46 protein-coding genes (2 of these 46 only partly in view) are annotated in these 57,671 nt (G+C 66.5%); 21 read left to right on the forward strand and 25 right to left on the reverse strand.

The window, feature by feature from the left end; all coding sequences use genetic code 11:
• From larA to EV649_RS06650, 5 genes are all read right to left on the reverse strand, one after another.
• Positions 1–641, reverse strand: the 5' portion of a protein-coding gene (gene larA / locus EV649_RS06630) for a nickel-dependent lactate racemase (protein ID WP_130381501.1). The gene continues 640 nt to the left of window position 1, outside the view; 641 of the gene's 1,281 nt are visible here — the first part of the coding sequence; its start codon is at positions 639–641; its stop codon lies off the left edge, out of view.
• Entirely contained in the window at positions 641–2,554 is a 1,914-nt protein-coding gene (locus tag EV649_RS06635) for a beta-L-arabinofuranosidase domain-containing protein (protein ID WP_198682335.1), read from the reverse strand. The genes larA and EV649_RS06635 overlap by 1 nt, the downstream gene beginning before the upstream one ends.
• Before the next feature lie 172 nt (positions 2,555–2,726).
• The gene (locus tag EV649_RS06640) at positions 2,727–3,785 is read right to left on the reverse strand and encodes an oligopeptide/dipeptide ABC transporter ATP-binding protein (RefSeq protein ID WP_198682336.1); all 1,059 of its coding nucleotides are present in this window, start codon (positions 3,783–3,785) and stop codon (positions 2,727–2,729) included.
• Positions 3,778–4,797 (reverse strand): ABC transporter ATP-binding protein, encoded by a 1,020-nt coding sequence (locus EV649_RS06645; protein WP_130381504.1) that lies wholly within the window; start codon positions 4,795–4,797, stop codon positions 3,778–3,780. Before EV649_RS06645 ends, EV649_RS06640 begins: the two co-directional genes overlap by 8 nt.
• A 10-nt stretch (positions 4,798–4,807) precedes the next feature.
• Positions 4,808–5,845, reverse strand: a complete 1,038-nt coding sequence (locus EV649_RS06650) for a LacI family DNA-binding transcriptional regulator (RefSeq protein WP_130381505.1) — start codon at positions 5,843–5,845, stop codon at positions 4,808–4,810.
• 322 nt (positions 5,846–6,167) lie between these two features.
• On the opposite strand from EV649_RS06650, the gene EV649_RS06655 reads away from it, so the two are divergent.
• The 7 genes from EV649_RS06655 to EV649_RS06685 are packed head-to-tail and all read left to right on the forward strand — an operon-like array spanning position 6,168 to position 15,991.
• Positions 6,168–8,141 (forward strand): ABC transporter substrate-binding protein, encoded by a 1,974-nt coding sequence (locus tag EV649_RS06655; RefSeq protein WP_130381506.1) that lies wholly within the window; start codon positions 6,168–6,170, stop codon positions 8,139–8,141.
• A gap of 30 nt (positions 8,142–8,171) precedes the next feature.
• The gene (locus EV649_RS06660) at positions 8,172–9,155 is read left to right on the forward strand and encodes an ABC transporter permease (RefSeq protein ID WP_130381507.1); all 984 of its coding nucleotides are present in this window, start codon (positions 8,172–8,174) and stop codon (positions 9,153–9,155) included.
• 10 nt (positions 9,156–9,165) lie between these two features.
• Positions 9,166–10,344: an ABC transporter permease gene (locus EV649_RS06665; RefSeq protein WP_130381508.1), complete on the forward strand. Its 1,179-nt coding sequence runs from the start codon at positions 9,166–9,168 to the stop codon at positions 10,342–10,344.
• A 24-nt stretch (positions 10,345–10,368) separates the two neighbouring features.
• Positions 10,369–11,802 carry a glycoside hydrolase family 32 protein gene (locus tag EV649_RS06670; protein ID WP_130381509.1) on the forward strand — a complete coding sequence of 478 codons (1,434 nt, stop codon included), beginning with the start codon at positions 10,369–10,371 and terminating at the stop codon, positions 11,800–11,802.
• On the forward strand, positions 11,799–13,280 hold the full coding sequence (locus EV649_RS06675; protein WP_130381510.1) for a glycoside hydrolase family 32 protein: 1,482 nt from the start codon (positions 11,799–11,801) through the stop codon (positions 13,278–13,280). The genes EV649_RS06670 and EV649_RS06675 overlap by 4 nt, the downstream gene beginning before the upstream one ends.
• Positions 13,281–13,295: 15 nt before the next feature.
• The gene (locus tag EV649_RS06680; RefSeq protein WP_130381511.1) at positions 13,296–14,384 is read left to right on the forward strand and encodes a glycoside hydrolase family 172 protein; all 1,089 of its coding nucleotides are present in this window, start codon (positions 13,296–13,298) and stop codon (positions 14,382–14,384) included.
• A gap of 41 nt (positions 14,385–14,425) precedes the next feature.
• The gene (locus EV649_RS06685) at positions 14,426–15,991 is read left to right on the forward strand and encodes a glycoside hydrolase family 32 protein (RefSeq protein WP_130381513.1); all 1,566 of its coding nucleotides are present in this window, start codon (positions 14,426–14,428) and stop codon (positions 15,989–15,991) included.
• A gap of 34 nt (positions 15,992–16,025) precedes the next feature.
• Here EV649_RS06685 and EV649_RS06690 read toward each other — a convergent pair whose 3' ends face one another.
• The 3 genes from EV649_RS06690 to EV649_RS06700 form a co-directional block, all read right to left on the reverse strand.
• Entirely contained in the window at positions 16,026–16,973 is a 948-nt protein-coding gene (locus EV649_RS06690) for an aldo/keto reductase (RefSeq protein ID WP_198682337.1), read from the reverse strand.
• Positions 16,974–17,038: 65 nt separating this feature from the next.
• Positions 17,039–17,740, reverse strand: coding sequence for an SDR family NAD(P)-dependent oxidoreductase (locus tag EV649_RS06695; protein ID WP_130381515.1), 702 nt, complete (start codon positions 17,738–17,740; stop codon positions 17,039–17,041).
• A gap of 1 nt (position 17,741) precedes the next feature.
• A complete protein-coding gene (locus EV649_RS06700; RefSeq protein WP_130381517.1) occupies positions 17,742–18,626 on the reverse strand; it encodes a helix-turn-helix transcriptional regulator in 885 nt (294 codons plus the stop codon).
• A 142-nt stretch (positions 18,627–18,768) separates the two neighbouring features.
• Here EV649_RS06700 and EV649_RS06705 point away from each other — a divergent pair, with 142 nt between their 5' ends.
• Positions 18,769–19,791 (forward strand): zinc-dependent alcohol dehydrogenase family protein, encoded by a 1,023-nt coding sequence (locus tag EV649_RS06705; RefSeq protein WP_130381519.1) that lies wholly within the window; start codon positions 18,769–18,771, stop codon positions 19,789–19,791.
• Here the strand turns inward: EV649_RS06705 and EV649_RS06710 are convergent.
• Genes EV649_RS06710 through EV649_RS06730 form a run of 5 tightly spaced genes read right to left on the reverse strand, consistent with a single transcriptional unit; the run spans position 19,777 to position 26,596 of the window.
• The gene (locus EV649_RS06710) at positions 19,777–22,434 is read right to left on the reverse strand and encodes a family 78 glycoside hydrolase catalytic domain (protein ID WP_130381521.1); all 2,658 of its coding nucleotides are present in this window, start codon (positions 22,432–22,434) and stop codon (positions 19,777–19,779) included. The genes EV649_RS06705 and EV649_RS06710 overlap by 15 nt on opposite strands.
• The gene (locus EV649_RS06715; protein WP_347233131.1) at positions 22,431–23,456 is read right to left on the reverse strand and encodes a substrate-binding domain-containing protein; all 1,026 of its coding nucleotides are present in this window, start codon (positions 23,454–23,456) and stop codon (positions 22,431–22,433) included. The genes EV649_RS06710 and EV649_RS06715 overlap by 4 nt, the downstream gene beginning before the upstream one ends.
• 46 nt (positions 23,457–23,502) lie before the next feature.
• The gene (locus EV649_RS06720; RefSeq protein WP_157996194.1) at positions 23,503–24,327 is read right to left on the reverse strand and encodes a carbohydrate ABC transporter permease; all 825 of its coding nucleotides are present in this window, start codon (positions 24,325–24,327) and stop codon (positions 23,503–23,505) included.
• 5 nt (positions 24,328–24,332) lie between these two features.
• The gene (locus EV649_RS06725) at positions 24,333–25,271 is read right to left on the reverse strand and encodes a sugar ABC transporter permease (RefSeq protein ID WP_130381527.1); all 939 of its coding nucleotides are present in this window, start codon (positions 25,269–25,271) and stop codon (positions 24,333–24,335) included.
• The gene (locus tag EV649_RS06730; protein ID WP_157996195.1) at positions 25,268–26,596 is read right to left on the reverse strand and encodes an extracellular solute-binding protein; all 1,329 of its coding nucleotides are present in this window, start codon (positions 26,594–26,596) and stop codon (positions 25,268–25,270) included. The genes EV649_RS06725 and EV649_RS06730 overlap by 4 nt, the downstream gene beginning before the upstream one ends.
• 137 nt (positions 26,597–26,733) lie before the next feature.
• Between EV649_RS06730 and EV649_RS06735 the strand changes: the two genes are divergently transcribed.
• A complete protein-coding gene (locus EV649_RS06735) occupies positions 26,734–27,489 on the forward strand; it encodes a phosphotransferase (protein ID WP_130381531.1) in 756 nt (251 codons plus the stop codon).
• Positions 27,490–27,491: 2 nt separating this feature from the next.
• On the opposite strand, the gene EV649_RS06740 is transcribed toward EV649_RS06735, so the two are convergent.
• Positions 27,492–30,092: a family 78 glycoside hydrolase catalytic domain gene (locus EV649_RS06740; RefSeq protein ID WP_130381533.1), complete on the reverse strand. Its 2,601-nt coding sequence runs from the start codon at positions 30,090–30,092 to the stop codon at positions 27,492–27,494.
• A gap of 165 nt (positions 30,093–30,257) precedes the next feature.
• Here EV649_RS06740 and EV649_RS06745 point away from each other — a divergent pair, with 165 nt between their 5' ends.
• Genes EV649_RS06745 through EV649_RS06755 form a run of 3 tightly spaced genes read left to right on the forward strand, consistent with a single transcriptional unit; the run spans position 30,258 to position 34,354 of the window.
• Positions 30,258–32,459: an MMPL family transporter gene (locus EV649_RS06745; RefSeq protein WP_130381535.1), complete on the forward strand. Its 2,202-nt coding sequence runs from the start codon at positions 30,258–30,260 to the stop codon at positions 32,457–32,459.
• A 51-nt stretch (positions 32,460–32,510) separates the two neighbouring features.
• Positions 32,511–33,695, forward strand: a complete 1,185-nt coding sequence (locus EV649_RS06750) for a sensor histidine kinase (RefSeq protein ID WP_130381537.1) — start codon at positions 32,511–32,513, stop codon at positions 33,693–33,695.
• Positions 33,692–34,354 carry a response regulator transcription factor gene (locus EV649_RS06755; RefSeq protein ID WP_130381539.1) on the forward strand — a complete coding sequence of 221 codons (663 nt, stop codon included), beginning with the start codon at positions 33,692–33,694 and terminating at the stop codon, positions 34,352–34,354. The genes EV649_RS06750 and EV649_RS06755 overlap by 4 nt, the downstream gene beginning before the upstream one ends.
• Here EV649_RS06755 and EV649_RS06760 read toward each other — a convergent pair.
• From EV649_RS06760 to EV649_RS06785, 6 genes are all read right to left on the reverse strand, one after another.
• Complete coding sequence (locus tag EV649_RS06760) at positions 34,344–35,294, reverse strand: glycoside hydrolase family 43 protein (RefSeq protein WP_130381541.1); 951 nt, start codon at positions 35,292–35,294, stop codon at positions 34,344–34,346. The genes EV649_RS06755 and EV649_RS06760 overlap by 11 nt on opposite strands.
• Positions 35,295–35,297: 3 nt before the next feature.
• Complete coding sequence (locus EV649_RS06765; protein WP_198682339.1) at positions 35,298–36,734, reverse strand: alpha-L-fucosidase; 1,437 nt, start codon at positions 36,732–36,734, stop codon at positions 35,298–35,300.
• 63 nt (positions 36,735–36,797) lie between these two features.
• Positions 36,798–38,492: an extracellular solute-binding protein gene (locus EV649_RS06770; protein WP_130381545.1), complete on the reverse strand. Its 1,695-nt coding sequence runs from the start codon at positions 38,490–38,492 to the stop codon at positions 36,798–36,800.
• 44 nt (positions 38,493–38,536) lie between these two features.
• The gene (locus EV649_RS06775) at positions 38,537–39,487 is read right to left on the reverse strand and encodes a carbohydrate ABC transporter permease (protein ID WP_198682340.1); all 951 of its coding nucleotides are present in this window, start codon (positions 39,485–39,487) and stop codon (positions 38,537–38,539) included.
• The gene (locus EV649_RS06780) at positions 39,484–40,473 is read right to left on the reverse strand and encodes an ABC transporter permease subunit (RefSeq protein ID WP_130381547.1); all 990 of its coding nucleotides are present in this window, start codon (positions 40,471–40,473) and stop codon (positions 39,484–39,486) included. Before EV649_RS06780 ends, EV649_RS06775 begins: the two co-directional genes overlap by 4 nt.
• A gap of 25 nt (positions 40,474–40,498) precedes the next feature.
• On the reverse strand, positions 40,499–42,868 hold the full coding sequence (locus EV649_RS06785) for a glycoside hydrolase family 95 protein (protein WP_198682341.1): 2,370 nt from the start codon (positions 42,866–42,868) through the stop codon (positions 40,499–40,501).
• A gap of 135 nt (positions 42,869–43,003) precedes the next feature.
• Here EV649_RS06785 and EV649_RS06790 point away from each other — a divergent pair, with 135 nt between their 5' ends.
• From EV649_RS06790 to EV649_RS06800, 3 genes are read left to right on the forward strand one after another with little or no spacing between them, the layout of a single operon-like run.
• Positions 43,004–44,323 (forward strand): L-fuconate dehydratase, encoded by a 1,320-nt coding sequence (locus EV649_RS06790; protein WP_130381551.1) that lies wholly within the window; start codon positions 43,004–43,006, stop codon positions 44,321–44,323.
• Positions 44,320–45,069, forward strand: a complete 750-nt coding sequence (locus EV649_RS06795) for a FadR/GntR family transcriptional regulator (RefSeq protein WP_130381553.1) — start codon at positions 44,320–44,322, stop codon at positions 45,067–45,069. Before EV649_RS06790 ends, EV649_RS06795 begins: the two co-directional genes overlap by 4 nt.
• A 6-nt stretch (positions 45,070–45,075) precedes the next feature.
• On the forward strand, positions 45,076–47,109 hold the full coding sequence (locus tag EV649_RS06800) for a glycoside hydrolase family 36 protein (RefSeq protein ID WP_130381555.1): 2,034 nt from the start codon (positions 45,076–45,078) through the stop codon (positions 47,107–47,109).
• Between the two features lie 43 nt (positions 47,110–47,152).
• Here EV649_RS06800 and EV649_RS06805 read toward each other — a convergent pair whose 3' ends face one another.
• Entirely contained in the window at positions 47,153–47,788 is a 636-nt protein-coding gene (locus EV649_RS06805; RefSeq protein ID WP_198682342.1) for a hypothetical protein, read from the reverse strand.
• A 128-nt stretch (positions 47,789–47,916) separates the two neighbouring features.
• On the opposite strand from EV649_RS06805, the gene EV649_RS06810 reads away from it, so the two are divergent.
• Complete coding sequence (locus tag EV649_RS06810; protein ID WP_130381557.1) at positions 47,917–48,360, forward strand: Hsp20/alpha crystallin family protein; 444 nt, start codon at positions 47,917–47,919, stop codon at positions 48,358–48,360.
• A 352-nt stretch (positions 48,361–48,712) separates the two neighbouring features.
• Here EV649_RS06810 and EV649_RS06815 read toward each other — a convergent pair whose 3' ends face one another.
• The 3 genes from EV649_RS06815 to EV649_RS06825 form a co-directional block, all read right to left on the reverse strand.
• Positions 48,713–49,360, reverse strand: coding sequence for an NAD(P)H-binding protein (locus EV649_RS06815; RefSeq protein WP_130381559.1), 648 nt, complete (start codon positions 49,358–49,360; stop codon positions 48,713–48,715).
• Positions 49,361–49,371: 11 nt separating this feature from the next.
• On the reverse strand, positions 49,372–49,965 hold the full coding sequence (locus EV649_RS06820; protein WP_130381561.1) for a CGNR zinc finger domain-containing protein: 594 nt from the start codon (positions 49,963–49,965) through the stop codon (positions 49,372–49,374).
• 73 nt (positions 49,966–50,038) lie between these two features.
• Complete coding sequence (locus EV649_RS06825) at positions 50,039–50,674, reverse strand: TetR/AcrR family transcriptional regulator (protein ID WP_130381563.1); 636 nt, start codon at positions 50,672–50,674, stop codon at positions 50,039–50,041.
• A gap of 145 nt (positions 50,675–50,819) precedes the next feature.
• Here EV649_RS06825 and EV649_RS06830 point away from each other — a divergent pair, with 145 nt between their 5' ends.
• From EV649_RS06830 to uidA, 4 genes are read left to right on the forward strand one after another with little or no spacing between them, the layout of a single operon-like run.
• Positions 50,820–52,106 carry a sugar ABC transporter substrate-binding protein gene (locus tag EV649_RS06830; RefSeq protein WP_157996196.1) on the forward strand — a complete coding sequence of 429 codons (1,287 nt, stop codon included), beginning with the start codon at positions 50,820–50,822 and terminating at the stop codon, positions 52,104–52,106.
• Positions 52,107–52,108: 2 nt separating this feature from the next.
• Complete coding sequence (locus EV649_RS06835) at positions 52,109–52,987, forward strand: sugar ABC transporter permease (protein WP_130381567.1); 879 nt, start codon at positions 52,109–52,111, stop codon at positions 52,985–52,987.
• Position 52,988: 1 nt separating this feature from the next.
• Positions 52,989–53,864: a carbohydrate ABC transporter permease gene (locus EV649_RS06840; protein ID WP_130381569.1), complete on the forward strand. Its 876-nt coding sequence runs from the start codon at positions 52,989–52,991 to the stop codon at positions 53,862–53,864.
• Between the two features lie 13 nt (positions 53,865–53,877).
• The gene (uidA, locus tag EV649_RS06845) at positions 53,878–55,662 is read left to right on the forward strand and encodes a beta-glucuronidase (RefSeq protein ID WP_130381571.1); all 1,785 of its coding nucleotides are present in this window, start codon (positions 53,878–53,880) and stop codon (positions 55,660–55,662) included.
• Between the two features lie 49 nt (positions 55,663–55,711).
• Here uidA and EV649_RS06850 read toward each other — a convergent pair whose 3' ends face one another.
• Positions 55,712–57,166 (reverse strand): amidase, encoded by a 1,455-nt coding sequence (locus EV649_RS06850; protein WP_241997797.1) that lies wholly within the window; start codon positions 57,164–57,166, stop codon positions 55,712–55,714.
• Between the two features lie 116 nt (positions 57,167–57,282).
• On the opposite strand from EV649_RS06850, the gene EV649_RS06855 reads away from it, so the two are divergent.
• Positions 57,283–57,671: the 5' portion of a hemerythrin domain-containing protein gene (locus EV649_RS06855; RefSeq protein WP_130381573.1), read on the forward strand. The gene runs 169 nt beyond the window's last position; only the first 389 of its 558 coding nucleotides appear in the window; it begins with the start codon at positions 57,283–57,285; its stop codon lies beyond the right edge, outside the window.

A 57,671-nucleotide genomic window follows, 5' to 3' on the forward strand; every position in this document is an offset into this window, starting at 1 on the left:
CCCTTCGTGACACCCCAGGTCGCCCTCGAGTCACCGATCCTCGACGCGTCGTGCAGGACGAGGACCGTCTCCAAGCCGGCGAGGCCGGGCGCCACCAGCTTCGGACCTCCGGAGAAGCCCGCGAAGAAGTGCGGCTCGACGAAACCGGTGGTGATCCTTACGTCCGCCTCGGTCCACTCCCGGTTCAGCCACACCGGTACGCCGTTGCCGTGCGTGCCGCGCCAGACCAGCTGTGACGAGTCCCGGCCGTCATGGTTCACGACCCGCACGGATTCGACGACATCGTCGCCGAACATGAGCCGGAGTTCGGCTTCCGTGTTTCCGCGATGGGTGCCGGTAGCAACCAGGACCACGATGTCACCTGGGGCCACGATTCCATCCAGCTCCTCGATGATGGCAGGGATCATCAACTGCCGCGGCTGTGGCCGGGTACCGTCGCAGGCGGAGATGGCGACCGATTGCCCTGGGCGAACCCGCTCACGCAGCGGCGGTCCTGCCACGGGCTCCCGCAGCGCCGCGCGAAGGGCCTTCATCTGGTCGGCAGCCGCGACACTGTGCACGGGTTCGACAATCGTCGTCGCTTCCGGGTCTACTGCCAGTCGCAACCCGCTGTCGCCGTACGCCAGTCGAACGTCGGTCATCAAGGCATCTCCCGATCAGTGGCTCTTTGGGCGTGCAGGGGGAAGTAGACGGTGTACGGTTCGTCGCGGATTTCGGCGAGGGGAACGAATCGGATGCCTGTGGGCTGACCGATGGTTCGGTAGGTTCCCGTCCGCCACCAACTGTGGTGTCGTTCCTGGTCGGGTGTGAGGAAACTCGCCGGCTCGTCCGGTTCGCCGTACAGGATGGACTCTTGGCTCGTCAGACCGGCAAGGACCACTGGGCCGTCGAGCACCGCGACCGTATCGGGTCGATCCGCCAGCGGCACTGTGCTCAACCCTGACGACACGGTCAGCCGAAGACGCTGGTTGCTCCAGACCTCTGAGGCGACAATCCAGCCGTCGTCCACAGCCACCGGCACCGACTTGCCCTCGATCTCGAGCATCGGTGCCCCGAGTACCCACGATGGAACCCGAAGCCTGATCTCGAACCTCGACGGCCGATCGCAGTCAACGTCGACAACGTAGACGCGGTGGTTCGGCCGCCGTGGCGGTAGCGGCCGTGACAGCAGTTCCTGGATTCCGGCGGCACCGTGGAGGGTCTGTCGTTGCCCGAGGACGACCCCTTCCTCGGGGTCGGCTGCGATGGTGAGCTGCACACTTCCGCCGAACAGATCGGGCCACGTCGTGACCGAGTTCAGGTACTGGCTGATCGAGATCCCGGTGCCGTCGACGTACAGCGCGGCCTCGTCGATCGAGGCGTGTGCCTGGAGCAACGTTCCGTGGCAGCACCAGAAGTCCTCGGCCGGCCGGCCCCACTGCTTGCGGCTTCCGGCTGCCAAGGGCAGGAAGTACGCCGGCATTCCGGTATCGGGGTGCTGCTGCGCCCAGATGCCGTTGAGCAGGTTGCGCTCCCAGTAGTCGGCGTACCGGTGATCGCCGGTCCAACGGAACAAGACGGCGGCGAGTCGCATCAGGTTGTAGACAAGGCAATGCTCCTGCACCGCATGGAGACGCGCGGACTGTTCACCGGGCGGCTGCCAGACCTCACCGCAGCTGCTGCCGCTCGTGCAGTAGGTTCCACGCGTCTCCACCGCGGCGTCCCAGAAGGCTTCGACGATGTCGCGCCAGCGCTGCACGCCAGTGACCTCCCACGCCCGCGCGGCGCCCAAGATCTCTGCGATCTGGGTGTTCGCATGCTTGTTGGTCAGCACATCGACGCCGGCGAGCAGCGGCTCGAAGAACCGCGGACGGTCGTACCGGTCGACGAGATCGGCGGCGCGCTGGTCGCCGGTGAACGCGAGGAGGTCCGCCCAGACCTCGAGCATCCCACCCGTCTCCTGGTCGAGTACGTCGTCCAGCTGCTCTCGCGACAGCTTCCCGCTCCAGTCGTGGAACCATCCGGCGAAGGCCGACACCACGCTGAGGGCCTCTTCGCTGCCGGCGATCCGGTACTGATCGAGCAATCCCATCAGCGTTTTGTGGACGACGTACTGCGGTGCCCACACCGGCTTGCCCGCGACCAGCCGTTCGAAGTACGCCGGTGGGATGGACGCAGCCCATCGGCCGCCGTTGGCGCGCTGGCACGCAGCGAGCTCGGCGACGATCGAGGATGCTCGCGCGGCCACCTCAGGGTCCTGGTGGCCGATCCGAGCCGCTGCCGACAGCCAATGTCCGAGGATGTGGCCACGCAGCTCGCAGGTGATCGACTCCCATCCCCAGTGCCAGTCCTCCGGCCCGTCGGTGGCTGCCGCGCCAATCGTCGTACCCCACGACCCGGAGTAGCTCCACATGCCGGCCTCCGCACGGTACGGCCGCAGCAGGTTGTCGGCGCTGAGACTCCGTAGGTAGCGCGTGTTCAGCAGCCATCGATCCTTGGCCGGTCCGTCCGTCAGCTTCGTCTGCCCGCCCGACCCAACGACCGTCCGCAGCCTGTCGGCAACAGGATCCGGCACTGTCTTGCTCCTCGTCAGTGATGGGATGTGGCCGTCCACCCACTCAGGGTGGTGGGCGCCGCGAGAATCGGCGATAGATGGGATCTTTCTCCCACTTCGATGCCTGTTTCAGTATGGACCATCCCCGCAATGAGCGCTACGACCCGAGCAATCATGGGATAAATACCCTCGGTCAGACTGGCACCTTCGTGGCGGTGGGGTCGGTGTCGATCCATCCGCTGGTCAGGGTCAGTTCGTCGGCGCGGTGGCATGCCACGTGGTGGGCCGGTGCTATCTCACGCCATACGGGTGCTTCGACTCGGCACCGGTCGATCGCGTAGGCGCAGCGGGGGTGGAAGTAGCAGCCGCTCGGTGGTGCGGACGGGCTGGCGACCTCTCCACGCAGCACGATCCGTTCGCGGTGCCGGCTCGGTTCGGGAATTGGCGCCGCGGACAGCAGTGCCTCTGTGTATGGGTGCCTTGGCCGGCTGAACAGCTCATCGGTCGGTGCTTGTTCGACGAGCTGGCCGACGTACATGACCGCCACCCGTTGAGCGATGTGTTCGACGACGGCCAAGTCGTGGGCGATGAACAGATAGGAGATACCCAGCCGGGACTGTAGGTCCTTCAGCAGGTTGAGGATCTGCGCCTGGATCGAGACGTCGAGCGCGGAGACGGCCTCGTCGCACACGATCAGCCGCGGATTGCAGACCAAGGAGCGGGCGATGCCGATCCGTTGCCGTTGGCCACCACTGAACGCGTGCGGGTAGCGGTGCAGGTGCCGAGCACTCAGTCCGACGAGCTCCAGAGTCTCCAGGACTCGACGGCGGGCCTCGGCGCCTCGTGCCAGATGGTTGTAGAGCAGTGGCTCGAGCACGATGTCCTGGACGGTCATCCGGGGATCGAGCGAGGAATAGGGGTCCTGGAAGATCATGTGGAACGTTCGTCTCGCCGCCCTGAGCTGTTCGCCGTGGGCCGCGGTCAAGTCCAGCCAGGTGTCGTCGTCGCCGCGAAGCCTGACCTGGCCGCTGGTCGGCTCGATCGCGCGGACGATCATCCTGCCCAGCGTCGTCTTTCCGGAGCCGGACTCCCCTACCAAAGCCAGCGTCTCGCCTTTGTCGACGTGCAGGCTCACCCGGTCCACTGCGCGAACCACCGTGGACTGCCGGCGCCACAGACCTTTGCGGACCGGGAAGAACTTGGTGAGCTCGTCGACCGCGAGCACTCTGGGGTCAACGGATCCCTCAGACATCGGCCCACTCATCCTTCGGCTCCTGTTGCTCGTCGTAGAGGAAGCATCTGACGAAGTGGCCTTCCTCCACCTCGGTCATTGCGGGAACGGCGCCGTCGCAGATTCCTTCGAGCGCGCTGGGACAGCGCGAAACGAAGCCACATTGCGGTGGCAGTCCGATCGGGGTGGGGACCGAGCCTTCGATGACGTCCAGCTTGTCGACGCGTTTCCCGGGGCGCGGGATCGACCTGAGAAGTTTCTGGGTGTAGGGGTGGAGCGGCTTCCCGAACAGTTGCTCCGTACTCGCGCTCTCCACCACTCGGCCCAGGTACATGACGTAGACGCGGTCGACGTACTCCGCCACGACGCCGAGGTTGTGGGTGATGTAGATCGCCGACATCTCCTCCTGCTCCTGGAGGGACTTCATCAGCTCCAGGATCTGCGCCTGGATGGTGACGTCGAGCGCGGTCGTCGGTTCGTCGGCGACGACGATCCGGGGTCTGCAGCCGAGCGCCATCGCGATCATGGCGCGCTGCCGCATGCCGCCGGACAACTGGTGAGGGTATTCGTCGTAGCGCTGTTCGGGACTGGAGATCCCTACCCTGGCGAGCAGTTCGAGGACCCGTTCGCGGATCTCGGAAGGCTTGAGGTCGGTGTGCAGCGAGATCATCTCACCGATCTGGGAGCCGATCGTGTGGACCGGGGAGAAGCTTGTCATCGGCTCCTGGAAGATCATCGAGATCTCGTTGCCGCGGATCGAGCGCAGTTCGGCGGAGTCCGGCTCATGGGCGAAGACATCGGTCACTGTGCCGTCCTTGCGGGTCAGGACCGCGCTGCCCTGGACGATCTCTCCCGGTGGCACGACGAGGCGCAGCAGCGAGTGAGCCATGGTGCTCTTGCCGCAGCCGGACTCGCCGATCACGCCGACGATCTCGCGTTCGCCGACGGTCAGGCTGACGCCGTCGACCGCCTTGACCACACCTTCGTCGGAGAAGAAGTACGTCTTGAGATCGTGGAGCTCGAGTAGGTTCATGGCGTTCCCGTCAGTTGGGTGGCGGTCCCACGGAGTCGCGGATCACGGCCGGGCACTCGATCTCGTGGACGGTGCCGGCCGACCCGTTCGAAGGCGCATCTTCGAGGAGGTACCTGGCCGCGGTGTAGCCCAGCTCGTAGTGGGGCAGCTGGATCGTCGTCATCGGCGGGCTGGCGTACGCCGCCAGTTCGAGCTGGTTGTCGTAGCCGACGACCGAGACGTCACGCGGGATCGACAAACCCAGCTCCATGACCGCGTAGTACGCGCCGACGGCCATCCGGTCACTGCTACAGAACAGTGCGGTGGGCGGATCCTCCCCGGTCAGGAGCTCCCGGGCGTGCAGGTGGCCGCTGTCGGAGTGATAGTTGCCGTTGCGGACGAGTCTCGGCTCGTAGCTGACGCCGTTGTCGCGCAGGGCCTGCCGGTAGCCCTTCAGTCGTTCCTTGGCCGCGTAGGTCGTGCTGAGGCCGTTGATGAAGCCGATCCGGCGGTGGCCGGCGTCGAGCAGAATCTGTGTGGCGGTGCGGCCGCCTTCCTTCTCTGCCGGTATCACCGAGATGTAACTGGTCCCCGGGGCATAGCAGTTCAGCAGGACCGCACGAGTCCTTTCGAGGCTGCGCGGAGGCGAGACCTCACGGGTGTACATCGCACCGAAGATGATGCCGTCGACCTGGCGCCCGAGCACCATTTCGATGGACGCCTCCTCCATCGCGGGGTCTCCCCCGGTGTTGAGCACCGTGAGGAGGTGGTTGCGCTTCCACGAGTAGTCCTGGGCACCACGGATCGTGTCGCCGGCGAACGGCGCCGTGGCGATTTCGTCGGTGATGAAACCCAGCGTCTCGGACTTCTGCGTGCGCAGGCCGCGGGCGGCATGGTTCGGGCGATAGCCGAGCGACCTCACCGCTGCCGCAACCCGATCCCGGGTCGGCTCCGAGATGCTTTTCGCCCGCGGGTCGTCGTTGATCACCAGCGACACCGTGGTCGGCGAGACGCCGGCCAGCTTCGCCACCTGAGCCATCGTCGGCCGCGAGGACTTCTCTGACGCCATGCACTCCTCCACTCGATTTAGTAAAAGGATTGAGTGGAGTGTCGGCCCTGTCAAGCCTTCATGGCCGAGATCTGCCAGCTGTACAACGGAAAGATGCCCACCTATTGACGGCCTCTGGCACCCGTTGTATCAATTTACTAAATCGTAACACCTAGCTCATCCGCACGACCGCTGCGGAGACGCCACCACCCGCTGCCACCGATCGGCGGGCGCCCCGGACGCGTGCACGTCACCGCGCCGCCGGGGCGGGGCCGTGGCCGCCCCGCGCTTTCCCCTGACAGCCGCCGCAGCAGGCGCTGATCATCAAGGAGTTGGATCGCAGATGAACCGAAAGATCAGGCGTCTTGTCGCGCCGGGTGTCGTCGTCGCCCTCGCGGTGGGCTTTGTCGTTGTCCGGCAGACGACGGGAGACGACAAACCGGTGGAGGTCAAGGCAGCCAACGAAGGCCCACGCTCGGCGCGCGGGTTCATCGAGCCGCCGGCGCTGGCGGAGAAGGTGGCCGCAGGCAAGCTTCCGCCGATCGACCAGCGGTTGCCGGAGCAACCGTTCGTGGTCGGTCCGGGCACGCTGATCCAGAACGAGTACATGGACTGGCAGGACGGCAAGTACGGCGGCACCTTCAAGGGAGCTGCGACCTTCCCGAGCGGGTGGCTCAACATCGCCGGCGGCGCCACCATCCTCCGTTCCCCCAGCCAGTCGACGGAGGTCAGCGCGCCGAACATCGTGAGCGCGTTCTCCCACAGCGACGACTACAAGACGTTCAAGTTCACCATCCGCAAGGGGCTGCGCTGGTCCGACGGGATTCCGTTGACCACCGAGGATGTGCGGTTCCCCTTCGAGGACATGTACCAGGACAAGTTCGTGCAGACGCCCTGGCCGACCGAGCTTTACACCCAGGGCAACGCCAACCTCGGTCCCGCCAAACTGAAGATCGTCGACCAGTACAACTTCGAGCTGGGCTTCTCCCGTCCCTACGGATCGTTTATCGCCGATCTGAACTCGTGGATCCCCTACTACAACGATCTGTTCAAACCGGCTCACTACCTCAAGCAGTTCCATCAGAAGTACGCCAAGCCGGCATCGCTGGCCGGCCTGGTGAAGTCGACCCGGCGCGCGAACTGGGTGCAACTGCTGACCTACAAGGACGTCCTCCACTGGGACGTCGGTGACCCGCGGGCGCTGGGGATGCCGACGCTGAACGCGTGGGTGCTGACCAAGTCGACCGAGAACCGCAGCGTGTACGACCGCAACCCGTACTTCTGGCATGTCGACAAGTCCGGGCACCAGCTGCCGTACGTCGACCAGGTCGTCATCGACAGGGTCGTCGACACCGACGCGCTCACCAACGCCGTCCTGGGCGGCCAGGTGTCGGTGGCCTCGGGTGGCGAGGTGAGCCTGAACAAGATGCCGGTCTACAAGCAGAATGCCGAGCGATCGAAGTTCAGGGTCTTCACCACCAAGTCGTTCAACAACCCGCTGGTCGTCTATCTGAACCAGGACTACCAGTACCAGGACCCGGGCAATACCTGGCAGAAACTGATGGCGGATCCAGCGCACCGCTTCGGCAAGGCGATCGAGGCCGCGATCGACCCCGAGGGGATCAGCAAGTCGGTGTACTTCGGGCTCTACAGCAAGCCCGGGCCGGAGTGGCAGGGCCACGATCCCGGGCTGGCCAAGCAACTGCTCGACGAGGTCGGCATGAACCGCACCGACAGCAAGGGGTTCCGGCTCGGCCCCGATGGCAAGCCTTTCGTATTCCGGCTCACCCATTCGGCCGGATCCCCGGACTTCGACCCGGTCGCAGAACTTCTGAAGGAACAACTGGGGCAGGTCGGAATCAACGTCCAGATCGAGCGGATCGAAGGAACCTTGTTCGACCAGCGCAAGGCCGCCAACCAGATCATGGCGTCGATGGCCTGGAACGACGGCCCGGCGTGGGCTTCGGGAATGTCCGAGGACTTCCTTCCGGCCAGCAAGGGGCCCTGGTCGCCGGCGACGTGGACCTACTTCACCTCCAACGGCAAGGAGGGCCGCAAGCCGCCGGCCCACCTGCAGAAGTTCTACGAGCTGTACACCGCCCGGAAGGCGTTCCCGCCCGAGTCGCCCGACGGCAAGAAGGCGTATGAGGACCTGATGACGTGGTTCCGGCAGAACTACGTCTTCATCCCCACGGCCGGTGTGCGAGTCACGCCGAACATCGTCGACGCCCGGTTGCGGAACGTGCAGAAGGAAGGCTCGCCGTACGAGCTCGACACCTACATCAACGCCGAGGCGATGTGGTTCGCCGATGAGTGAGCCACCAATGGCCGGTAGGGAGGCAGTCTGATGGCTCGGTTCGTGCTCCGCAGGCTTCTGCTCCTGATCCCGTTCCTGTTTCTGATCTCGGTCGTCTCGTTCGCGGTGATCCAGCTGCCCCCGGGCAACTTCGTGGACACCTATGTGCACAACCTGGAACTCCAGGGCGGCTCGGTCAACGCGGGACAGCGCGCCTCGGTCGAAGCCCAGTACGGTTTGGACAAGCCCGTCTACGTCCAGTACGGCCTCTGGGTCGGACACATCGCGCACGGCGACTTCGGCAACTCGTTCCTCTACGACCGTCCAGTGGTGGACATCCTGAAGGAGCGAGTCCCGCGCACCGTCGGCATTGCCCTGGCCGCGATGTTGCTGACCTGGCTCATCGCGGTCCCCATAGGCATCTACTCCGCGCTACGCCAGTACTCGATCTGGGACCACCTGTTCACGTTCATCAGCTTTGTCGGTCTGGCGGTCCCCGGATTCCTCCTCGCGCTGGTGCTGATGTACGTGGTGTACGAGAAGACCGGCTGGCTGGTGACCGGCATGTTCTCGCCCGAGTACCGGGCGGCGCCGTGGTCGGTGGCGAAGTTCGTCGACATGATGAAGAACCTCTGGCTGCCGCTGATGGTCCTGGCGGTGACCAGCGCGGCGGGAGTGGTCCGCGTGCTGCGCGCGTCGCTGCTGGACGAGATCAAGAAGCAGTACGTGACCACGGCACGCTCGAAAGGCATGCCGGAGTGGAAGCTGGTCATGCGCTACCCGGTCCGGATCGCCATCAACCCCCTGATCAGCACGATCGGGTGGATGTTGCCGGCGCTGGTGGGCGGCGAGGTGGTGGTCTCGAAGGTCCTCAACATCCCGACCACCGGCCCGGTGCTGCTCGAGTCCATCCTCTCCCAGGACATGTATCTGATCGGTGCACTGGTGATGATCCTCAGCGCTCTGACTGTGGTCGGGACCCTGGCCTCCGATGTTCTGCTCGCCGTTCTCGATCCCCGCATCCGGTACGAGTAAGGAGGACGCGATGACCGACACCGCCACTCACTACGTCAACCACCGCGGCGCTGAACTGCTCAAACACCACCGGTCGGCTCGCGGCCGGCGCCAGCGGCAGATCGAAGAGCGCCTACGTGACGCCTCACAGTCGAGACTGGTGCTGGCCAGATTCACCAAGCACCGCCTCGCCACCGCGAGCCTCATCCTGCTCATCGCGATGTACGCCGTCGCGTTGTGCGCGGATTTCGTCGCGCCGTACGACAAGCTGCAACGTTTCGGTGATGCGCAGTACACCGCACCCACCCGGGTGCACCTGATGGACCAGCAGGGCAAGTGGCACATGCCCTTCATCTACGAGACCCGCAACCAGCTGGACCCTGCGACGTTCCAGTACAAGCAGATGGTGCCGGACGACGCGAAACGATATTCGATCAAACTGTTCGTGAAGACGCCGCCGTACAAGCTCGCCGGCGTCATTCCGCTGGAACACCGGCTCTTCGGCACCGAAGGGCGCCCGATGTTCCTGCTGGGCAGCGATCACCTCGGCCGGGATCTGTTCTCCCGGTTGATCCACGCCTCCAGAGTGTCGCTGCTGGTCGGACTAGGGGGTGTGTTCCTCAGCTTCGTCCTGGGCGTCGTCCTCGGCGGCATCTCCGGCTACTTCGGTGGCTGGGTCGACTCCGTGATCCAGCGGCTGATCGACTTCATCATCAGCATCCCGCTGATCCCCCTGTGGATGGCGTTGTCGGCGGCGATTCCCCAGGGCTGGTCAGGTATCCAGACCTACTTCGCGATCACCTTGATCCTGTCCCTGGTCGGCTGGACCGGGCTGGCGCGAGTGGTCCGAGGCAAGGTGATGTCGCTGCGGGAGGAGGACTACGTCACCGCGGCCAGGATCTCCTCGGCCGGCCACCTGGCCATCATCCGAAGACACCTGCTGCCCGGCGTGACCAGCTTCCTGGTCGTCCACGTCACCCTCGCGATCCCAGGCATGATCCTCGGCGAAACGACGCTGAGCTTCCTGGGGCTCGGCATCGCCGCGCCCGACGTCAGCTGGGGAACGCTGCTGCAGCAAGCCCAGGACGTCACCGTGGTGGCCAACTACCCCTGGCTGCTGGCACCGGCCGCCTTCTTGGTGTTCGCCGTCGTGTTGTTCAACTTCGTCGGGGACGGGCTGCGCGATGCCGCCGACCCGTATTCCCACTGATCCCCTCGACAGTTTGGAAACCTCGTGCAGATCTTCTACAAGCCCGTCCCGGGCGTCGTCGGCGATTGCATCCCCTTCTACGCCGACGGCCGCTACCACGTGTTCTACCTTCGGGACTACCGCGACAAGGACTCGTACGGCATCGGCAGCCCCTGGCACCACGTCTCGACAGACGACTTCGTCACCTTCACCGACCACGGCGAAGCCCTGTCGAAGGAAACCATCGACGACCAGGACCTCACCGTCGCCACCGGGTCGGTCGTCACCGATGACGACGGGCTGCACCACATCTTCTACACCGGGATCAACCCGTACTTCCGCGACGAAGCTCACCGCGAGCAGGCCATCCTGCACGCCACCAGCAAGGACCTGATCAGCTGGACCAAGGTCGCCGGCGAGGTCTCCTACGCTGACGAGTCGCTCTACGAGCGCCACGACTGGCGCGATCCGTTCGTCTACAAGGATCCCGACACCGGCCGGTACAACATGCTGGTCGCTGCGCGCACAGCGAACGGTCCGGCTTCGCGCCGCGGCTGTACGGCGCTGCTGACCAGCGACGACCTGTCGAACTGGACCGTCGAGAAGCCGTTCTACGCGCCCGGCCGCTATCACGGTCACGAGTGCCCCGACCTGTTCCGGATGGGCGACTGGTACTACCTGGTGTTCTCCGAATACACCACGCGCACCGCCACCCGGTACGCAATGAGCCGCTCGCCGCATGGCCCGTGGCTCACCCCGGCCGACAACTTGTTCGACAACCGCGCGTTCTACGCCGCGAAGTCCGCCGGCGACGAGGACGGGCGCAGGTACCTGTTCGGCTGGAATCCCAGCAAGGTCGGCGACTCCGACGACGGTGACTGGCAGTGGGGCGGCAGCCTCACCGTTCACGAGGTCGTGCAGAACGACGACGGAACCCTGGGTGTACGGATGCCGCAGACCCTGACCGCCGCCTTCGGACAGCCGAGCCGGCCGGAACTTCAGCTGAACGGATCGGGCTGGGTCGCCACACCAGACGGGTACCACGCAGACTCCCCCTCTGCCTATTCGGAGGCGTACGGCGAGGAGATGCCGTCGAGCTGCCTCATCGAAGGAGAACTCACCTTCAACACGAACGCCGGCGAAGCGGGTGTCCTACTGCGAGTAGACGCAGCTGGCGACACCGGATACTTCCTGCGCTTCAAGCCCGACCGGCAGGCGGTCCAGTTCGGCAAGATCGGCGGCTACCGCGACTGGTACGTCGACCACATGCCCGAACTCGACCGGCCACTCGACATCCAGCCAGGTGTCCCGATCCGGTACCGGATCGTCGTCGACGGCACTGCCCTGGTTGCCTACATCAACGATCAGGTCGCGCTCAGCGGGCGCCTCTACACCCGACGACCCGGACGGGTCGGGCTGTACGCGGACGGGGCCAGCGTCACCGCCGCTGCACCGAGCCTGCGGCGAGGAGTGCGATGACGCACGAGACCACGCTGCCGACCGCCGGCGACCTCGGCGAACTGGCCTGGCAGGACCCTCATCGGCCCCGGTTCCACTTCGTCTCCCCCGGCGGCTGGTTGAACGACCCCAACGGACTCACCCAGTGGGGCGACACCTATCACGTCTTCTACCAGTACAACCCCGACGCCGCGCGGCACGAGCAGATCCACTGGGGCCACGCCGTGAGCACAGACCTCGTGCATTGGCACGACGAGCCCATCGCCCTCACCCCCGAGGACGGACCGGACGCGGACGGTTGCTGGTCGGGCGTACTCGTGAACGACGGCGGCGTCCCCACCCTGGTCTACTCAGGTCGTCGCGACGGGTACGAGCGCGCCTGCCTGGCAACCGGCGACCCAACCCTGCGCACCTGGCGCAAGGAGCCCGGCAACCCGGTGATCCCCGAACCGCCCAGCGACCTCGACCTGGTCGCCTACCGCGACCACTGCGTCTGGCACGAGGACGGCCAGTGGCACCAACTCATGGGCGCCGGCATCACCGGGCGTGGAGGGGCCGCATTGCACTACACCTCCCCCGACCTGCGCCGGTGGCGATACGAAGGCCCGCTGCACTCAGCTGAGGTCGACGTACCGGGCTCGCTGTGGACCGGCACCATGTGGGAATGCGTCGATCTCTTCGCGCTCGGTGAGCGGCACATCCTGCTCTTCTCCGTCTGGGACAACGGAACGACGCACTATCCGGCGTACTACGTCGGCGACTACGCCGACGGCAAGTTCGTTGCCACGTCCCTGCACCAGCTCGACTACGGTCTGAGGCACTTCTACGCTCCGCAGACGATGACCGACTCCACGGAGCGGCGGGTCGCATTCGGCTGGATCCAGGAAGGCCGAACCGACGGTGCGACCCAGCGGGCCGGTTGGTCCGGCGCCATGTCGCTGCCGAGACAGCTGACGATCGGAAGCGACGGCCAGGTCGTCCAGGCCCCCGTCACAGAGGTCGCGGCGCTGCGCCGTAACCACGTGACCGTGCAGCCGCAGACACTCGAGCCCGGACCAGCCATCGGGCTTACGGGCATCGCAGGCGACCAGCTGGACATCGAAGCGCAGCTTGTCATTCCCGACGGCGCTTGCGCCGAAATCGCGCTTCGCTGCTCACCAGACGGCTCCGAACGCACGGTCATCTCCCTGGACCGAACAACCGGCGAACTACGGCTCGACCGATCGAACAGCAGCCAGGACCCCGACGTCGACAGGGCACCGCTAGCCGGCGCACTACCGATTCCGGTCGACGGGCGAGTGGAACTGCGGGTCGTCATCGACCACTCCGTGCTGGAGATCTTCGCCAACGGCCGAGCTCTCACCGCGCGGATCTATCCCACCCGGCCGGACGCCACCGGCATATCCCTGCGCGTGTCGGGAGGCTCTGTCCTCCTCGAGCAACTCGACGCCTGGACCATGGCCGACATCTGGACCGGCCCACGCCCACTGCGGCCCTGACAAGGAGACAACGACTTGTACGAGTTCGCACCACTCATCCGGCCGGGCGTGGTCAGCCGCTCCATCACCGCCGAGAACCCGACCGGAGCCAAGGGAGCCGGCGGCCGAGCAGCCTCCCAGCTCGGCGCCGGGCGAAAGGGCAGACCGTGCCTGACCCTGCCGGCGGGCGAAACAACCGAACTCGCCCAGATCGAGGGCAGCGGCCGCATCACCCATCTGTGGTTCACCCTGCCCAACCACACCGAGGCGGTCGGCTTCGTCCTCCGCGACCTCGTCCTACGGGCCTACTGGGACGGTGAAGACACGCCCTCGGTCGAGGTCCCCATCGGCGACTTCTTCTGCTGCGGCGCAGGAACCCGGGCGCTCGTCACCTCCGCACCGATCACCGTCGCGCCGACCGGCGGCATGAACTGCTACTTCCCCATGCCGTTCGGCACCTCCGCACGGATCACGATCACCAACGAACACCCAGTAGAAGTCGGCGGATTCTTCTTCCAGATCGACTACCAACTCGGCGAACCCCTGCCGGCCGACACCGGCCGGTTTCATGCCCAATGGCGCCGGCAAAACCCCACCCGGCCAGGCATCGACTACACCATTGTCGATGGTATCCGCGGCCGCGGCGCGTACGTCGGCACCTTCCTCAGCGTCACCGCCCTCGAGCGCTACTGGTGGGGCGAGGGCGAGGTGAAGTTCTACCTCGACGGCGACGACGAATACCCCACGATCTGCGGAACCGGCACCGAGGACTACGCCGGCGGTGCCTGGGCCTTCCAGGACCAGCTGAGCTCCGGCGTCGAGCCCAACGTCCTCACCTTCAGCGCGCCTTTCTCCGGCTACCCGCACTACGCCACCCGCGACACCTCGAAACAAGCGGTGTACGCCACGGCCATGGCGCCCGTGCACGGCATGTACCGATGGCACCTGCCGGACCCGATCCACTTCGAGCAAGACCTACGGGTCACCGTGCAGCAGATCGGCCAGGTGGGACCAGATCTCTTCGAGCGGAGCGACGACATCTCCTCCGTCGCCTACTGGTACCAGGTCGAGCCACATGAGCCATTTCCCCCATTCCCAGGTAGAAGCCAGCGGAAGCCGCGCTGACAGAAGCCCGACCAGCACAAGCAACCAGGAAAGGCGATCCGATGACCAATCCCCAGCACATCTCCCGCCGCGGCGTCGTGGGCGGCCTCGCACTCGGAGGCGCAGCCGCAGCGTTCTTCAGCGCTCCGGCCGACGCCGCGCCAGGACCGAGCGGTGCCGCACCTGGAGCACCACGCGCGTCAACGACCTACCGCCCGGCATTCCACTTCTCTGTCCCCGACAACTGGAAGAACGACCCCCAGCGGCCCATCTACCTCAACGGCGAATACCTGTACTACTACCTCTACAACGCCGACTACATCAACGGCGGCGCGGGCACGGCCTGGCGGCGTACGACGACGCGCGACCACGTGCAGTTCCGTGACCACGGCATCGCGATTCCCAAGAACAGCAACGGGAACGGCGACTGCTGGTCGGGCAGCCTGGTCGTCGACGAGCACGGCACCGCCGGGTACGGGAACGGCGCTGTCATCGCGCTCGTCACCCAGGCGCCGAAGGGCGTGCAAGCGCAGTACCTGTGGCATTCCTCCGACGGCGGCCGCACCTTCCAGCCCGGACCGACCGAGCCGGTGCTGCCGAATCCAGGCGTTCCCGACTTCCGCGACCCGAAGATCATCTGGGACGCCGACCGCTCGCGGTGGATCCTCGCCAACGCCGAGGGGCAGCGTGTCGGCTTCTATTCCTCGCCCGACCTGCATGCGTGGCAACGTGTCGGCGAGTTCGTACGCACCGACATCGGAGTGCTGGAATGCCCCGATCTCTTCACAATGACCGCGGACGACGGCACGACCCACTGGGTGCTCGGCGTCAGCGCGAACGGCAAGTCTCGTGGCCTACCGGCGACGTACGCGTACTGGACCGGGATGTTCAACGGCGCGACGTTCGTACCTGACGCCGACGAGCCCCGGTGGCTCGACCACGGATTCGACTTCTACGGCGCCGTCACCTACCCACACCACGACACGAACGGGAACGAGGACCCCACGCTGCGGCACGCCATCGGCTGGGCCAACTTCTGGGACTACCCCCACAACACCCCCTCACTGGTCACCGACGGCTACAACGGCGACGACATGATCACGCGCGACGTCCGGCTGCTGCGGACCGGCGCGGGCTATGCGCTCGCCTCGTCCCCGACGGCAGCGCTGCGGAACTACGTCACCCGTACGCATCAGATCGGCGACGTACAGCTGTCCGGCGTGCGCGACCTGGACCTGCGTGCGACGGCGTACGAACTTTCGTGCGAACTGGTCTGGAGCCCCGCGGCGTCACCGTCCAACATCGGATTCGAACTCCGCCGCGGACCGCAGGGCGGCCGGCACGTGGCAGTCGGCGCCTTCCTCAACGGACCGTTCGCCTACGTCAACCGGCGCCCCACCGTCAACCCGACAGGTGGCGAGACACAGACGCCGATCAACCCCTCGACCGGGCGACTCGCGATCCGCGTGCTCGTCGACCGCTCGAGCGTCGAGTACTTCATCGACGAGGGTCGCGACGTGCACTCGCATCGTGTCTTCCCACTACCGGGCGACGACCGCATCCGGCTGTTCGTCAACGACGGCGAGGCAACCTTCCGCGCCCTCACAATCCGCGAACTGAAAGTCTGAACGCTGGAAGATGCTCGTCCGGCGGTACGACGTATCAGCTGAGCCAGAGGTCGGTCGTTGGCGTGAGCGACGTGAGTTCGGACCAGATGTGCTCGGGTAGGTCGGCTGCGGCGAACGCGAGTGTCTCGTCGATGCGGGCCGGGTCGGAGACGCCGACGACGGTGGAGGCGATTCGGGGGTCCCGGAGTGAGAACTGCAGGGCGGCGGCCTGCAGCGGTACGTCGTGGCGGGAGCAGACCTCCTGCATGCCGCGGACCGCTTGCAGGACCGCATCCGATGCTTGCCGGTAGGCGTACTTGGGCTGAGCTTCCGGGCCTTTGGCAAGGATTCCACCGCCGTACGGCGCTGCGTTGACGAACGCGATGCCGCGCCGGCAGGCGTCCTCGATCAGCGCGTCCGCGCTGCGGTCGAGCAGGGTGTAGTGGTTGTGGTTCAACGCCACCTCGAAGACACCGGTCCGCAGGAATTGCGCCAGCATGTCCAGGTCACCCATCGCGACACCGATATGCCCGAGGACGCCCTGCTCGCGAAGATCGGCGAGTGCTGCCACCGGGCCGTCGTCGGCCATGGCTTGCTCGAACGTCAGGTGGGCCTCAGGATCGTGCAGGTACATCAGTTCCACGTGATCGACACCGAGTCTGGAGAGGCTTTCCTCGACGGAGCGCCGTACTCGCTCGCCGTCGAACTCGCCGGTCGCAGCATCCGCATCGACTTTTGTCGCGAGAACGAACCCTGCGGGCACACCGCCGCGCCGGCGCAGGACCTCGCCGATCAGCGTTTCTGCCCTTCCCGCCCCGTAGTTGTTCGAGGTGTCCAGGAAGTTGACAGGTCCGTCCAGAGCCTTGTCGATCGTGGCGGTGGCGACCTCGACGGCGACCTCGTAGCCGTACAACCCAGGCATGTTGGACAGTGGGCTCGTGCCGACGCAGACCGGCGTCACCTGCAAGCCGGTACTCCCCAAAGGCCGCACTGTCATCCCCATCAGATCGCTCCTCGCTCTTCGGCGGTGAGTAACACTACGACCGGTTCGAGTCCCAACATCCCGCATCAGGCGAGTGGAACACCTGTGTGGCTTTCCAAGGCCTTGATGAGCTGAGCCTGGAAGTCTTCGTCTTCGCATGCTGGGTGTGATGTCTGCGTCTGCCGGTGGTGCCAGTAGCCGCCGCTGCTCGGGGTCACGTCGTCGTGGGTGCCGAGCCACACCTGGGTCTCGTGTCCGGCGGTCAGGTCGTCCGGTGCGCCGGCGCCGCCCATCCGGGTCGGAACCCAACCGGGATCGACCGCGTGGCTAGAGGTTCCCGACCAGCGCGATGCGAGCGCCAGCGCGAGGGTGGTGACCCACAGTTTGCTGTCGGAGTACGTACCGCCGGCCGACAACCGCCGCAGGTCGGTAGAGCCGCCACGATGCATGGAACTGCTGAGGTAGATCAGCCTGCCGGGCTTGTCCATCCACGCTGTCAGCAGGTACGGCGCGACCACGTTGACCGTGATCACGTCGGGAGAGCCCATGACTCCGGCATTGTGGATGACGGCGTCGAAGCGGCCGAAGCCGGAGGTTTGCCGAGCAACGTGATGGATCTCGTCCACCCGGGCGAGATCGCCGATCACCACGCCCTTCCACCGGTCCGGATCCCTGAGGCGGGACTCGTTGCGGACGTGAACGACCACGTCATGCCCGTCGTCGGCCAACGCCTGCGCCGTGTTGTACCCGAGTCCGCTGGCTGCCCCGGTCACCATGACGAGTGCCATATCAGAGGGCCTGCGTTTCGGAGGCGTCTTCGTGGGAGGCGGCCCAGGAGGCCAGCAATTGCAGGCCTTCCTCGGACGGTGAGCCAGGTTCGGCGGTGTAGACGGTGAGGGTGAGGCCGGACTCCGACGTCATGGCCAGGGCTTCCCAGCTCAACGTGAGCTCGCCGACGACCGGGTGATGGAAGCGTTTGGTGCCGGTCCCATGACGGGTGACGTTGTGAGCGCCCCAACGCGTCCGGAAGTCGTCACAGCGCGTCGAGAGTTCCCCGACCAGGTCGTGGAGGTCCTTGTCGTGCGGGTTGCGACCGGCCTCGGTACGCAGCAGGTCCACAGTCATGTCGGCGACGTGGTCCCAGTCGGGGTAGAAGCGGCGGGCCGCGGGGTCGAGGAACTGGAAGCGGGCCATGTTCGGCGGCTTCGTGCCGCTCGTTGTGTAGAGGTCGGCGTAGAAGGCGCGGGCCAGCGCGTTGGCGGCGAGGACGTCCAAGCGGCCGTTGGCGACCCACGCCGGCCCGGCGGTGATGGCGTCCAGGGTCCACTGCAAGCTCGAGTGCGGGGTCCACTGGCTGCTGGAGCGCACTCGGGGCCGGGCGAGCGTGTCGGAGCCTTCGGCGGCCTGGGCCAGATGGAGCAGGTGGGCACGCTCGGCCTCGTCGAGCTGAAGCGCCCGCGCAACCGCCTCCAGCACGGCGGGTGAGACGCCGGAAAGGTTGCCGCGCTCAAGCTTGGCGTAGTACTCGACGCTGACATCAGCCAGCGTGGCGACCTCGCTACGTCGCAGTCCAGGCACCCTGCGCCTGCTGCCCGCGGGCACCCCTGCCTGCTCCGGGCTGAGCCTGGCTCGCCGCGAGACCAAGAACTCGCGGACCTCGTCACGGTTGTCCACACCACGACAGTACGTCGACCGCCGCCCCAAAGGGATGCACTGCCAGTACACCCTTCACCAGTAACTCGATACCCACCCCGAGAGCCGGTTACCTGGACGTACCACGGCCGATGACCTCATCACAGCAAGGAGCACAACGATCATGCGCGGTGTCTTGATGCACGCCCCGGGTGACTTCCGGGTGGAGGAGCGGGAGGATCCGAAGATCCTGAAGCCGACCGATGCCGTCGTCCGGCTGGCCGCGACGTGTGTCTGCGGCTCCGACCTGTGGCCCTACCGCGGAGCCGAACCCATCGACGCACCCTCCCCGATCGGCCACGAGTACGTCGGGATCGTCGAGGAGATCGGCAGCGACGTCACCACCCTCGAGCCCGGCCAGTTCGTCGTCGGCGGCTTCTCCGCCTCCGACAACACCTGCGAACTCTGCCGCGCCGGCTACCAGACCGCCTGTGTCCAGAGGGAGTGGATGAACGCCATGGGCGCCCAGGCCGAACGGCTGCGGGTCCCGCTGGCTGACGGCACACTCATCGCCACCCCTGGCATGCCGGACGACGACCTGATCCCCAGCCTGCTCACCGCCTCCGACGTACTGGGCACCGGCTGGTTCGCGGCCGTCGCGGCCCAAGCCGGACCCGGCAAGACGGTTGCCGTCGTCGGCGACGGCGCGGTCGGCCTGCTCGGTGTCCTTGCAGCCAAACAGCTCGGCGCGGAGCGGATCATCGCCATGAGCAGGCACGAGTCCCGCCAGAAGCTCGCACTCGACTTCGGCGCCACCGACATCGTCACCGCGCGCGGCGACGACGGCGTACGGCAGATCAAGGACCTCACCGACGGCTTCGGCGCCCACTCCGTCATCGAGGCGGTCGGCACCCAGGAGTCGATGCTGCAGGCGATCCGCTCCACACGCCCCGGCGGCCACGTCGGGTACGTCGGCGTGGCCCACGACGTCACCCTGGACGGGCAGGAACTGTTCTTCTCCCACGCCCACCTGCACGGCGGGCCGGCCCCGGTCCGGCAGTTCCTCCCGGAGCTGATCGACTTGATCTGGAACCGGCGGATCGACCCGGGCAAGGTGTTCGACCTCACCCTTCCGCTCGAGCAGGCACCGGAGGCCTACCGCGCCATGGACACCCGCCAAGCCATCAAGGTCCTACTCCGTCCCTGACGAAGCGGATCGCACGGCGCTGAAATGCCCGGGCGGAAGCGTCGCCTTTTCGCCGTCCGGGAGGACGACTTCGGCGGTGGAGCCTGGCGGTACGTCGACGGTGATGTGGAAGCTTCCGCCCTCGATGCGCCAGGCGACGTCGATGCGGCCCTGAGGACTTTCGTAGGAGCCCTCGGCCCACGTGATCTCCGGATGGTGAACCGGGGCGACGACAAATGATTCCCAGGCAACGGAACCTTCGGCCTGCCGGAGGCCGAGAACGTGGGTATGCAGGAAGTGGACGACCGCGCCCTTGCTGTAGTGGTTGAGGGAAGCATGCGGGTTCCCGTTGTCGTCGATCCCGTCCCATTCTTCCCAGATCGTCGTCGCCCCGCGGTCCAGCATCGTCAACCAGGACGGGGACGTGCGCTGGAAGAGCAGGTCATAGGCAACCTCGCCGTACCCCAGGTCGGCGAGCACCGGGAGCAACTGCGCCGTGGACAGGAATCCGGTCCCCAAATGGTTGCCCGCGGCCCGGATCAGTTCGACCAACCGTCGTACGGCGCTCTGTCGCAGGTCCTCCGGAATCAGGCCGAACCACAAGGCCCGCACGTAACCGGCCTGGGTATCGCCTGTCGTCCGCCCGGACCCGTCGAGGAACTCCGTGCGCCAGGCATCGCGCACCCGACGCGCGACCTCGGCGTAACGCGCCGCGTCCGCGGGCCGGCCAAGGATCTCGGCGATCCGCGCGAGGGTCACGGTCGATCGGTAGAGGTAGGCAGTTCCCAGTTCGCCCTTGTCCGCCTTGAGCCACGCCTCCCGACTGGGCTCGATCGGCGTTCCACCGGGTGCCTTGGGCGGAGGCTCGGCCCATTCGCCCCAGTGATACGTGCCGTCCCAGATGAACTGTTCGTGGGGCAGCGGCTCGGCCGAGCGCTCGATCCGGGAGGGATGCCGATGGGTGCGGGCGGCATCAAGACACCACTCCACCCAGCGAACCATCGCGTCCCAGTTCTCCGACAGAACCTCACCATCGCCGTAGGCCTCGTAGAGCTCCATCGGGACCGCTACGATCGCGTCGCCCCAGCCGGCCGATCCGGTGGTCTTGGCCAGGCGATCCTCGAGATTGAGCTTGGTACGTCGGCCGTCCGGTGAGAAGTTCGCGATTCGTCCATCGGGCAACTGGTCGTCCCGGACCGAACGAAGCCACTTCCGGCTGAACCCGAGAACGTCGTACAGCCGCGTCGCCGCGGGAGCGAAGATCTGGTAGTCACCGGTCCAGCCGATCCGCTCCCGCGTCGGGCAGTCTGTGGGCACATCTACTGCGTTACCACGGAAGCTCCAGACCGCGATGTCGTGCAGGCGGTTCAGGTCGGCACTGCTGCATTCGAACGTTCCGGTCCGGGCGAGATCCGAGTGCACCACGTGCATCGTCACACTCGCTGGGACGATCACCCGACCGTCGTCGCGCCGCAATCGCGCGTACTGGAACCCATGCACGGTGTGGCGGGGTTCGAACACCTCGCCGTCGCCCGCGGACACAACCTCGTCACGCTGCACGAACCGGACCGGCCCGCCCTCTGGCAGGACGGAGTCCAGATGAGCGGTAGTCAGATCACCATCGGTCCCGACGAACTCGCCATAGTCGATGATCGTGCGAGTTCCCGCCGGGCCGAGGTCGGCAAGCGAGATCCAGCCCGACGCGTTCTGACCGAAATCCGCCACCCAGCTCCCGGCGCCGGTGCGCCGCATCGTGACTGGCGGCCGGGACTCGATCCGCCGCACTGGCGGCGCGGGTGACCAATCGATGTCAGGAGCAACGACCTGGTCGACCAGCACCGCATGCCGTACGTCGGGCAGCGGCCCGAGGTCGACCGCTTGCCCATCCATGAGGTCGGCGCGAGCGATCCTCGATCGTGAGCTGGTCCACGTGCCGTCGCTGCGAACGACCTGCCGGGATCCGTCATGGTGCCCAACGTGGAGCTCCAGCCGCGCGGCCGTCGTCGTACCCCATCCGGACGGCAGGCGGAAGCCGCCTGTCTTGCCGCGGTACCAGCCGTCCGACAGCAAGACCTCGAGCTGGTTGCTCCCCGGCTGAAGGGATTCCGTGACGTCCATCGCCTGCGCGTAGAGCGTGTGGTCGTACGACGTCGAGCCGGGCGTCAGCTCAGCGCTACCGGCCCGCCGGCCGTTGACGAACGCCTCGTAGACACCGAGCGCGGTGGCATACAGCCGCGCGGACGCCACGTCGGCCGACAGCTCGAACCGCGTCGACAGCACGTATGCAGGTCGCTTGCCATAGCCCTCGTCGGCACCTTCGACCGGAGAGATCCATTGAGCCATCCAGTCGCTGTCGAGGAGTCCGACCTCGAACCTGCTTGGATCGGACCAGTCCGACAAGCCCTGGTCACCGTGCACGCGGACGCGCCACGTCACCCGCTGACAGCTTTCGAGCGGCATCCACGGCCACGGGATGAACAGGTGCTCGGCCGACGCTAGCGTGACACGAGCGAGCGGGGCGCCGTCGACGGTTGCTTCGAGTTCGTACGCCGATTGGCTGGTGAACGCCCGCGGAACCCGCCACGAGAGTCTTGGCGACGGGCCGGACACAGTGAACTGGTCGCCACCGCTGTCGATCCGTAGACGGTCCGGAGAAGGACTCATGTCTTCCGGCGCGGACTGCGCGCAGTACTGGCGCGGATGACCAGCTGATGCGGCAGGATGGTCGCCGGAGCCGCTGCTTCGCCGTTGATCTGAAGCATCAGTTGCGCGACAGCCTGGCGACCGTACTCGGCGTCGTCGACCCTCACCGTCGTTAGGGGTGGACGAAGGTAGTCCGACCCAGGAGCATCGTCGAAGCCCGCGACGCTGACGTCTTCTGGAACCCGGCGTCCAGCCTCGGTGAGTGCGTAGACGACTCCCAAGGCCATCTCGTCGTTGGCGGCGAAGATCGCCGTCACCGAAGGATCTTCGGCCAACTGCCGGCCGGCCTCATATCCGGAGTGAGCGGTCCAGTCGCCGGCCAGCGGTTCCGCAATCTCGGCACCGGCGTTCCGTAGCGCGCTCTCCCAGCCGCGTCGACGAAGACGGCTGGAGGTCCAGTCGAGCGGACCGGCGACGTGATGAACGGTTTCATGTCCGAGCGACAGCAGATGATCCACCACGTCCGCGGACGCCTTGGTTGCGTCAGCGTGAACGGCGGGACCGTCGTAGTCGGGAACCTCACTGGTGGACAGCAACGGCAAGGAGGTGTCCAGCGCACGCAACGTCTTCGCAGCCGACACCCACGGGGCCATGAAGATCACCCCGTCACATCCGGCCCGGGCGAGCCGATCGATCCCGTCCTGCACAGTCGCCCGATCGAAGCTCGCGAACGTGGCCACACTGACGCCGAGCCCCAACTCGGCCGCGGCCTGCTCGACGCCGATCATGATCGAGATCGCACCGAGCCCCATTTGCCGGTCGGTCAGCTGATGGGTCAGCAGGCCCACGCTGAGTCCTCGCCCCGTGGACAACGCCCGCGCGATCGGATCGGGCCGGTAACCGAGCGCCTTGATCACGCGCCGAACCCGGGCCGCCGTCCGCTTGTTCACGTTCTCGCCACCGCGAGCCACCCGTGACGCCGTCTGCCGGGACACCCCCGCAGCGCGCGCAACATCGGTGAGAGTAGCCCGCACTACGGGCACAGGTTCCTCGGCCAACTCTTCTCCACCTCCCTCCGACCCACGAAGCCTACTTGACCGCTCCGCTACTGATCCCTTGTACAACTTGCCGCTGGGCGAAGACGTAGAACACGACCACCGGCAGAACGGAGATCGCCGTGGCGGCCAGCAGAATGTTCTGGACCGGCGTCTCCGCAGACACGAAGTTCATCAACCCGCGCTGCACCGGCATCAACTTGTCGTCGTCGAACAGGACCAGCGCCAACAGGTATTCGTTCCACACCGCGAGCCCCTGAATCACCGCGACTGCGATCAGGCCCGGTCGCGCCAACGGGAGAATGACGCGCGCAAACGTGTTCAGCGCCGAGCTGCCGTCGATCGCGGCCGCCTCCTCCAGATCCTTCGGCAGGTTCGCGAAGAACCCGCGCATGATCAGCGCGGAGATCGGAATGCCCGCCGAGATCAGAATCAGCACATAGCCGACCCGGCTGTTGGTCAGTCCCAGCATCACCATCAGTTTGTACTGCGCGATGAACGACGCCGGCGCCGGAATGATCATCACCGCCAGCAACGCGAACGTCACCGCGGCCTTGCCCCGGAACTCGATCCGGGCCAGCGCGTACCCTGCCAGACTGGCGACGACCAGGATGCCGGCGACCGCCGAAACCGTGTAGATCATGCTGTTCGGCAGGTAGGTGCCGAGATCGCCGTCGGTCCACGCAGTGACGTAGTTCGACCACTGCGGCTTCGCGGGCAGCAGATCTTTGCCGCGGTACAACTCACTGCTCGTCTGCAGCGATCCGATCAGCAACCAGACCATCGGGAACAGTGCCCCGACCGCAGCCAGTACCAGCAGCCCGTACAGACCACCACGGCCGGCCAGACCCTTCATCATCACCATCACCTCCGCCGCCGGGACAACCACAGGTGCAGCATCGCGAGCAGGACGAGCGCGCCACCGAAGATCACCGACATCGCCGCCGCGGATCCGAAGCGCTGGTTCGTGAACGCCTCTTGATAGATACGCAGCGTCGGCACCATCGTGTGGTCGCCCGGCCCGCCATTGGTGAGGACCTGCACGGTGCCGAACACCTGCAACGCTCCGAGCAGCGTCAACAACGACACGATCGCCGTCACCGGCAGCAGGTCCGGCCAGGTCACGTACCGGAACTTCGCCCAGCCACCCGCGCCGTCCAGGTCGGCCGCCTCGTACAACTCCACGGGCACGTCCTGAAGGCCGGCCAGGTACAGAATGAAGCCGAATCCCCAGTGATACCAGAGGAAGACCGCCGCCACGGCCGGCAGTGCGGTACCGGGATCCTCGAGCCAGTTGTGCTGCAGCCCGGACAACCCGACGCCGCCGAGCAGGCGGTTCACGATGCCTGCGTTCGGAGCGAGCAGCCACGAGAACATCATCCCGATGACCACGACGGAGAAGACGCCTGGCAGGTAGAACGCCGTACGGAAGAAGGCCTTCCCGCGACGTACCCGGTTGACCGCGATCGCCATCCCCAACGACAACGCGTTGCCGAGAACGAATCCGGCCACACCGAAGATCAGCACGTTCCGCATCGACGACCAGAAGACGCTGTCGTGCAGGACGAACGTGTAGTTGGACAGCCCCACGAACGGGCTGGTCGTGCTGACACCGTCCCACTGCTGGAAGCTCAGCACGATGGCCTGGACGAACGGTACGAGCGTGAAGACGGCGAGCAGGAGCACCGCCGGCAGGAGGAACGCGTAGGCCATCAGTTCCCGGCGCCGCGCGAGCGGACCGCGACGACGGGTTCTCGAGGGCGCTCGAGCGAGTTCGACTGCTTCGAGTGGACGGACGGTCACTTGGCCCTCTTCTGCGCCGTCTCCATGTCGTCGAGCACCTGGTCGACGGTCTTCTCCTTGAGCACCAGGCTCTGCACTCCGCTGATCAACGCCGTACGGGCGTCGGTGCTGAACGGTGACGGAACAACCTCGATCGCGTCGGCCAGCGACGCGAAACCGGCGACCTGCGGCGGCAGGTCGGCGGCGGTGACCTTCGGGTTCGCCGGGATCAGTCCGACCATGTCGACGAACACCTTCGCCTGCTCGGGCTCGGTCAGCCACTGCACGAACTTCACCGCGGCATCGACGTTCTTTCCCTTCGGGTTGATGCAAGCACCTTTGCCGACACCGCCGTAGACCCGCGGCTTCTGCGTACCGTCGGCCGCCTTCGGGATCCCCATCGAGATGTACTCCGTGAAGTCCGGCGCGGTGGCCCGCGCGACTCCTATCGCGACCGACGCGTCGAAGATCGCCGGTGTGTCCTGGACGTTGAAGAAGCCCTTCTCCACCGTCGGGTTGTCGTCGTTGCCGCCGGGCAGGGTCTTGTTGACGATGACTCCGGCGTCCCGCAACTCGGCCAGCAGTTGCAGACCTTGACGCCAGCCGTCCGACTTCCAGCTCGTCTTTCCCGCGAGCGTCGCGTCGATCTCGGCGTCGGTCATCCAATTGGAGGCGTGACTCAGCAGGAACCGGTCCGCCAGGGACGCGGCCATCAGGAACGCGCCGTTGCCGGTCTTGGCGGAGACCTTCTTCAGCTGCTCGATCCACGCGTCCGTCGTCGCCGGTGGAGCCTTCGGATCGACCCCGGCCGACTCGAACGTCTTGGTGTTCAGCAACAGCCCCATGGTCTGGATCTCCCAATGCGCCGAGTAGACACCGGCGTCCAGGCCGCTGACCGTCCCGGCCTTCACAGTGGTCAGGTCCAGCGCGATCGGCGAGAAGTTGCCCTTCCACTCACCGGTCAGCTTCGGCTCCAGATTCATCGCCCAGCCGGCCTTGTAGTACGGGATCATCTCCGGCAGCGTCAGCGTCGAGTAGATGTCCGGCATGTCACCCGACTGCGACTTCGACTGCAACTTCGCCGGAAAGTTCGTCGGCCCGGGACTGTCGATCGTGACCCGCACGCCGGTCTGCTTCTCGTAGGTCTCGACCAACTTGTCCAGCGCCTTCGCCTGGCCGCGGGACTGATTCAGGAAGGTCAGCGACGTCGAGCCACCGCCACTCGTCGCTGAATCCTTGCTGCAACCGGTCAGAACCGGCCCGGAGATCGCAGCGCCGGCAGACACCGCGGCCAGCCCGAGCAATCGGCGGCGCGTCAGTCGATTTCCTACGCCTGATGTGGGCATTTGTCTTCCCTTCCTCGCCGAACGGCATCCATCCCGCCGCAACGCTGTTACCGGTAGCATCTTGTTACCGGTAACAGTCCCTGTCAACAGCCCATCGTGACCGGATCCGGTCGCCGCTCGGCTGGCAGGATGTCGGTATGGATGAGCGCTTAGAGGGTGGGTTCGACGGCGGGGCCTCATTGGTCGGCGGTGTTGTACGGCGTACTGCGGGAGCCTGGACGTCTTCGGTCCATGCGCTACTGGCTCATCTGGAGGCTGCTGGGTTCGCGGGGGCACCACGGCCGTTGGGTGTCGACGCCGACGGACGGGAGATGGTCAGCTTCTTGCCCGGGCAGACGGTCGGGAACGCGCGGCCCTGGCCGTCGTGGACGCACAGCTCATCGGCTTTGACGGACGTTGCGGGCTGGCTGCGGCGCTATCACGCGGCCGTTGCCGACTTCGTTCCGCCGCACGATGCGTGCTGGCGCGAGGGAGAAGTGTGGCGGCCGGGCATGATCGTCGCGCACAACGACGCAGCGCCGTACAACGCGGTGTGGAACACCGATGGCCTGGTCGGCATCGTCGACTGGGACATGGCCGGGCCGGTACGTGTAGAGCTGGACGTTGCCTGGGTCGCCTTTTCCTGGACGCCGCTGCACGCCCCACACGTCGTGGCCGCCGAAGGCTTCACCGACCTCGACTCACGCCTACCCCGACTCTCCCTCTTTCTCCACGAATACCGCTGGCAAGGCACCACTCGCGACATCCTCGACCTCATCGCCGAGCGCCTGAGCCTGCAGCTGACCCTGATGACCCAAGCCGCCTCCAGCGACCCCACCTACCAGCGGATGCTGGCCGCCGGCCGCGACCAAGACCTGACAGTGGCGCTCAACCAACTAGCCACTCTTCGCTGACCTCAGCTGATCGTGAAGGTGGACGCGCCGGAGGCGGCTTGATACGTGGCAGCGGTCGCGGTCCTGCTGATGAGTACGGCGTTCGCCGGGGCGGCAACGTGCGCTGCAGGGCTCGCGAGCGGGACGACGACCGTGGGTGTGCTGTTCAGGGGCGTGGTGATGGTGAGCTCGAGCCCGGCCGAGGTGCGGCGCCAGGCTGACGTGATGCGGCCGCGGACGGTGTCGATCGAGGCGGTGACGTAGTCGAGACTTGCGGGTGTGCGCGGTGCGATGGTGACGGTCCGGTATGCCGGTGATGTCAGCTGGATGCCGGCGAGCACGGTGTAGAGCGAGGTGTTGATGCCGGCGAACATCGCATGGTCGTGGGTGATCATCCCGGCGTCGTACAGCCACTGCTCCCAGCTTGTGGTCGCGCCCTTGCCGATCTGGAATCCGAAGCTCGGGTACGTGCGTTGCCCGAGGATCTGCATCGCGAGGTCCAGCCGGTCGATCGCGGCCAGTGCGTCGACGAGATAGCGCGTGCCGAAGATACCGGTGTCGAGATGGCCGGCGTGCTTGGTGGTGATGGTCTCTGCCAGCTTCGCTCCGACAGCCCCGAGCCGATCGGCCGGGACGAGTCCGACGGCCAGCGGGAGCACGCTGGTGGTCTGTCTCCCTGAGCTGTAGGTGTTGTCGGCCTGGAGGAATCGCGCATTGAAGGCCGTCTTGATGGCTGCGGCCAACTGGTCGTAGCGAACGCCGTCCGCGGTCTGCCCGAGTGCCTTGGCCGCCTTGGCGAGATCGATCGTCTGTTGGTACCACAACGCGGTGTTCACCAGCGAGACCTCGCTGAAGCAGTCCCCGGCGTTCAGGCTGCCCATCCCGCCGTTGGCCTCCGGCCCGTGATCCGGCGGGCACCAGTCGCCGAAGCCCTGGTTGCCGGGCCAGATGAGGCTCGGCTGGTCCTGTGCGTTCTTGTCCACAAAGGCTTTCATGAGCGGGTACGTAGCAGCCAGCGTGGCGCGATCGCCGTACTGCTCGTACAGGTGCCAGGCCAGCGAGACCTGTCCACCGGCCATATCGGGGTACTGCGCCTTCACGGCGTCGCTGGGTAGCGCGGTCCCGGGCGGCAGATCGCGCAGGTACTTGGCGTAGAAGCGGTTCATCCCGAACTCACGGATCGCCGCGTCCCGGTAGGCCTGGACGTCCATCGTCGGTGGCGTGCGTTCGTCGCGTACCGGAGTGTCGGTCGGCAGGCTCATCGAGTTGTTGAGGATCGCCCAGCGGTTGTTCCGCCAGATCGTATTCAGCAGTTCGTCGGACGAGTGGAAGGTACCGGTCGAGGCCACGTCGGCATGGACTGCTCGCCCTTCGAGCGCGTTCCGGTCCGGGCGCCCCGGGAAGCCGGTCATTTCGACGTACCGGAAGCCGTGGTACGTGAAGCGCGGCTCAAAGGTCTCGAGGCCGCCGGTGCCCTTGAGGATGTAGGTATCGGTGGCGGCGGCGGAACGGTTCGTCCGAGTGTCCACCATGCCGTCGGCACCGAGTTCCTCGGCGGTCCGGAGGTGAACCGCCGTACCCGCGGGCCCCTTGACGCGCAGCCGGGCCCAACCGGCGATGTTCTGGCCGAGGTCGTAGACGTAGACGCCAGGCTTCGGCTCGGTCAGGCGGACCGGACGCAGGGTCTGCATGACGCGGACGGCCGGCATCGTGTTCGCGGCCAGCACGGCGCTCGGCGCGGGCGTGGTGCGGACGGGCTGCCAGTCCGCGGCGTCGAACCCGGGGCGGTCCCAGCCCGGCCGTTCCGCGCGGGCGTCGTACGTCTCGCCGGCATAGATGTCGTTGGCAACGATCGGGCCGGTCGACCAGGTCCACGAGCCATCGGTGCCGACCGCCTCCGAGGTACCGTCGGTGGAGGTGATCGTGATCAGCGCGATGGCTTGTTTCGGCCCGGTCCACCGGAAGCCGTACGGGTTGTACCGCGCCCCGTAGCCGTTGCCCAGCCAGATCCCTACGGTGTTCGCACCACGGCGTACGTCGTTCGTGATGTCGTAGGTGTCGTAGAGGTTGTGTCGCTCGTACGGCGTACTGGCCGGAGTCAGCACCCGGTCACCTACCTTGGACCCGTTGAGCCGCAGCTCGTAGAAACCCAGACCGTAGACAGTTGCCCGGGCGCGGGCGATGCGCTTGCCGACGTCGAATTCCTTCCGCAGCATCGGGGCCTCGGCATTGCCGGTGTCGGGCGTGATCCACTGCGCGCCCTGCCAGGCGGCGTCGTTCAGCAGACCGGTCTCCCACCAGGCGATCTGCTCCGAGCCCGCACGACGGCCCCCGGTGTCCCAGACCTGGACGGTCCAGTAGTACGGCGTCGACGATCGCAGCGCGGGTCCGTCGTACTGGATGCCGATCGCCTCATCGCTCGCGATGCGCCCGCTGTCCCAGACGTCGGCACGCCCGCTCCGCAGCCGCACCGGGTCACTGGAGACCAGGATCCGGTACGCCGTCTGCTGCCCACTGCCGGTGAGCTGCCAACTCAGGGCCGGTGCCAGGTTGTCGATACCGAGCGGGTTTACCGCGTTGTCCACCCGGAGCTCGATGGCCTGCACCGAGTCGCCGATCATCATCGCCGACACACTATCTCGGCTCGAGGGGTGACTACTGCATCTGCAGCAGGACGAAGGGGCCGGAGTGGTTCTGATTGTGTAGAGGTTTGCCTTCTGCTGTACGACGACGGCGGCCAGGCCCGGGCGAAACGATGGAACCTCCGCATCTTCAGATGGAGTGTTCCTGTGGCAACAATTCTGGCTCGGCTCGGCCGGCTCGCATTCAGGCGTCGTACGTCGACGCTTCTGGCATGGCTCGCGATCTTGGCGGCGGCGGTCGTTGCAGGTCTGACCGCCCCGCCTTCTCCCGCTGACGACTTCTCGATGCCCGGCACCGAGTCGCAGGCGAGTATCGAGTTGCTGCAGCAGCGGTTCCCCGGGCTGATCGGCGAAGCAGGCGAGGGGCGGGTCGTGTTCGTGGCGCCTGAAGGTGAGGAGGTCACGTCGCCGCGATTCAAGGCGGCTATCGAGTCAGCCGTCGGACAACTTGCCGCCGGCAAGCAGGTCTCCGAGGTCGCGAACCCGTTCACGTCGCACGCCGTCAGCGACGACGGATCAGCCGCGTATGCAACGATCTCCTTCGATGTACCGGCGGCTTCCGTGACTGCCGAGAGTCGTACCGAGGTCAACAGCGTGGTCGATTCCGCCCGGAGCTCGGGATTGACGGTGGAAGCCGGCGGTGAGGCTCTGGAATCCGGCGGGCCCGCCGGAATCGCGGAGCTGATCGCGATCTCGCTCGCTGCGGTGATCCTGTTGATCACCCTGGGATCCGTGGTGGCGGCCGGGCTGCCGCTGCTCACTGCGATCATCGGCGTGGCCATCAGTCTGCTGTCGCTGCTGGGCGTGAGCAAGGCCTTCGGTCTGTCGACGACCTCGACGACGCTGGCGCTCATGCTCGGCCTCGCGGTCGGAATCGACTACGCCCTGTTCGTCGTGGCGCGGTACCGCGAGGAACGTGGGCGAGGAGCCACCGCGATCGACGCGGTCTCGCTGGCCGTGGGCACAGCGGGGTCGGCGGTGGCGTTCGCCGGACTCACGGTGGTGATCGCGCTCGCGGGCCTGACGGTGATCGGGATGCCGATGCTCACCAAGATGGGGCTCGCCGCCGCGGCCGCAGTCGTGATCGCCGTGCTGGTGGCCCTGACGTTGGTGCCTGCGCTGATCGGATTCGCCCCCGACAAGGTCCTGTCCCGGTCGGCCCGTCGTACCGGAGCGCACGTGCCGGCGCTGGGGCTCGCCCACCGGTGGGCCCGGTTCGTGCTGCGCCGTCCCATCGCCGTACTGGCCCTCGGGGTGATCGTGCTCGGAGCACTCGCGATCCCTGCCCTGGGGCTGCGTCTGGGAATGCCGGGCGACGAGTCCAAGCCGACCACAGCGACACAGCGCCGTGCGTACGACGAACTTGCCAAAGCGTTCGGTCCCGGCTTCAACGGCCCGCTGATGATCGTGGTCGACGCTCAGGGCGCGGGCGATCCGAAAGCCGCCGTGACCGCGATCTCCAACAAGATCTCATCGACTCCTGGGGTGGCGTCCGTCTCCCCGCCGATGCTGAGCGAGAACGGCGACACGGCGTTGTTCGAGGCGATTCCCTCGACCAGCCCGACCGACGCTGCGACGACGAACCTGGTCAACACGCTGCGCGACACGCGCCCGACCATCGTCCAGGGGACGGGCGCGAGCTTCAAAGTCACGGGAACCACCGCCATCAACATCGACCTCGCCGGCAAGCTCCAACGCTCCCTGGTGCCGTACCTCGCCACGGTGGTCGGACTCGCGGTACTGCTGCTGCTGGTGGTGTTCCGCTCGATCCTCATACCGATCAAAGCAGCCCTGGGCTTCCTGCTCTCGGTGCTCGCCGCGCTCGGCTCAGTGGTCCTCGTCTTCCAGCACGGCGTCCTCGGCGGATTGCTCGGAGTCGAGCAGACCGGACCCATCATGAGCGCGGTACCGATCTTCATGATCGGCGTCGTGTTCGGCCTGGCCATGGACTACGAGGTCTTCCTCGTGTCCCGCAAGCGGGAAGCCTTTGTCCACGGTCAGACACCACATGCCGCGATCGAGACCGGAATGCGGCAGAGCGCCCGGGTCGTCGTCGCAGCCGCGCTCGTCATGATGGGAGTCTTCGCAGGGTTCGTCACCGAGCAGGATGCCTTCATCAAGATGCTCGGCTTCGCGCTCGCCGCGGCGGTGCTGTTCGACGCCTTCGTCGTACGGCTGGCCATCGTCCCCGCCGTCATGGCCCTGCTCGGTCACCACGCCTGGTGGCTTCCGCGCCGGCTGGACAGGATCCTGCCCGCGGTCGACGTCGAAGGAGCCGGCCTGGCCCGGCCATCGCACGGCCGGCTCGAACCGGGGACAAAGCCGAATACGCCCGTCCCAGCCCCGTAGCGGGACAATGGGTGCGACGGCAACCAATCCACGGACGTCAGGAGGCACCAGATGGCCGGCTTGGAGCAGTACGTCGCGCGCCGTCCCTGGCTGACCGACGCGGTGATCGTGCTCGCAGTGCTCGTCGGGGCGGTCGTCGGGGTCAATCTGTCCGACCCCGACGGCGCGCGCCCGGGCGACGTCTGGCTCGCGGACTTGCTGGCCGTGGGCGCGTGCTTGGCGCTGTTCGGCGCTCGTCGGCGTCCAAGGGTCACCGTTGCAGCTGCGACCGCCTGCGTGGTCGCCGTAGGTGCGCTCGGTTACCTGCTCACCCCGCTGGTGCTGGCACCAGTCATGGTGGCTTTGTACTGGCTGGCCCGCGGGACGCCGAACCGCACAGCCTGGACGTACGGCGCGGTGGCCACCGTGCTGGTCGTGGCGATCGCAGTCGGCCCCACCTTCGACCGCACGGTTGCCCTCCGCGCGATCGGCCCAGCCCTGTGGTTGCTGCTTCCCCTGGCGCTGGGCAGCCGTTCGCGGCTGCAGGCCGCCTATCTGGACGCAGTCCAGGCCCGCGCCGCCCACGCCGAACGCACCCGCGAGGAAGAAGCCCGCCTGCGCGTCGCCGAGGAGCGACTGCGGATCGCCCGCGATCTCCACGATGTCGTGGCACACCACATGGCCGTCGCCAACGCCCAGGCCGGGACAGCCGCCCATCTGCTCGACACCGGGCCGGACGCCTCCCGGAAGCTGCTGACCGACCTCCAGGCGACCACTTCCACCGTCATGCTCGAACTTCGGGCGACGATCGGCGTCCTTCGGAGCGCGAGCGATGCCGACGTCGACACCCTTCAACCAGCGCCCGGGCTCGCACAGCTCCCCGATCTCATCGACGCCTGCACCTCGGCCGGTCTGGAGGTCAGCCTCGAGGTCCAAGGCGACCCTCGGGAACTCCTGCCCGGCGTCGACCTCACGGCGTACCGCATCATCCAGGAGGCGCTCACCAACGCCACCAAACACTCCGGCTCGCCGACTGCCCATCTGCTGATGGCCTACAGCGCAGCCGGCCTCACCATCAAGGTCAGCAACGAATCCAGCACACCGCCTCGTCCAAACCTCGGCGGCTACGGCATCATCGGGATGCGCGAACGCGCCAATTCCGTAGGGGGCCACCTTGAGGTCACCGACACCGAAGGCGGGCCCTTCGAGGTGGTCACCACCTTGCCACTGCACATCCACGCACCGGTGACGACATGACGACACAGGTCCTGCTCGCCGACGACCAGGCCCTGTTGCGCGGCACCTTCCGGTTGCTCATCGACTCCTGCGACGACCTCACCGTCGTCGCCGAGGCGGCCGACGGCGCAGAAGCCATTCGACTGTCCCAGGTCCACAAGCCCGACGTCGTTGTGATGGACATCCGGATGCCGGGCACCGACGGACTGAGCGCAACCGAGGCCATCTGTGCGGACCCCGCCCTGACCGCCACCCGTGTACTCATCCTCACGACCTTCGAGAACGACGAGCACGTGGCCCGCGCGCTTCGCGCAGGAGCCAGCGGATTCCTCGGCAAACACGCCACCACCGACGCACTCCTCGATGCCATCCGCACCGTTGCCCAGGGCGACAGCCTGCTGTCACCTGGCGCCACCAAGTCACTCATCAAGCAGTTCCTCACCACCCCCGCCGTGCCAGGGAATCCTGCGACGCCAGGAATCGCCGAGCTGACCAACCGCGAACTCGAGGTGACCAAGCTGGCGGCCGACGGCATGTCCAACGAAGACATCGCCCGTGACCTCCACCTCAGCGTGCTCACCGTCCGCACTCACGTCCAACGAGCCATGACCAAGCTCAGCGCCCGCGACCGCGCACAGCTCGTTGTCATCGCCTACAAGAACGGCCTCGTCAGGCGCTGAGGCGCTCGTACTCTTCGGCGGTCACTGGCAGCACGACGCCGTGGCAGGGGTCGTCGGGCAGGCGGTGGTCACCGGAGGGGATCCATTCGCCGCCGGCGAGGTCGGTCGTCTCGAAGGGGACATAACGGCGTTGCGAAGTGAACTCGTCGATCCAGAGATACCACTTCTCCTCGGTGTTCGACCTGTACACCAGCGGGCCCTCACCTTGACCGATCGTGCCCAGGCCGATGCCTTCGGCAACCGGCTTCCACGCGGCGGCCGTGAGGGAAGTCGAGGTCTCGCAGAACACCGACTTGCCGAGCGGGGCATCACCACCGCGGCTGCGTTCGTCCTTCAGGAAGCGGTAGTAGACGCCCTCGTGCTCGATCACTGTGGCGTCGATCGTCTGCCATCCTCGGTCGACCCACACGCGCGGCTCGGAGAACTCGCGGAAGTCCCGGGTGGTCGCGGACATGATCCGGTTGTAGCTCTCGCCCTCGTGGGCGGCGTCGGCGTACAGCGTCGAGGACCAGTGGACGAGATAGGCGTTCTGCTCGGGGTCCCAGATCGCTTCCGGTGCCCAGGCGTTGCCGGCCTCGGGCGGTGCGACCTCGACGAGTCGCCCCTCTCCCCAGTCCACCAGATCGCCCGACTCCCAGATCATGATCGACCGACTGCCTCGGCGCTGGTGCCGATCCCAATCGCGGTCGGCGTACAGACGCAGGTCGGTCGCGACCAGATAGAACCGACCACCTTCCGGCGACCGGACGATGTGCGGGTCCCGGACGCCGCGTTCGCCCAACGTCGAGTGCAGCACCGGCTTTCCACCGTTGAGGTCGCGGAAGTGCAGCGGGTCGTTGCCGTCGCTCAAGGCGAAGTAGATCTGCTCACCGTCGGCTGATTCGCGCTTGAAATGCACGTACAGGTAGCCCACGTAGTCGGGCCTGTCGGTGGATGTCATCGGTCAGCCGGCGCGGAGGTCGAGGGCCAGGCAGTTCGCGACGTCGAGCGGAGCGGTGTCAGGCAGCTTGGCCACCAGAATTCCCTCCGCCTGCTCGAAGGGAACCGGGCCGTGTCCGAGCAGCCGGACGCCGGCCACCGTCTCGTGGTCCGCAAGGCTCCGGATCACGGCACGTCGGTCGTCGGGCCAGGCCAGCTGGAACGCGTAGACGGTGTTGTCCCGGCGGGTGAACCGGAAGTCTGAACTCGTCCAGCTCACCCGGTCTTCGGTGAAGCCCTTGATCACCACAGTCGAGGGTCCCTCGCCGAACACCCGGAACGGTCTCGTCCCGTAGATACCTTCGCCGCACACCCGCATCCAAGCGCCCAGGTCATCGAGCAACTGCGAGCATTCGAGGTCGATCGTGCCGTCCGGCAGTTGCGGCACGTTCAGCAACAGGTTCCCGTTCTTCGACACGATGTCGACCAGCATCTCGATCACGTGCCCGGCGGTCTTGTACACGTCCCGGACGTTGTAGAACCAGTCACCGACCGACGTGTCCGTCTGCCACGGCGCGGGGTGGATGCCGGGGGTCTGGCTCCGCTCGATGTCCATCACACCGACGACGCTCACCTCGGGCCGGCGGTCCTTCTGCTGATACACCGCGCGATTCGCGCCGTGGATCCGTGCGCTGGTGTTGTAGAGATGGGACACCGCCTGGAGACCAGGTGTGTAGTCGATCTCGCCGAACGGCAACGGGCCGTCGGAGTACAACAGGTCCGGCTGATAGCGGTCGATCATCTCGGTCACCGACTCGAGCCAGTGCCGGTGCCACGCCGGATCCTCGCTGTACCAGGGGTCCTGTACTTCGACATCGACTTCCGGCAGGTACCGGCTGTTGTCGAGGTACAGGTCCCGGTACGCCGGATCGGACCCGTCGTACGGTACGCCGGCCAACGGCCCGCGCTTGTCGGCGCCCTTGTTGACCGCCAGCCATCCCAGCGTGGCCCCGAGGTGCTCGGTGATCCCGAACGGCAGCTCGTGCCGGTCCGCGGCGGTCTTCCACAGACCCACGATGTCCTTGCCCGGCCCGAACTTCACCGAGTTCCAGCGATTGACGGTCGACTCGTAGTTGAAGAAGTTGTCGTGGTGCACGGCCTGTGCCACGAAGTACCGGGCGCCTGCGGCCGCGAAACGATCCATCAGCTCGTCCGGATCGAATCGCTCCGCCTTCCACAGCTGTACGACGTCCTTGTAGCCGAACTGCGACGGGTGCCCGTAGGTCCGCAGGTGATAGCGGTACTGATCGGTGCCTTCCCGGTACATGTTGCGCGCGTACCAATCGCCGTACCGAGGCACCGACTGTGCCCCCCAGTGCGCCCAGATGCCGAGCTTCGCGTCGCGAAACCAGTCGGGGCATTCGAACGTGGCAAGAGACTCGAAGGTGGCATCGAACGGCACTGGTCGCTCCTTGGTCAGAGGATGATGGACCGGCCGGCGTGCTCCGGCCGGTCCAGGGTCGGACTACTTGTTGGGGACCTTGTCGTACGCCGTTTGCTGGATCTCCAGGTACCGCTTCAGGCCGAGGCCGTCGAGACCCTTGACGTAGCTGTCCCAGTCGGTGTCGATGTTCTTCGAGCCGGTGACGAACTGGAGTGAGTTCTGTTGAATGTAGTTCTCGATGTTGGTCTGCAGCGTCGCGACCTCGTTGCCGAGGGTCGGGTCGATCCACACCTTCCAGAACGGGTAGATCTGGGCCTTGTCTTCGTGGCCGGCGTACAGGTTGGTGGCCTCGAACAGCTTGCGTTCGTACCCCGCCTGCGAGTGGGTGTCGGTGTCGATGACCTCGGAGTTGCGGTACTTCGCGGTGTTGTTGTACTGCGCCAGCGGACCCCAGCCGCTGTTCCGCGGTTTCGACCCGGGCTTCAGGGGAATCTGCTTGAAGCTCGGCTTCAGCGACTTGTCGAGCGCCACATCGCCGGGACCGGGCTTGGTCCAGGCCTTGCCCTCCGTGCCGAACTGTCCATTGTTCTGTCCCTCATCGGTGAAGATGTAGTCGAGCATCTTGATCGCCTGGATCTGCTTCTCCGGTGTTGCCTTCGACGTCAGGACGAACGTGGCGCCGGGAATGCTCGGGAAGACGTAGCTGGCGTAGTTCGCACCACTCGGACCAGTCAGCGGCGGTACCGCGTCGTACTGCTGGTCCCGCCCGTCCGCCGAACCGACGGTGACGAAGATGCCCGAGTGCATGACGGTGCCCGCGCCGAGGATGACCGAGCCGCCGTGGTTGCCCTGCTGCTGCATCGCGTCCGGGTTCTGCGTGAAGGCGCCTTTGTCGATCAGGCCCTCTTTGTAGAGCGAGTTGATGTACCGCAGGCCTTCGCGCCAGCCGTCCTTGTTCGCCTGGACGTCGACCTTGCCGTTGTTGAGAACCAGTGTGGAGTTGTTGCCGCCGCTGTTGTTCTGCCCTTGCGGGTCGTAGATGAAGGCGTTCATGAAGTACGGGATGAGGTTGTCGCGGACGTTCGCGCTCAGCGCGATCTCGTCGGCCTTGCCGTTGCCGTTCGGGTCCTGGGTCTTGAACGCCTGGAGCACCTTCCGCAGGTCCTCGGTGGTCTTCGGCTGCTCGAGGCCCAGCTTCTTCAGCCACGCCGAGTTCATCCACAGCTTGTCCGGGTACGAGCAGTGGAAGCAGTCGACCCACTGCGGCATCCCGTAGATCTTGCCGTCCGGCGCGGTCGCCATCGCCTTCCACTCGGGCGTGGAGTCCAGCGCCTTCTTGATGTTCGGCGCGTACTGGTCGATCAGCTGGTTCAGCGGTAGGACGACACCCTGATTGGACAGCTTCAGCAGCTCCGCCGGGGTGAACTGGTCGACCCACGGGATCAGCAGGTACAGATCGGGGTAGTCGCCGCTGGCCAGCGAGATCTGCCGCTTCTCCTTCGACGGACCGCCGTCGAACGTCGTGGTCTGCCACTTGATGGTGATGTTGAACTTCTGCTTCATCAGCTTGGTGAAGTCGTTCGTGGCGAGGTTCGTCTCGGCCGACTGCGGCGCGAAGACGTTCAGCGTGACGTCGGGATTTCCGGTGATCGTCGGCAACGGCTTGTTCGCCGAGTCGTCGTCCGATTTGCTGCCGGAGCAGGCCACGAGGGCGAGTGCCAGGAGGCTGGTGCCGACGATCGCGGCACGCCTCCGCGTACTGAGTTTTCCAGACATTGCGTCCCTCACAGGGTTGAGGTGATACGGAGGTGGTACCGGGATCAGCCCTTGACGGCGCCGATCAGGATTCCCTTGGTGAAATAGCGGGCGACGAACGGGTAGATGAGCAGCACCGGCACGCTGGCGACCACGATCAGCGAGTACTTGAGCAGATCGGCGAGTTCCTGGCGCTGGATCACGATGGAGGCGTCGACCGCCCCGCCTCCGGTGGTGTTCAGGATCAGGATGTTGCGCAGCACGAGTTGCAGCGGGAACAGGTCCGGGTTCTTCAGGTAGATCAGGGCGTCGAAGTACGAGTTCCACTGCATGATCGCGTACATCAGCGCGACCACCGCGATCATTGGCTTGGCCAACGGGATCACCACCGACCAGAGGAAGCGCAGGTCGCCGCAGCCGTCGAGCTGCGCGGCCTCGACCAGCTCGTCCGGTATCGCCGTACGGAAATAGGTCCGGGCGATGATCACCTGCCAGACACCGATCGCCTGCGGGATGATCAGTGCCCACCGGGTGTCCAGCAGGCCGGCCGACTGCACCACCAGGTACGTCGGGATCAGCCCGCCGGTGAACAGCATCGTGAACAGGATCAGCGTCATCACGACGTTGCGCCCGACGAGGGTACGGCGCGAGAGCGGGTAGGCGATCGCGACCGTCATCGTGACGCTGACGATCGTGCCGACCACCGTGTAGAACAACGAGTTCACGTACCCCTGGACGATCTGCGGATTCTCGAACACCGCGTGGTACCCGCGCAGTGAGAACTCCACCGGCCAGAACAGCACTCGTCCCGACGACACCGCCGCGGGGCTGCTGAACGAGCTGGCCACGATGTAGAGCAGAGGCAGCAGCACGACCAGGAAGAAAACGGACAGCAGCAGGTACACGCAGATCAGGAACATCCGGTCGCTGCGCGGCTCGCGGATCCGGCGCTCCCGCGCCGCGCGCCGCTCGGACCGCTTGCTCGGCACCGTTCGTACTTCGGTCTGGACGCTCATGACCACAATCCGTTCCCGGTGATCCGTTTGGCCACCGCGTTGACCATCAGCAGCAACACCAGGTTGATCACCGAGTTGAACAACCCGACCGCTGTCGCACCGCTGAAGTCGGCGTTCAGCAGACCCGTCTTGTACACATATGTCGCAATGATCTCGGACTCGCTCAGGTTCAGCGGGTTCTGCAGCAGGAACGCCTTCTCGAACCCGATCGCCATGATGTTGCCGACGGCAAGAACGAGGATGATCACCGCGGTCGGCATGATGCCGGGCAGGTCGACGTGCCGGATCCGCTGCAACCGGGTGGCGCCGTCGATCCGCGCCGACTCGTGCAGCGCCGGGTCGATCCCGGACAGCGCGGCCAGGTAGATCACCGCGGAGTACCCGGTGGTCTGCCACACGTCCGACCACACGTAGATGTGGCGGAAGTAGTCAGGGTTCCCGAGGAAGTCGATACCCGGGACGCCGAAGAACCCCAGCCCCTCGTTGACGATGCCGAGCCGCGGTGACAGGACCAGGATCGTCATCGACACGACCACGACCGTGGAGATGAAGTACGGCGCGTAGGTCACCAGCTGAACGGTCCGTTTGAACAGGCCGTTGCGGATCTCGTTCAGCGCCAGGGCGAGGATGATCGCGATCGGGAAGCTGGCCGCGACGGTGTAGACCGACAGCAGGAAGGTGTTCTTCACCAGGTTCCAGAACACCGGGTTGTGGAAGAACAGTTCGAAGTTCTGCCAGCCGACCCACTGGCTTCCCCAGATGCCCTTGGTGACGTTGAAACTCTTGAACGCCAGGACCGCGTTCGACATCGGGATGTACTTGAAGACGGCGAACCAGACCAGCGGCACGACCATCAGCAGGTACAGGGTCCAGTGCCGGCTCAGGCTGCGCCGGAGCCCCGCGATGCCGGGGCGCTCCCGGCGTCGTTTCCTTGGCCGGCGTGGTGTCTCACCGGCCGGTGGCCGGACGCTTGTCAGGGTTGCCATCAGATCTCCTCGTCCACGCCGGCGATCAACTCGTGCTCACGCGGTGACCGACGCCGGCCGTCAACCGGACCGGCGCCCGGTCGCCGCCGTGCCGGACGACCCGCTCCTGGTCCCGATCAGCGGTCAGAACGGCCTCGATGCCGTGCGGTGTCCACGCGATATCGACAACCACACCTCCGCGCGCCCTCAGGCCGGTCACTCGTCCGCTGGTCCACGCTGCGGGCAGCGCCGGCAACAGTTCGATGTCACCGGTGTGGCTCTGCAGGAGCATCTCGGCGATTCCCGCGGCCGCACCGAAGTTGCCGTCGATCTGGAACGGCGGATGCGCGCAGAACAGGTTCGGATAGACCCCCGCACCGCTCCCGGGACGCCCGCTCGCGGCGTCGTCCGCCGGACGCAGGAACGCCCGGACAAGGCGGTGGGCCGCGGCGGCGTCGCGAAGACGTGCTCGCAGGCAGATCTTCCACGCCAGCGACCATCCCGTCGCCTCGTCGCCGCGGAGGTCGAGCGTCCGCGTCGCCGCCGCGGCAAGGCCCGGCGTGCTGTCCGGCGTGATCGCGTCGCCTGGATGCAGACCGATCAGATGAGACATGTGGCGGTGCTGCGGGTCCTCCTCCGGGAGATCAGCGGCCCACTCCTGCAACTGCCCCCGTGCACCAACAGGCGGATCGGGCAGCCGCTTCCGGGCGGTCGAGATCTCGCCAACCAGTGGATCCACGACCTCGAGCAGGTCCGCCGCGCGCTCGACCCGATCGAAGAGATCCGAGATCAGCGCGAGGTCCATCGTCGACGACTCGGTGACCGATGCGGGTTGCCCGTCCGGCGCGATGTAGTCGTTCTCCGGCGACGTCGACGGCGACGTACCGAGGCTGCCGTCCGGCAGCTCGACCAACCAGTCCAGGCAGAACTCCGCTGCGCCACGCAGCACACGCCAGGACTCGCCGAGGAATTCGAGATCTCCGGTGAACTCGTAGTGATCCCACACATGCCGGGCGAGCCACGCACCGGCCAGCGGCCAGTTCGACCACCGAGGGTCACCTTCGACAGGTGGAGTCCAGCACCACGCGTCGGTGTTGTGGTGCGCGGTCCAGCCGCTGCAGCCGTACCGCTCACGGGCCGTACGGCGTCCCGCCTCGGCAAGATGATCGATAAACCTGAGCAGTGGTTCGTGACACTCCGACAGGTTCGTGGTCTCGGCCGGCCAGTAGTTCATCTCGGTGTTGATGTTCACCGTGTAGTTCGAACTCCACGGCGGCCGCAGGATGTCGTTCCAGATCCCCTGCAGCGTGGTCGGCAGGCCACCCGGTCGCGAGCTCGCGACCATCAGATAGCGCCCGTAGTTGAAGATCAGCGCGGCCAAGGCCGGGTCCTCGGCCTCGACTGCCCGGGTGACCCGCACATCGGTCGGCAACCCGGAGTGAGCCGTCGTCGCCAGCTCGAGCGACCCGCGGCGGTACAGGCGCCGGTGGTCCTGTCGATGATCGGCCAGGAGCTCGCCGTACTCGCGATCGAGCGCCGCGAGCACACTCTGATCGGCGGCGTACCAGCAGTCTTCCGCGGTTCGCGCCGGAGGATTGGCCGGGCCGTCGTATCCCGTGGCGGTCGAGAGAATCAGCGTGATCTCGGTTGCGCTGGAAACCGCGAGCCCGGTGTCACTCGTACGGATCTCGCCGTCGCTGGTCGCGCGCAGCGCCACGGCGGCAGCCATCCCGCGATCCGCGCCGTCGGAGTACCGAATCGGCTCTGGCACGTCGCGATGTGGAGGAGCGACGTCAGCCGGCGCCTGCAGGAGGAGCCCGAGCCCGTCGTCGACAGTGTGCTGGCGCGACCTCAACTGCGATGTCAGTCGACAGGTCAGCTCGATGGGTTCGGACGCGGTCATTCGCTGGACCAACACACCGTCCGGCGCGCTGACGAAGGCCTCTTGCCGAACCGTCACTCCTCCGAACTCGTACTCCACCGTGGCCGTCGCGGCGTCGAGATCGAGTTCCCGCCGGTACTGCGTGACGTCGCCGGCGCGAGGCACGACGCCGCCGACACTGACCTCAAGCAGGAGATCACCGAGCGGCAGGTACGCCTGCGAGTAGCCGGAGTGAAAGCCGCGGGACAACTCGTGCGCCCGGCGAATGTCGCCCGCCCGCAGCGCGTCGCGCACGGCTTGCACAGCCTCGGCACCGGTCGCACCGAGCGGAGTCGACAGCAGACGCGCGGTCTCCGGACCGCCCGACCACAACGTCTCGTCGTTCAGTCCGGTCCGGTCGGTGCCGACGCCGCCGAAGCACATCGCGCCGATCCGTCCGTTGCCGAGCGGCAACGCCTCCAGCCAGGTGTCCGCCGGGCGGTCGTAGTACAACCGCTGCGTGCCGGACCGGTCCGAGCTCACCAGGTCGCCCATGCACAGTCCTCCGAGATGACCAACTATTAGTCCTACGAATTGCCGGGATCGTAGCGCTGTAGGGCGCAGTGGTCCATACTGAACGCCATCCTGATGGAAGAAAGATCCCATCTATCTGTGACAGTGAGGGCCGCCATGCCGCGCATCACCTCCGTGGAGGTTGTCGATGTCCGCTTCCCGACATCACTGACCCAGGACGGGTCGGACGCGATGAACAAGGACGGCGACTACTCGGCGGCGTACGTCGTCGTGCACACCGACGATCCGGCGCTGTCCGGGTACGGCTTCACCTTCACGATCGGGCGCGGCAACGACCTGTGCGTCGCCGCGGCGGTCCAACGTGCCGCGCCGCTGGCGGGGCGTGACGTCGACGTACTCTGCGACGACCTCGGCGGGATCTACCGAGAACTGCAGTCGGACAGCCAGTTGCGATGGCTGGGCCCGGACAAGGGCGTGATCCACCTCGCGCTGGCCGCGGTGATGAACGCGGTCTGGGACCTCGCCGCCCGCAGGGCCGGCGTACCGCTGTGGCGACTGCTGTCCGAGATGTCACCCGAACAACTGGTGGCGGCCGCGGATCTGCGGTACCTGTCCGACGTCCTGACGCCGGACCAGGCCGTCGCTCTGCTGGCCCGGCAGGAAACGGGCCGGAAGCAACGAATCGAGGAACTCGAGACGACCGGCTACCCGTGCTACACGACCTCCGCCGGATGGCTCGGGTACTCCGACGCCAAGCTGCGGCGGCTCTGCGAGGAGGCCGTTGCCTCAGGCTACAAACACGTGAAGCTGAAGGTCGGCGCCGATCTGGCCGACGACATCCGGCGGTGCGGGATCGCCCGGGAGGTCCTCGGACCGGACGGCCACCTGATGATCGACGCCAACCAGGTCTGGGACGTCCCCGAGGCGATCGAATGGGTCAAGGCGCTCGCCCAGTTCGACCCGCTGTGGATCGAGGAACCGACCAGTCCGGACGACATCCTCGGCCACGCGGCGATCCGCAAGGCCGTCTCCCCCATCGGCGTCGCCACCGGCGAGCACGGCATGAACCGGGTGCTCTTCAAGCAGATGTTCCAGGCCGAGGCCATCGACTACTGTCAGCTCGACGCCGCCCGCCTCGGCAGCGTGAACGAAGTACTCGCTGTCTACCTCCTCGCCGCCTGCTTCGACGTACCGGTGTGTCCGCACGCGGGTGGTGTCGGTCTGTGCGAACTCGTTCAGCACCTCGCGATCTTCGACTACGTCGCGGTCTCGGGCAGTCTCGACGGTCGTGTCACGGAGTACGTCGACCACCTGCACGAGCACTTCGTCGAGCCCTGCGTGGTACGGAACGGCTCGTACGTGCTTCCGGTCGCGCCCGGTTACAGTGCCGAGATGTACACCGAGTCAGTTCAGACCTACCGGTTCCCGGACGGCACCTACTGGGCGTCACGCGCGGACGAGGAACTGGTTCCATGACCTCGGGCAAGCTCGCCGAGCAGCCTCGTACTCCTGGCGTCTCACAGACCGACGTCGTGGTCCAGGGAATCCGGCAGATGATCATCGACGGCCGGCTCCGGCCGGGCGACCGGCTTCCCATCGAGAAGGACCTCGCGGCAGCCCTCGGCGTGTCGAGGAACCCTTTGCGCGAAGGGGTCCGCGCACTGTCGATGATGGGCGTTCTCGAGACGCGCCAGGGCGACGGTACGTATGTCACGAAGCTGGACCCTTCGATGCTGCTGGCGCCGATGGGCTTCGTGGTCGACCTGCACGACGGCACCGGAACCACCCACCTGCACTCGGTACGCCGGATCCTCGAGACGGAGGCCGCCGCGTCGGCGGCGCAGCGGGTGGGCGTCGAGGAACTCGAGGCCGCCGCCGAACTGCTCCGGCACAACGAGGCCGAACTGTCGCTCGAGGAACCCAACCACGAGACGGTCATCGAGAACGACATCGCGTTCCATCGCATCATCGCGGAGGCGGCCGGCAACCCGGTGCTGACCGCGCTGATCGACGCCCTGGGCGGACGCACGATGCGGGACCGGCTGCGCCGATCCATCACGCAGCCCGGCGCCGACGAGACCGCCCACCGGGAACACCTGTCGATCCTCGCCGCACTGACCGCCCACGACCCCGACCGGGCACGCACCCGGATGTCCGCCCATCTGTTCACGGTCGAGGACTACCTCCTCGAACGAAGTGTCGTGAACCCGAGCACGGAATGAGAGCGCGTGAGCCTGCTGCACTGGAGTACCCCTGACCTCGCCCTGACCTTCGCCCTCGACGACGGGCCGGTGCGGCTGGTCGCCGTACGCGAAACCACTCAGCCCGACGGGCCCTTGCCGGATCCGAGCCAGCCGCTGGTCGAGATCTCGGCCATCGGGTACGGGCACAGCAGGAACCGGCACGCGAACACCGTGCTCGGTCAGCGACTGCGCTATGTCCGCCACGAGGACAGCGAGAACACGCTGCGGATCCAGCAGGAGGACCCCGAGTCCGGACTGCTCGTCACCAGCGTGTTCGAAGCGCGGGCCGGAGTCCGCACCTGGTCGGAAGCATCGATGACCGGGCCCGGCTCGCTCGAGCTGACCTTCCTGTCCTCTTTGGTCGTCGGTCTCGAGTCCGTCGACGCCGAGCTGTACTCCGCCGCCAACAGCTGGATGGCCGAGAGCAGATGGTCAGCACAGCGACTGCGCGCCGGGGAACTCGCGGACATTGTCAGCGAGGGGCATCATCACGTCGCCAATACGCGGCATGCGGTGACCAGCACCAACTCGTGGTCCTGCGGCGAACGGCTCCCGATCGGCGTGCTGGTCGATCGAGGTACGCCGTACGCGCTCGGCTGGCAGATCGAGCACAACGGACCATGGCACTACGAGCTGGGAGAGAGCCGGCGCGGCGGCTACCTGCTGCTGAGCGGCCCGACCGACCTGGAACACCAGTGGACCGTGGAGCTCACCGGGGACAAGCCGTTCACGTCCGTGCCGGTATCACTGGTCGCCGGAACCGACCGCGACAGCGTGTTCGCCGCGCTCACCCGGCAACGCCGCGCGATCCGTCAGCGGCGGCCGATCGACGACCGGATGCCAGTGGTCTTCAACGACTACATGAACACCTTGCTCGGCGATCCGACCACCGAAAAGCTCCTGCCGCTGATCGATGCGGCCGCCGAGGCCGGCGCGGACTACTTCTGCATCGACGCCGGCTGGTACGCCGAGGGCAACTGGTGGGACACCGTCGGCGCCTGGCAACCCTCGACCACGCGTTTCCCGAACGGGCTCGCCGAAGTGATCAAACGGATCCACGACCGCGGCATGGTGCCTGGGCTGTGGCTCGAACCCGAGGTCATCGGCATGCGTTCGCCGATCGCCGGCGAACTGCCCGACGACGCGTTTCTCACCCGCCGCGGCATCCGGGTCGCCGAAGGCGGTCGCTACCTGCTCGACCTCCGCAGCCCGACCGCCCGCAAGCATCTCGACGACACCGTCGATCGGCTGGTCGAGGAGTTCGGTGTCGGCTTCTTCAAGTTCGACAACAACACCATCACCGGTCCTGGAACCGACAAGGGCGGTACGTCGCTCGGCCACGGACTACTGGAACACAACCGCGCGCTCCTCGACTGGCTCGACGGGCTCCATACCCGCCACCCGGACCTGCTGATCGAGAACTGCGGTTCCGGCGCGATGCGGATGGACTACGCGATGCTGTCCCGCCTCCACCTGCAGTCGACCTCCGACCAGGAAGACCCGTTGCTCTACGCACCGATCACCGCTGCCGCGCCGGCCGCCGTACTGCCTGAGCAAGCCGGCCATTGGGCCTACCCGATCACCGGAACCACCCGCGAACAGTTCACCTTCGCTCTCGTCAACGGCATCCCCGGTCGCCTGTACCTCTCCGGTCACCTGAACCGCATGACACCGGCCGAGCTCGACCTGGTCCGTTCGGCACTCGCCGCCCACCGGGACATCCTCGAGGATCTCGATTCGCTCGTCCCTGCTTGGCCCCTGGGCCTGCCCGGATGGACCGACGACTGGATCGCCCTGAGCCTCAACGGCCCGGAAACCACCTATCTGACCCTGTGGCATCGCGAGCCCGGCCCCGCCACCATCAGCCTCCCCATCCCTCGAGCGACGATCGTCCCGCACTTCCCCGCCGACGACTCCGACTGGACCTACACCTGGGCCGACGACGACACCCTCACCGTCACCGCCCACACCCCCGAACCCTCCGCCCGCGTTCTGCGCCTGACCCCCACCGGGCAGTAGCTCGGCAGGGCTGTCTCCAACGGGTAGCGGCCGACTCGGGTGGTTACTGCGTTCTGCTCTTGTGGTCGTCGCGTAACTGGTTGGTCGTCACGTTGATGTCGGCGACCTGGCCGGCCAGGTTCGGGTTGCTGTTCTCGAGCTGTGCGCCGGCCTCGGCCAAAGGCGCCAGCAAGGTTGCGGTGTCGTTGTCACCGAGCGCGTGCAGAAGGCGGTCGACGCTTTCCTGGGTGGTGGCGTCCAGGTCGTCGAGCGCGGTGATCTGCGCGGCGAGCCGCCGCAGGTGCGCCGCGTTGTCCCGGGCCCATTGGGTGACGGCACGTTCGCCGGCGCGGCGGTCGCGGGCCGCCTGCACCCGCTGTTCGCCAGTCATGTCCGCCTGATCGGTGCTGTGCGAGTTGAGGCGCAGGTAGCGACGCTCGGCCGCCTGCCGGCTGGCAACGCCGAGTGCGGGGGCGAGGTCTGCCCAGCTGACGCCCTGGTCGCGCGCCGCACCGATGAGCAACGGCTCCCATGTCGCGAGCCGATCCTGCACGACCCGCAGTTCGGTCAGCGCCGCGACAACGTTCAACGAGCTGACGCCGTACCTCGGGGCTTCATCGACCTGAGATGCGAGCTGCCGAACAATCTGCTCGACGGCGGCGAGCGCGGCTGCCACCGGATTGCGCGCGTCGGCGGTCACTCCGTCACCTCATCAATTCAATGTCAGCGATTGGACGACATCTCCGCTTGTCATCGTTTCGATGACATGTTATACCGGAAGTGCGTATTGACACCACCGTTCACTCGACGACACAGGAGGTGCAGACGATGTTGATGCGCACAGACCCGTTCCGGGAGTTCGACCGGCTGGCTCAGCAGGTCCTCGGGAGCCAGGCGCCGGGCACGTGGTCCCGGCCGACCGCGATGCCGATGGACGCCTATCGGCAGGGCGACGAGTACGTCGTTTCCTTCGATCTTCCCGGTGTCTCACCGGACGCGATCGACCTGGACGTGGAACGCAACGTACTCACCGTGAAGGCCGAGCGCAGACCGCTCGAACTCGGTGAGGACGTGGAGATGCAGGTCGCCGAGCGTCCGCTCGGGGTGTTCTCCCGGCAACTGTTCCTGGGTGACGCACTGGACGCCGACCGGATCGAGGCCGGCTACGAAGGCGGCGTACTGACGCTGCGGATTCCGATCGCCGAACAGGCGAAGCCACGCAAGATCTCGATCGCGGGCACGGCCGGTGATCGCAAGCAGATCAACGCCTGACCCGGCACCGCTGACACCGCCGGCCACAGGGCTTGATGTTGTCGATGGGGTGAGATCGATGACGGTCGACACACAGCAACTCGACGAGGCGTTTCTCGACCTCACGCTCGCCGATGACGAGCTGATGCGGGCCGAGTTCGACGCCCTGATCGCTGCCTGCTGGGAATCGCCGAGCGAACCACCCCTCGACAAGCCCTGTCCAACCGGCGGTGGGCGGCGGCCACGACCACAGTCGCCGCGGGTCCGCCGCCGTGCCTCTGCGCCCGAACGGGTCCTGCCGCGACGCCCGGCCGGCCGCGCCCGCGGCCCTCCGCAGCACCAAGCGGCCAGCCGCCGCATCACCGCTACTGGTTCAGTAGGCGACGGTGAAGCGGGTGCGGTGGTGTTTGGGGATCTCGAGTTCGTCGGCGAAGGCGATCGCGTAGTCCGGGCCGGAGATCTGGGAGACGCCGTTCTCGTCGCGCAGCAGGATGTCGTCGCCGATCCGGAACTTGCCGGTGCGGTTGCCCGGGTTGAACGATCCGTACAGCATCGGCGGACTCACGTAGAACCAATCAGCGTCCACCGCGGTGTTACGCAGTACGTCGAGGGCCCGAGCGTGGGCCTGTGCTTCACCGAGGTACTCGGCCGGCCACTCGGGCAGGTCCAGCACCAGCGGACCGCCCGGCGAGGAGGCGAGGCTGCCGGTTCCACCGACCACGCCGAGGCGCGCGCCGGTTTCGGCTGCGGCCTGGAGCATCGTCGGTACAACGTCCTTCAGCTCCGGGAAACCTGGCGGGATCGAGGGAATCGCGAGCACGATGACGTCGGCGCCCTTGCTGACGTCCCGGACGAACGCATCGTCGTACGCCGATCCGGCAGTGGCCGTGAGCCGTGGATGTTCGGGTAGTTTGCTGACGTCGCGGGCTACGCCGACCACGCTGTGACCGCGGTTCAGCAGTTCCCCGGTGATCTGGCCGCCGGCGTAACCGGTCGCGCCGAAGACGACGACTGTGGACATAGGGGTGCTCCTCATTGTTGGTTTTTGCGCCGGGTGCGGGACGCCCGGAGGTTCGGGGCGTTGCCGCACACCTTGGAGTCGTGCCAGACGCGGGCCTGGTTGCGTGACTCGTCGTAGAAGCTGACGCCGCAGCGCGTTCCCGCGCAGGACTTCAACCGCGAAAGCGTTCCGTTGCTGTGGGCAAGCAACAACTCCATGGACACCAACGCGGCCACGCCCTCCCAACCGCGCTCCACGGGTCGGTAATCGACACGCCCGTCCGGTTCGAGCTGCAGCCGGATGTCGACCGGCAGCACCTCCGCAGGCGCGGTAGCCGGCGAGTGGACGTGCTCTGCCTGTGCTCGAGTCGCCTGCCGTAGTTGTTCACGTAGACGCCGAAGCGGCGGCAGGTCCGCCTCGCCCAGCAACAGGTCCGGCATCGGTTTGCCGGTTGCATCCGCCCAGCGAGCCAGCGCCTCCCGCAACCAGTCGTTCGCGGCAGCCGGATCGGCAAGCTGGTCCTCGGTTCCCTGCAGCTCGTCGAGCGTCGTGTTCACCAACTCCTGCGCGAGCCGCAACCCACCCGGCGCCAACACCAGCCCGAACCGCGCCGTACTCGATGACATAACCAAAACGTATACGCTTATGTCACACCAGACAAGGCCCAGCCACCCCAACCATCCCCGGCCTACGCACGAGTCAGGCGTCTGCCGCGTCCGGTAGGGCGTTTGGTCCGAGGAGGTCTTTCAATGCGGCTGTCATCGCCGCGACGAGGTTGCGGTGCGGATCGATGAGCCACTGGAGTTGGAGTCCGTCCCAGAGGGCCACCAGGGATTCCGCGATGCCGTGCGGGTCGCGATCGTTGGTGATGCGCCCCTCCAACTGGTCCCGGCGTACGGCGATCGCGAGCATGCCGATCGTCAGCTCGTACCGCTGACGGAACCACTCGTGCGCCGGATGATCCGGCGCCGATGACTCCGCGGCCATGAGCGCCAGCAGGCGCAGCATCTCAGGCCGGTCGACGTTCCGGCGCACATACTGCAGTACGGCGTACGCCACGCCCTCGTTCTGGCTGTCGAGCTGGAACGAGTCGGCGTGGGCGGAATCGGCGCTCTCGAGAACCGCAACCAGCAGCGCACTCTTGCTCGGGAAGTGATGGACGACTGCGGTCAGGCTGATGTCGAGCTGCTTCGCGATCTCCCGCAGCGACCCGCCCCGGTAGCCCCGCGACGAGAAGACCGACGTCGCGGACGCGACGATCTCGGCCTGGCGCCGCGCGCTCTTGGCGTACGGCCCGCGCCGAGCGGCCGGCCGACTCGCTGTCTTGTCGCTCATGACGCCACCCTATGCGCCAGAGAATCCGTCCGCACGAAAGTATGGCAGTTGTACTGTTTTCGCTGTATGGTCCTGGTCACCCACAAGACGACGTACGGACGAGGCGGCGACGCTTCGACCCCGGGCGAGAGGATCGGGAACCTCGATGTTCACCTCACGCGGTGCGAACGCACTCGCCGGCGGCCTGGCCGTCGCGCTGCTCCTGACCGGCTGCGGCCGGTCCGACACCGGGCCGGCGGCTGCCGCGGCAGGCGCCCCCGTCGACACCAAAGCTGCCGGCGGGACCATCACCGTTTGGGCGATGGGAACCGAAGGCGAGCTCCTGCCCAAGCTGGCCGATCAGTTCAGCAAGGAGAACCCCGACGCGAAGGTCGAGGTGACAGCGGTTCCCTGGCAGGACTACGCCAAGAAGGTCCAGACGGCCATTGCCTCGGGCGATACGCCTGACGCCACGATGGTGGGTGCGGTCGACCTCGCCGCGTTCGCATCCACGGGCGGGCTCGAGAAGGTCCCGTCCGACCTCGTCGACCCCGGCGTCTTCTATCCCGGCGCAGCCGACAGCACCAAGTTCGAAGGCGCGGAATACGGCGTTCCTTGGTACGTCGAGACGCGTTCGCTGTTCTACCGCAAGGATCTGGCGGAGGCGGCCGGGGTCGCGGCGCCGAAGACCTGGGACGAGTACGGCCCGTTCCTGACGGCCCTCCAGAAGCATGGCGCCAAGTGGGGGCTCGCGCTGCCTACCGGAGCACCGTCGACGTGGCAGACCGTCGTGCCGTTCCTGTGGCAGGCCGGCGCCGAAATCATGAGTTCCGACGGGAAGAAGTTCACCTTCGACACGCCTGAGGCGCGCAAGGGACTGGAGTTCTACCGGCAGTTCATCTCGTCGAAGACCTCGAATCCGAACGGTCCGGTGAGCCTGGGAGAGATCGAGCCGCAGTTCGTCGCCGGGTCCACCGCAGCCCTCATTTCGGGGCCCTGGGAGGAAGGCCTGCTGAAGTCCGCCGGTGGCCAGTCCTTCCTCGACGGCAAGGTCGGGATCGCGCCGCTGCCGGCGGGACCGAAGTCCAATGCCAGCTACATCGGCGGCGGCCAGTGGTCGGTGTTCAAGGACGCCAAGAACCGCGACGGCGCCTGGAAGTTCATCCGGTGGATGGCCACTCCCGAGGTACAGAAGACCTGGTACACCGTCTCCGGTGACCTGCCGGCCGTCCAGTCCGCGTGGAACGAGGGAAAGCTCGCGACCGACCCGACGCTGGCGGTCTTCCGGACCCAGTTGAAGACGGCGCAGTCCGGGCCCAACACCACAACCTGGCGCCAGGTCACCGCGGTGCTCGATGCCGAGTTCGAGAAGGTCGCCAAGGGCGTCTCGTCGCCCGAAGCCGCCCTGCAGGAGATCCAGAAGCGGGCGGCCGCGATCGGAACGGGACAGTAGCGATGGGTGCACGCGCACGGCGTACGGCGATCGCTTGGACCTTCTGCGGCCCGTTCATCGCACTCTTCGCCACCTTCGGGCTCTGGCCGGTCATCTCGTCGCTGTCGATGAGCGTCACGGACATCACCGCCCGGGACATCCGGACCCCGTTCGGCGTCAACTTCGTCGGCCTCGCGCACTACACCGCGCTCTTCACCGATCCGACGTTCCTCCGCGCTGTTGTGAACACGCTGTACTTCGTCGCCGTGGGAATCCCCCTGACGATGGTCATCGCCCTGGCGATCGCTGTCGCTCTCAATTCCGGGATCCGGCGGGCGAAGGGCTTCTTCCGGGTCGGCTACTTCGCGCCGGTCGTGACCAGCGTCGTGGCGATCGCTGTGGTGTGGAGGTACCTGTACGAGCCGGACGGAATGATCAACTCGATCCTGGCCGTCGTCGGGATCCACGGGCCGGACTGGCTGAACGACCCGAACTGGTCCATGCCCGCCCTGATCCTGATGGCGGTCTGGCGCCACTTCGGCATTCCGATGGTGATCTTCCTGGCCGGCCTGCAGTCCATCCCGGCGGACCTGCTCGAGGCGGCTCGCGTCGACGGAGCCACTCGCTGGCAGTCCTTTCGCAGTGTCACGCTGCCGCTGCTCAGACCGACGACACTGGTGGTCGCCGTACTGCTGAGCATCGGCTACCTGCAGTTCTTCGAGGAGCCGTTCGTGATGACGAGCGGTGGACCGCTGGGCAGTACGACGTCGATCAGCTACTACGCCTACGAGCAGTTCGGCTTCGGCAACTACGGCATGGCCTCTGCTGCGTCGTACGTGCTGGTGGCCGCTATCGGGCTGCTCAGCTTCGTACAGTTCCGCATCTTCCGAGCGAGGGCATGAGATGACCGCCACGACCGTGAGTACCGTTGCGTCCGCCTCCGGCGTCAAAGCCGCCACGCGCCTCCGGCCCGCCCGCATCCTGCTGTACGGCGCCCTCGCACTGGGCCTCGTCGCGACGCTGGCCCCGTTCGCGTGGATGTTCCTGGGGTCGATCAAGCCGACCGGCGAGATCGTCGCGAACCCGAGCGTCTGGCTGCCCCGCTCCCCGACGTTCGGAAACTTCCAGCAGCTGCTGTCGAAGCAGAACTTCGCGCTCTACTTCTTCAACAGCACGCTCGTCGCCGTGACCTGTGTCGCGGGGAACCTGCTCTTCAGCTCGATGGCCGGGTACGCGTTCGCGAAGCTGGAGTTCGCCGGAAAGCGGCTCCTGTTCGGCCTCGTCCTCGCGATGCTGATCATCCCTGGCGTCACCACCTTCGTGCCGCTCTTCGTGCTGGTCAGCAATCTAGGGCTGAGCAACTCCTACCTCGGGTTGATCCTGCCCTTCGTCGTGACACCACTCGGTGTGTTTCTCATGCGCCAGTTCATCAACGACGTACCGGATTCACTCGTCGAAGCTGCCCGCCTGGACGGTGCGGGTGATGCGCGGATCTTTCTCAGGGTCGTCCTTCCGCTCTGCCGGCCGCCACTGGCGACCCTGGCGATCCTGACCTTCCTGGCCCAGTGGAACAACTTCCTCTGGCCGCTGGTGATCGCGCAAACTGAAGATCACTACACGCTGCCGGTCGCGCTCGCGCTGTTCTCGGTCGGTGCCAACGGCACCAACTACGGTCTGCTGCTGTCCGGCGCCGTCACCGTCGTCACCCCCATCGTGCTGCTGTTCCTCGTCCTTCAGAAGCAGTTCATCCAGGGCATCGCCAATACCGGCCTGAAATAAGGAGAATCCGAAGATGCTTCGTCCGCAGGACGGACCTACCCGCGAACGACGCTCTCTGGCCGGCTTGTGGAGGTTCAGGCTGGATGCCGAGGGCGCCGGCCGCACCCAGGCGTGGTGGCGCACGCCGCTCGCGAACGCAATGGACCTCCCGGTGCCCGCCAGCTACAACGACATCTACCCCGACACGGCAATCCGCGACCATGTCGGCGACGTCTGGTATCAGACCAGCGTGTGGGTGCCCACAGGCTGGGCGGAGCAGCGGATCGTACTGCGCTTCGACGCCGCAACCCACCGCGCGACCGTCTGGGTCAACGACGCCGAGGTCGTCCAGCACGAAGGCGGCTACACCCCTTTCGAAGCCGACGTCACCGCACACCTGCGACCCGGAACCGAGAACCGCCTGACGGTCCTGATCAACAACGAGCTGAGCTGGACGACGATCCCGCCGGGCACCATCGAGACGCGTCCCGATGGCCGCCGGGTGCAGCGCTACCTCCACGACTTCTTCAACTACGCGGGACTCCACCGGCCGGTCTGGCTCTACACCACACCGCGGGCGCACATCAGCGATCTCACCGTGACTACCGCGTTCGACGACACCACGGGGATCATCGACTATCTGGCGGACATCACCGGCGAAGGGGCGCTCCGCGTCGTACTGCGCGATGCATCAGGTAACGAAGTGGCTGCAGCCGACGGTGCGGCGGGTGCGTTGCGCGTGCCCGACGTACATCCCTGGGCGCCCGGCGACGGCTATCTCTACGAACTCGAGGCCTCGCTCCTCGGTAGGTCCGGGAACGTCATCGACAGCTATCGGCAAGCGGTCGGCGTACGCACGATCGAAGTACGCGGACAGCAGTTCCTGATCAACGGAAATCCCTTCTACTTCAAGGGTTTCGGTAAACACGAGGACGCGGCGGTGCGCGGTAAGGGGCACGACGACGTACTCATGCTGCACGACTTCGCATTGCTCGACTGGATCGGCGCGAACTCGATCCGCACCTGCCACTACCCACACGCCGAAGAGGTCCTCGACTACGCCGACCGGCACGGCGTGGTCGTCATCGGCGAGACTCCGGCCGTCGGCCTCAACCGCAACATCGGCGGAGGTGTCTTCGGCTCCGGAAAACGAGTGCCGACGTTTTCCGCGGACGCAGTCGGCGACGATGCTCAACGCGCCCACCTCCAGGCGATCCAAGAACTGGTAGCCCGCGACAAGAACCACCCCAGCGTGGTGATGTGGTGCCTGGCCAACGAACCCGACCACGTCCAGCCAGAAGCACGCGACTACTTCGCACCACTCGCCGCGGAAGCCCGGCGGCTCGACCCCACGCGGCCCGTCGCCTACGCCAACGCGCTCCTCGCTCCGCCGAAAGAGTGCGTGATCACCGACCTGTTCGACGTCATCCTGCTCAACCGCTATTACGGCTGGTACTTCGGCACCGGCGACCTCGAATCAGCCGAGACCGAACTGGAAGCCGAACTCCGCGACTGGGCCAAGCTGCACGACAAGCCCATCATCATCTCCGAGTACGGCGCCGACACCTACCCGGGCCTGCGCAACACCCTGCCCACTCCATGGACCGAGGAATACCAGACCGAACTGCTCGACGTGTACCACCGCGTCTTCGACCGGATCGACGCGGTAGTGGGCGAACAGGTCTGGACCTTCGCCGACTTCGCCACGGTCCCCGGCATCTTCCGCGTCGACGGCAACAAGAAAGGCATCTTCACCCGCGACCGCCGACCCAAGACCGCTGCCTTCCACCTCCGCACCCGCTGGCGCAAAGACCAATGAAGCCCGCCGGCCTCGCGGCTCGTGCGTACGCACTACACGTAGGACACGCCTACCTCGGTGGCTGGAAGCCGATCGTCTGCTCGAGCAGTTCGGCCAGCCGCAGCGGGGTGCGGTCCTCGAACATCGGACCGATGAGCTGCACTCCCACCGGTAGACCGTCGGACGACAGGCCCGCTGGTACGGCGGTGGCGGGCAGGCCGGGCATGGTGGCCAGACCGGCCCAGACAAGCTGGTCGAAGAACGGGTACTCGACGCCGTCGATGTCGATCCGGCGTGCCAACAGATCAGGGTCGTGGTCGTGCGGGAACGCGGGAGTCGGCGTGATCGGGCACACCACGGCGTCGAACTCGGCGAAGAGCTGCCGCCAGCCGTGACGGTGGAGCTCGCGGCGGTTGTTCGCCTCCATCCAGTCGCGGTGGCTGAACACCATCCCTCGCAACCGCGCCGCATCGAGACTGTGGTCGTCCGCGCTCAATCCGGCGGCGCGGGTCCGTAGCTGCTCATATGCATCGACGGGAAAGCGCGCAACGGAGCCCGAGAACAGCAACTGCGTGTAGAGCGTCGCGGCTTCGGCCAGGTCGGGTAGCAGCGGAGTGTGCCGTTCGACGTGGGCGCCGCCGGCGACAAGTGCTTCAGCCACCCGGTTCACGCCCGCCCGCACAGCGGACCCGGTCGGGATGAGCGGATGCTCGTCGAGGACCAGGACCCGGAAGTCGCTCAGCCGCTCGTGGCGGGCGGGCGGCAGCGTCACGTCGTACGCCACGCCAAGCGTCAGCGGGTCCGGCCCGGCCATGACGTCGAGCAGGAGCGAGAGGTCGCGGGCGGTGCGCGCCATCGGACCGACGACGGCGAGGTCGAGGTCAACTGGCAATGCCGGCGCGTCCGGCGGCACCATCCCGCGGGCGGCCACCAGACCGAGTGTCGGCTTGTGCGCGTAGACACCGCAGAAATGCGCGGGGGTGCGCAGCGAGCCGCCGATATCGGAGCCGATGGACAACGCGCCGAATCCGGACGCCAGCGCCGCCGCCGATCCGCCGGAGGAGCCGCCCGACGTACGAGCGTGATCCCACGGGTTGTTCGTCGTACCGTAGATCTCGTTGAAGCTCTGCAGATCCTGCAGCCCCAAGGGCACATTGGTCTTACCGAGCACCACCGCGCCGGCGGCCCGCAGCCGCGACACCTGTACCGCGTCCTCGGCCGGCACATAGTCCCGGTACTGCGGCATGCCCCAAGTCGTGGGCAGCCCGGCGACGTCGTACGACTCCTTGACCGTCACCGGAATACCGAGCAGCGGCCGGTCCTCGCCGCGGGCGCGCGCCTGGTCGGCACCGCGCGCGGCGGCCCGCGCACGGTCGTAGTCCGGCACGCAGATCGCGTTGATCGCCTTGTCGTCCCGCTCGATACGGGCGATCGCCTCGTCGGTCAGTTCCACCGAGGTCACCGCACCGGCACGCAACGCGACCGCGAGCTCTTCGGCCGTCCGAAACTCTCTCTCCATGAACATGAATCGGACGTTATCGACCTACCTCAGAGGCCATAAAATCCCGATTTGCACCAGAGGGGGTGGCTGCATATGCCCGGGTACTTGGTGATCACCACAACGGGCGAAAGGACAATGAGATGGCCAGCGACGTAGTCGATCTGATCATGCAGGACCACCGCGAGGTCGAGCGACTGTTCGACGAACTCAAGGACAGCCCCGAGAAGCGTCCGAACCTGCTGCCGGTGCTGACCACGTTGCTCACCGCCCACAGCCGCGCCGAAGAGGCAGAGGTCTACCCGGTCGCGGCCGCCGAGGCAGGCGAGAAGGAAGAGGTCTCGCACAGTCAGCAGGAGCACATCGAGGCCGACCAGTTGCTGGCGAAACTCGCCGCGACCGATCCGGCATCGGCCAAGTTCGACACGGTTCTGCAGAACCTGATCGACGCGGTGTCGCACCATGTCGAGGAGGAAGAGACCAAGGTCCTGCCCGGGATGCGGTCCAACCTGTCCGACGAACGCCGTACCCA

Source organism: Kribbella sp. VKM Ac-2569, assembly GCF_004216905.1.
Taxonomy (GTDB): domain Bacteria; phylum Actinomycetota; class Actinomycetes; order Propionibacteriales; family Kribbellaceae; genus Kribbella.

What these genes read in the sequence shown, in the direction of transcription:
- EV649_RS06640 (WP_198682336.1), bottom strand. Translation starts at nt 3,785, where the DNA reads ATGTCTGAGGGATCCGTTGACCCCAGAGTGCTCGCGGTCGACGAGCTC.
- EV649_RS06645 (WP_130381504.1), bottom strand. Translation starts at nt 4,797, where the DNA reads ATGAACCTACTCGAGCTCCACGATCTCAAGACGTACTTCTTCTCCGAC.
- EV649_RS06650 (WP_130381505.1), bottom strand. Translation starts at nt 5,845, where the DNA reads ATGGCGTCAGAGAAGTCCTCGCGGCCGACGATGGCTCAGGTGGCGAAG.
- EV649_RS06655 (WP_130381506.1), top strand. Translation starts at nt 6,168, where the DNA reads ATGAACCGAAAGATCAGGCGTCTTGTCGCGCCGGGTGTCGTCGTCGCC.
- EV649_RS06660 (WP_130381507.1), top strand. Translation starts at nt 8,172, where the DNA reads ATGGCTCGGTTCGTGCTCCGCAGGCTTCTGCTCCTGATCCCGTTCCTG.
- EV649_RS06665 (WP_130381508.1), top strand. Translation starts at nt 9,166, where the DNA reads ATGACCGACACCGCCACTCACTACGTCAACCACCGCGGCGCTGAACTG.
- EV649_RS06675 (WP_130381510.1), top strand. Translation starts at nt 11,799, where the DNA reads ATGACGCACGAGACCACGCTGCCGACCGCCGGCGACCTCGGCGAACTG.
- EV649_RS06685 (WP_130381513.1), top strand. Translation starts at nt 14,426, where the DNA reads ATGACCAATCCCCAGCACATCTCCCGCCGCGGCGTCGTGGGCGGCCTC.
- EV649_RS06690 (WP_198682337.1), bottom strand. Translation starts at nt 16,973, where the DNA reads ATGGGGATGACAGTGCGGCCTTTGGGGAGTACCGGCTTGCAGGTGACG.
- EV649_RS06695 (WP_130381515.1), bottom strand. Translation starts at nt 17,740, where the DNA reads ATGGCACTCGTCATGGTGACCGGGGCAGCCAGCGGACTCGGGTACAAC.
- EV649_RS06705 (WP_130381519.1), top strand. Translation starts at nt 18,769, where the DNA reads ATGCGCGGTGTCTTGATGCACGCCCCGGGTGACTTCCGGGTGGAGGAG.
- EV649_RS06710 (WP_130381521.1), bottom strand. Translation starts at nt 22,434, where the DNA reads ATGAGTCCTTCTCCGGACCGTCTACGGATCGACAGCGGTGGCGACCAG.
- EV649_RS06720 (WP_157996194.1), bottom strand. Translation starts at nt 24,327, where the DNA reads ATGATGAAGGGTCTGGCCGGCCGTGGTGGTCTGTACGGGCTGCTGGTA.
- EV649_RS06730 (WP_157996195.1), bottom strand. Translation starts at nt 26,596, where the DNA reads ATGCCCACATCAGGCGTAGGAAATCGACTGACGCGCCGCCGATTGCTC.
- EV649_RS06735 (WP_130381531.1), top strand. Translation starts at nt 26,734, where the DNA reads ATGGATGAGCGCTTAGAGGGTGGGTTCGACGGCGGGGCCTCATTGGTC.
- EV649_RS06740 (WP_130381533.1), bottom strand. Translation starts at nt 30,092, where the DNA reads ATGATGATCGGCGACTCGGTGCAGGCCATCGAGCTCCGGGTGGACAAC.
- EV649_RS06750 (WP_130381537.1), top strand. Translation starts at nt 32,511, where the DNA reads ATGGCCGGCTTGGAGCAGTACGTCGCGCGCCGTCCCTGGCTGACCGAC.
- EV649_RS06755 (WP_130381539.1), top strand. Translation starts at nt 33,692, where the DNA reads ATGACGACACAGGTCCTGCTCGCCGACGACCAGGCCCTGTTGCGCGGC.
- EV649_RS06760 (WP_130381541.1), bottom strand. Translation starts at nt 35,294, where the DNA reads ATGACATCCACCGACAGGCCCGACTACGTGGGCTACCTGTACGTGCAT.
- EV649_RS06770 (WP_130381545.1), bottom strand. Translation starts at nt 38,492, where the DNA reads ATGTCTGGAAAACTCAGTACGCGGAGGCGTGCCGCGATCGTCGGCACC.
- EV649_RS06775 (WP_198682340.1), bottom strand. Translation starts at nt 39,487, where the DNA reads ATGAGCGTCCAGACCGAAGTACGAACGGTGCCGAGCAAGCGGTCCGAG.
- EV649_RS06780 (WP_130381547.1), bottom strand. Translation starts at nt 40,473, where the DNA reads ATGGCAACCCTGACAAGCGTCCGGCCACCGGCCGGTGAGACACCACGC.
- EV649_RS06785 (WP_198682341.1), bottom strand. Translation starts at nt 42,868, where the DNA reads ATGGGCGACCTGGTGAGCTCGGACCGGTCCGGCACGCAGCGGTTGTAC.
- EV649_RS06790 (WP_130381551.1), top strand. Translation starts at nt 43,004, where the DNA reads ATGCCGCGCATCACCTCCGTGGAGGTTGTCGATGTCCGCTTCCCGACA.
- EV649_RS06795 (WP_130381553.1), top strand. Translation starts at nt 44,320, where the DNA reads ATGACCTCGGGCAAGCTCGCCGAGCAGCCTCGTACTCCTGGCGTCTCA.
- EV649_RS06810 (WP_130381557.1), top strand. Translation starts at nt 47,917, where the DNA reads ATGTTGATGCGCACAGACCCGTTCCGGGAGTTCGACCGGCTGGCTCAG.
- EV649_RS06815 (WP_130381559.1), bottom strand. Translation starts at nt 49,360, where the DNA reads ATGTCCACAGTCGTCGTCTTCGGCGCGACCGGTTACGCCGGCGGCCAG.
- EV649_RS06820 (WP_130381561.1), bottom strand. Translation starts at nt 49,965, where the DNA reads ATGTCATCGAGTACGGCGCGGTTCGGGCTGGTGTTGGCGCCGGGTGGG.
- EV649_RS06825 (WP_130381563.1), bottom strand. Translation starts at nt 50,674, where the DNA reads ATGAGCGACAAGACAGCGAGTCGGCCGGCCGCTCGGCGCGGGCCGTAC.
- EV649_RS06830 (WP_157996196.1), top strand. Translation starts at nt 50,820, where the DNA reads ATGTTCACCTCACGCGGTGCGAACGCACTCGCCGGCGGCCTGGCCGTC.
- EV649_RS06835 (WP_130381567.1), top strand. Translation starts at nt 52,109, where the DNA reads ATGGGTGCACGCGCACGGCGTACGGCGATCGCTTGGACCTTCTGCGGC.
- EV649_RS06840 (WP_130381569.1), top strand. Translation starts at nt 52,989, where the DNA reads ATGACCGCCACGACCGTGAGTACCGTTGCGTCCGCCTCCGGCGTCAAA.
- uidA (WP_130381571.1), top strand. Translation starts at nt 53,878, where the DNA reads ATGCTTCGTCCGCAGGACGGACCTACCCGCGAACGACGCTCTCTGGCC.
- EV649_RS06850 (WP_241997797.1), bottom strand. Translation starts at nt 57,166, where the DNA reads ATGTTCATGGAGAGAGAGTTTCGGACGGCCGAAGAGCTCGCGGTCGCG.